Here is a 57281-nt window from a genome sequence, read left to right on the forward strand (position 1 = left end):
AACTTTCCCCCCCCTTTGGCGGGGGTGGGGCCGTGTGGGGGGGCGGCCGGGCCCCCTTTGGCCGCGCAAGCGGCCCGCCCCGCCGCCCCGCGCCCCGAGCCCCGCGGCGACGGCGGCAACGCCATCGCCGCATACCTGCAACAGCACGAACAAAAGCCGCTGCTGCGCTTCATCACCTGCGGCAGCGTCGACGACGGCAAGAGCACCTTGATCGGGCGCCTGCTGTACGACAGCAAGCGCCTGTTCGACGACCAGCTCGCCGCGCTCAGCGCCGACAGCAAGCGCCACGGCACCCGTGGCGGCGAGATCGACTACGCGCTGCTGCTCGATGGCTTGGCCGCCGAGCGCGAGCAGGGCATCACCATCGACGTGGCCTACCGCTACTTCGATACCGACCGGCGCAAGTTCATCGTCGCCGACTGCCCCGGCCACGAGCAGTACACCCGCAACATGGCCACCGGCGCGTCCAGCGCCGACGTGGCGGTGGTGCTGGTCGATGCGCGCAAGGGCCTGCTGACCCAGACCCGCCGCCACAGCTACATCGTCTCGCTGCTCGGCATCCGCCACGTGGTGCTGGCGGTCAACAAGATGGACCTGGTCGGCTTCGACCAGGCCACCTTCGACGCGATCGCCGCCAGCTACCGGGCGCTGGCCGCGCAGCTGGGCATCGCCCAGGTGCAGTGCATCCCGCTGTCGGCGCTGGACGGCGACAACCTGTCGCAGCGGTCCGCGCGCACGCCCTGGTACGCCGGCCCGGCCTTGCTCGAACACCTGGAAGGCCTGGACCTGGAAGCGCGCGACGCCGACAGCGGCCTGCGCCTGCCGGTGCAATGGGTCAACCGCCCTAACCAACAGTTCCGCGGTTTCGCCGGCACGCTCGCGGCCGGCCAGGTGCGCCCGGGCGATGCGGTGGTGGTGCTGCCGTCGGCGCGCCGCTCCACCGTGGCGCGGGTGCTCGACGGCAACGGCGATGTCGCGCACGCGGTGGCCGGGCAGGCGGTGACGCTGACCCTGGCCGACGAGATCGACATCAGCCGCGGCGACGTCATCGCCGCCGCCGGCGACCCGCCGGAAGTGGCCGACCAGTTCGCCGCGCACGTGCTGTGGATGGACGATGCCGCGTTGCTGCCCGGTCGCCCGTACTGGCTGAAGCTCGGCACCCGCACCGTGTCGGCCAGCGTCAGCGAGATCAAGCACCGCATCGACGTGAACACGCAGGAGCGGCTGGCGGCCAAGCGCCTGGAGCTCAACGAGGTCGGCTACTGCAACCTGGCGCTGGACGAACCAATCGCGTTCGAGCCGTACGCGCGCAACCGTGCGCTCGGCGGTTTCATCCTGATCGACCGGCAGAGCAACGCCACCGTTGCCGCCGGTACGCTCGACTTCGCGCTGCGCCGCGCCGGCAACGTGCACTGGCAGCACCTGGACGTGGACAAGGCGGCGCGCGCGCGGATCAAGGGCCAGGCGGCGAAGGTGCTGTGGTTCACCGGCCTGTCCGGCGCCGGCAAGTCGACCATCGCCAACCTGGTCGAGAAGCGGCTGCATGCGCAGGGCCGGCACACCTTCCTGCTCGATGGCGACAACGTCCGCCACGGCCTCAACCGCGACCTCGGCTTCACCGACGAGGACCGGGTGGAGAACATCCGCCGCGTCGCCGAGGTCGCCAGGCTGATGGCCGACGCCGGGCTGATCGTGCTGGTCAGCTTCATCTCGCCGTTCCGTGCCGAGCGCGCGATGGCGCGTTCACGTTTCGAGGACGGCGAGTTCGTCGAGGTGTTCGTCGACGTGCCGCTGCACGTGGCCGAGGCGCGCGACGTCAAGGGGCTGTACGCCAAGGCGCGCGCCGGGCAGATCCCCAACTTCACCGGCATCGATTCGCCGTACGAGGCGCCGGCGCAGCCGGAACTGCACCTGCAGGCCGATGGCGACAACGCCGAGGCGCTGGCGGCGCGGGTGCTGGCCTGGCTGGACGCGCAGGACTGAGCTGCGGCAGCGCGCTGTCCGGCGCACACCGGTAGCTGCGTCGCGTTCGCCGTGAGCGCGACGCGCTGCAGCGCGCATGCAGGGACCGGCGCTACACCGGTCCGCGCGCACGCGCATGGGTCCTCGGCCACATGACACCCGGCGCCGCGCGTGCTTAAGTCCACGGCTCCCCGCCGTCGAAGAAACCGCCCCATGGCCCGCCTGTCGCTTTCCTCGTTGCCCTCTGTGTTGGCGCTGTGCTGCGGCGCGGCCTTTGCGCAGGCGCCCGACGCCGTGCCGAGCGGGCGCCTGCCGTCCTGGGCGGTGCCGCAGCACTACGCGCTGGACCTGAAGATCGACCCGGCGCAGCGCACGTTCAGCGGCACCGCCACGATCCGCGTGCGGCTCGCGCAGGCGTCCGACCACCTCTGGCTGCACGGCAAGCAGCTGCGCGTCGCCAAGGCCACGCTGCGCACCGCCACCGGCACGCCGTTCGCGGTGCGCTACGCGCAGGCCGACGCGCAGGCCGGCGTGGCGCGGATCGCGTTCGGACGCGTGCTGCAGCCGCAGGAACTGACCCTGACGATCGCCTACAGCGCGCCGCTCAACCAGCAGTTGCAGGGCCTGTACCAGGTCAGATACCAGGGCCATGCGTATGCGCTCACGCAGATGGAGCCGATCAGCGCGCGCTACGCGTTCCCCGGTTTCGACGAGCCGTCGCTGAAGACCCCGTTCGCGCTGCGCCTGACCGTGCCCGAGGCCGACCAGGCCCTGGCCAACACCCAGGCCGTCGCCACCAGCCCCGCCGGCAAGGGCTGGAAGACCGTGCGCTTCGCCGAGACCGAGCCGTTGCCGACCTACCTGGTCGCCTACGGCGTCGGCCCGTGGGACGTGGTCGACGCACCGGCGCTGCCGGCCACGCCGCAGCGCGCGCACGCCACGCCGCTGCGCGGCGTCACCGCGCAGGGCCAGGGGCCGCGCATCCGGCGCGCGCTGGAACAGACCCCGGCCATCATCACCGCGCTCGAGGACTACTACGGCTTCGGCTATCCGTTCGACAAGCTCGACCTGGTGGCCGCGCCGGATTTCTCCGCCGGCGCGATGGAGAACCCGGGCTTCGTCACCTTCCGCGACTGGTTGCTGCTGCTGGACGAGGATTCGCCGCGGCGCAACGTGCAGGGCTCGTTCAACGTCACCGCGCACGAACTGGCGCACCAGTGGACCGGCGACACGGTCACCATGACCTGGTGGGACGACCTGTGGCTCAACGAGGCGTTCGCCACCTGGATGCAGCAGAAGATCACCATGCAGCTGCGCCCGGAGTACCGCGCCGACCTGGACCGCGTCGCATCCGCGCAGACCGCGATGGACAACGACAGCCTGGTCAGCGCGCGCAAGATCCGCCAGCCGATCACCGGCAACGGCGACATCGAGACCGCGTTCGACAGCATCACCTACAAGAAGGGTGCGGCGGTGCTGGGGATGTTCGAGGCCTTCGTCGGCGCCGACACCTTCCGCACCGGGATGCGCAGCTACATCGCCGCGCACCGCTTCGGCAACGCTACCGCCGACGACCTGATCGATGCGATCGCCGTGGCGGCCGGCAAGGGCGACGACTTCAAGGCCGCCTTCCGCAGTTTCCTCGACCAGCCCGGCGTGCCCTATGTGCAGGCCCGGCTGGAGCCCGGCAGGCAGGGCGCGGTGCTGCGGCTGCAGCAGCAGCGCTACCTGCCGCTGGGCTCCAGCGGCGAGGGCGCGCGCAGCTGGGGCTTGCCGGTGTGCGTGAAGTACGGCACCGCGCAAGGCGCGCGACGCGCCTGCACGATGCTGTCCGGTGCCGACGGCAGCATCGTGCTGCAGGGCGCCGACAAGAACAGCTGGGTGCTGCCCAATGCCGAGGGCGCCGGCTACTACCGCTTCGGCCTGCCGAAGGCGCAGCTGGACGCGCTGGGCCGCCACCTGGATGCGCTCGGCGACGCCGAAAAGCTCGCCTACGCCGATGCCATCGACGCGGCGTTCCGCAGGGGCGATGCTGACAGCGCCGACGTGGTCGCGGCGATGCAGCGATTGGCGCCGGCACCGGCCGCGCCGGTGGCGACCGCGCTGGTCGACCGCTTCGGCTGGATCTGGCGCGTGTTGGCGACCGACGACGCCCAGCGCGCCGCGCTGCGCAGCCAGGCCGAACAGGCGTTCGGCGCACGCCTGCAGGCGCTGGGCTACCGGCGCCGCGCCAGCGACAGCGCCGACGACGTGGCGCTGCGCACGGATCTGGCCAGCCTGCTCGGCGTGGAGCTGGGCGTGCCGGCGGTGCGCCAGGCGCTGCTGGCGCAGGGCGATGCGGTGCTGGCCGGCAGCAACGGCCGTGGCCCGGACTTCGCCGCCGCCGATCCGGACCTGCTCGGCAGTGCGTTGGCGGTGGCGGTGCAGGAGCGCGGCGACGCGGCCGTGGACGCGCTGCTCGCCGCGCTGCGCAGTCATGGCGAACCGGCGCAGCGCAACGCAATGATCGCCGCGCTGTCGATGGTGCGCGATCCGCGGCAACTGCAGAAGGTGCGCGATTTCGCGCTGACCGACGCGGTCAAGGTCGGCGAGATGACGAGCCTGCTGATGGGCGCGCATGCCGATGCCGCCACCCATGCATCGATGTGGAGCTGGTACACCACGCACTTCGACCGCCTCGTCGCGCGGTCCGGGTCCTTCGACGGCGGCCGCCTGCCGGCGCTGGCCGCGTCCGGCGGCTGCGAGGTGGCCGAGGCCGAGCGCCTGGAGGCGTTCTTTGCGCCGCGCCTGCAGCAGCTCAGTGGCGCCGATCGCGGCCTGGCGCAGACCGCCGAGACGATCCGGCTGTGCAGCGCGCTGCGGCAGCAGCAGCGCGCCGCGCCGCTCGTGCGCTGAGGCACGGATGCCGCCGCGCCGGCATTGCCGGCCGCGGCGACATTGCGCATGCTATGGCGGCAGGGATGCGGTAGGGATACGGGGCGACCGCTCCGGAGGCTGTGTCCACGCGGCGGCGGCGCGATTGGCGCAGCGGCCGCACGACGTTCAGGGGGAACGCGTGGATCCGAAGATGCAGGCCTTGCTGGCCAGGACCAATGTCACCGAGCTGGTCGCGCCGGCGGCCGTGGAACAGGTGACCGATCAGCCGGTGCGCCCGGAACCGCCACCGACGCAGCGTCCGCTGCACTCCACCAGCGACCCGTTCCAGTACCACCTGGCGACCACCGAGATCGTCGGCAAGCTGCAGGACCGGCGGACCAAGCCGGCGTTGCGGGTGTTCGGCTGGTTCGCCTTCGGCCTGCCGATGGCGGTGTTCGGCGTGCTGCTGTTGCAGCTGACCTGGTACGACAGCGCGCTGCAGGCGTGGAAGATCCCGCACAGCGCCGGCCAGGCGCTGCGCGCGCTGTTCGGCAGCGCTTGCGCGCTCGCGTTCATGGCGGCGTACCCGTATTTCACCCGCCGTCGCGGGTCCGGCTCCGCCTGAGCGGCCATCCGGTTCGAGGACCTGGCGCCCGCGCCGCCAGGGGCGTGGCGGCAGGCGCTGGCAAAGGCGTCCGGCGGCGCTGGCAAGGGTCGTTGGTCATGGCCGGTCTGTGTCAACGACCGTCACGTCGTCCCGTTAAACTGGGCTGAACCTCTTGCGTCCGGGATGCTCATGCCGCACCGACCACGCGCCGGCGTCCGCCTGGCGTGCCTCGTCTCGCTGTCCATCGCCCTGATCGCCTGCGGCAAGCCGCCCGCGCCGGCGAAGACCGCCGATGCCGTGCCGGTGACGCTGCAGACGGTGGCGGTGCGGCCGTGGAGCGACAGCCTGTCGTCGCTGGGCACGGTCAAGGCGCGCGAATCGGTGACGCTGACCGCCAAAGTCAGCGAGATCGTGGAGCGGGTGCATTTCGATAGCGGCCAGGAAGTGGCGGCCGGCGCGCCGCTGGTGACGCTGCGTGGGCAGAGCCAGCAGGCCGCGCTGCGCGAGGCCGAGGCCACCTTCACCGAGGCCGAGCAGCTGTACCGGCGGCAGAGCGAGCTGGTCGGGCGCCAGCTGGTGTCCAAGGCGCAGCTGGACACCCAGCGCGCGCTGCGCGATGCCGCCGAGGCGCGGGTGCTGCAGATGCGCGCGGACATCGGCGACCGCAGCGTGCGCGCGCCGTTCGCCGGCGTGCTCGGCCTGCGCCAGATCAGCCCCGGCTCGCTGCTGACCCCGGATGCGACGATCGCCACGCTCGACGACGTGGCGCGGGTCTACGTGGACTTCCAGGTGCCCGAGGCGGCGATGGCCTCGGTGGCGGTCGGCGACAAGGTCGGCGGCGCCAGCGTCGCCTATCCGGGGCGCAGCTTCGACGGCGCGGTCAGCACCGTCGATGCGCGGGTGGACAGCGCCACCCGCGCGATCACCGTGCGCGCCGATTTCGACAACGCCGACCGCGCGCTGCGCCCGGGCATGCTGATGGACGTGCGCCTGTACCGGCCGGAGCGGCAGGCGCTGGTGATCCCGGAGATCGCGGTGGTGCAGGTCGGCCGCGAGTCGTTCGTGTACCGGGTCGGTGCCGACGCCAAGGTCGAGCGCGCCGACGTGCGCACCGGGGTGCGCCGCAGCGGCCTGGTCGAGATCCTGGACGGGCTGGCCGCCGGCCAGCGCATCGTCGTCGACGGCACCGGCAAGCTGCGCCCGGGCGTGGCGGTGGTCGATACCGCCGCAGCGGCGCCCAGCGCCGGTGGCGCGAACGGCGCCGCGGCCCGCGGCCGATGAAACTGTCGGACGTCTCGATCACGCGGCCGGTGTTCGCCGCGGTGATGAGCCTGCTGCTGGTGGTGCTGGGGGTGATGGCGTACAGCCGGCTGACCCTGCGCGAACTGCCGGCGATCGATCCGCCGATCGTCTCGGTCGAAGTGCGCTATCCCGGCGCATCGGCGGCGGTGGTGGAAAGCCGCATCACCCAGGTGCTGGAGGATGCGCTGGCCGGCATCGAAGGCATCGAGACGATCGAGGCGCGCAGTTCCAACGGCGTGGCCGACATCAGCATCGAGTTCCGTGTCAGCCGCGACATCGAGGCCGCCGCCAACGACGTGCGCGATGCGGTCAGCCGGGTGCTGGACCGCATGCCGGACGAGGCCGATCCGCCGGAGATCGCCAAGGTCGAGGCCGATGCCGACGCCATCATCTGGCTCAACATGAGCTCCAGCACGATGGATGCGCTGCAGCTGTCCGACTATGCCGAGCGCTACGTGGTCGACCGCCTGTCCAGCATCGACGGCGTGGCCCAGGTGCGGCTGGGCGGGCGCCAGCGCTATGCGATGCGGATCTGGCTGGAGCGCGACCAGTTGGCCGCGCGCGGGCTCACCGTCGCCGACGTGGAAGCGGCGCTGGCGCGCGAGAACGTGGAACTGCCGGCCGGGCGGCTGGAATCGGCCGACCGCGATTTCACCCTGCGCGTGGAGCGCGGCTACCGCACGCCGGCGGACTTCGCCGCGATCCCGCTGCGCAAGGGCGGCGACGGCTACGTGGTGCGGCTGGGCGACGTGGCCAAGGTGGAGCTGGCCTCGGCCGAACGCCGTGCCTATTTCCGCAGCAACGGCGTGCCAAACGTCGGCCTGGGCATCGTCAAGACCTCCACCGCCAACAGCCTGGACGTGGCCCGCGCCGCGCGCGCGGCCGCGCAGCAGATCCAGCAGAGCCTGCCCAAGGGCACCAACATCTTCGTCGCCTTCGACACCACCGTGTTCATCGATGCCTCGGTGGAGCGCGTGTACCACACGCTGATCGAGGCGGTGGTGCTGGTGCTGGTGGTGATCTGGCTGTTCCTGGGCAGCGTGCGCGCCGCGCTGATCCCGGCGGTGACGGTGCCGGTGTGCCTGATCGCCGCGTTCATCGCGCTGTACGCGTTTGGCTTCTCGATCAACCTGCTGACCCTGCTCGCGCTGGTGCTGTGCATCGGCTTGGTGGTGGACGATGCGATCGTGGTGGTGGAGAACATCCAGCGCCGCGTGGACCTGGGCGAGCCGGCGCTGGTGGCCGCGCGCCGCGGCACCGCGCAGGTCGCGTTCGCGGTGATCGCCACCACCGCGGTGCTGGTGGCGGTGTTCCTGCCGGTGGGCTTCCTGGAGGGCAACACCGGCCGCCTGTTCCGCGAACTGGCGGTGGCGCTGGCCGCGGCGGTGGCGATCTCCGCGTTCGTCGCGCTGACGCTGACGCCGATGATGTCGTCCAAGCTGCTCAAGGCGCACGCCAAGGAGAAGCCCAATCGCGTGCATGGCTGGATCGAGGCGCGCTTGCAGGGCATCAGCAACCGCTACCGGCGCGTGCTCGAGCGCCACGTCGGCCGCTATTGGCTGTTCGGCGCGCTGATGCTGGCGGCGGTCGCGGCCAGCGTATTGCTGGCGCGGAGCATTCCCTCGGAACTGGCGCCGGCGGAGGACCGCGGGTCGTTCCAGGTCATGATCGATGCGCCCGAGGGCGCCGGTTTCGACTACACCGTGGGGCAGATGCACCAGGTGGAGGGCATCCTCGATCGCCACCGCGGCGAGGACAGGCCGATCCGGCGCGCCAACCCGCGCGTGCCCGGCAGTTTCGGCGTCAGCGAGGAGATGCATACCGGGAGGGTCAGCGTGTTCCTGCAGGACTGGGGACAGCGCGAGGTGGCCACCGCCGACGTCGCCGCGCAGCTGCAGCAGGAACTGGCCGCGCTGCCCGGCGTGCGCGCGCGCACCCAGGTCGGCGGCGGCCTGGTCAACAGCCGCGGGCAGCCGTTCCAGATCGTGCTCGGCGGCCCCGACTACGCCGAGATCGCGCAATGGCGCGATCGCATCCTGGCGCGCATCGGCGACAACCCGGGCCTGGTCGGCGCCGACTCGGACTACAAGGAAACCCGGCCGCAGATGCGCGTGGAGATCGACCGCCAGCGCGCCGCCGACCTCGGCGTGCCGGTCACCGAGATCGGCCGCGCGCTGGAAACGCTGATGGGCGCGCGCCAGGTCACCACCTTCGTCGACAACGGCGAGGAATACGACGTGATGCTGCAGGCCAGCCGCGACGGCCGCGCCACCCCGGACGACCTGGCCGCGATCCGCGTGCGCGCCGACGGCGGCCAGCTGATCCCGCTGTCCAACCTGGTGACGCTGCGCGAGGTCGCCGAGCCGGGCAACCTGCACCGCTTCAACCGCTTGCGCGCGATCACCATCAACGCCGGCCTGGCCCCGGGCTATCCGCTCGGCGAGGCGATCGTCTGGGCGCAGCAGGTGGCGCGCGAGGAACTGCCGGACTATGCGCAGATCGACTGGAAGGGCGAATCGCGCGAATACCAGAAGGCCGGCGGCGCGGTGCTGCTGACCTTCGCGCTGGCGCTGCTGATCGTGTACCTGGTGCTGGCGGCGCAGTTCGAGAGCTTCATCCATCCGCTGGTGATCATGCTCACCGTGCCGCTGGGGGTGCTCGGCGCGCTGATCGGCCTGGCGCTCAGCGGCGGCACGCTCAATCTGTTCAGCCAGATCGGCATCGTCATGCTGGTCGGGCTGGCGGCCAAGAACGGCATCCTGATCGTGGAGTTCGCCAACCAGCTGCGCGACGAGGGCCGCAGCGTGCGCGCGGCCATCGTCGAATCGTCGGCGGTGCGGCTGCGGCCGATCCTGATGACCTCGCTGGCCACCGTGGTCGGCGCGATCCCACTGGTGGTCGCCGGCGGTCCCGGCTCGGCCAGCCGCGCCACCATCGGCATCGTGGTGATCTTCGGGGTGTCGGTGTCCACGCTGCTGTCGCTGTTCGTGGTGCCTGCGTTCTACGCGCTGCTGGCGCCGTACACGCGTTCGCCGGACGCGCTGAAGCAACGCCTGCAGCACTTGGAGGCGCAGACGCCGTCGGTGGGCGGCCACGCCTGAGCGCGGCGCCGGCGCGGCGCGGCTCGGCTCCGGCTGCCGCCTGCCGACAGGCACGCAACGCTCCGGTTATGCTCGGCCGCTCATCCGCATGAGAGACCAGCGATGCCCGATGACACCTGCGCCGCGGCCTGGCGCGAGCTGCGCCTGAGCGTGGACGACATGCAGCTGCGCCGTTGGCGCCGCGACGATCTCGATGCGCTGCTGCGCCATGCCGACGATGCGCAGGTGGTGCGCGGACTCAGCGAGCGCTTCCCGCATCCCTACACCCGCGCCGACGGCGAAGCGTTCCTGGGCGGGCACGTGGTCGACCTGAGCCAGCCGGTGCTGGCGATCGAGATCGGCGGCGAGGCCTGCGGCGGCATCGCCCTGCGTCCAGGCCACGGCGAGCGCGCGCATGCGGCGGAACTGGGCTACTGGCTGGGGCGCCAGCACTGGGGCCAGGGCCGGATGACGCGCATCGTCGCCGCGTACCTGGACTGGGCGGTTCCCGCGCTCGGGCTGTTGCGCGTGGAGGCCACCGTGCTGGACGGCAACGCGGCCTCGGCGCGGGTGCTGGAGAAGAACGGGTTCGTGCGCGAAGGCGTGCGCCGCGGCGCGCTGCGCAAGCAGCAACGGCTGCACGACCTGCTCCTGTTCGGCCGCCTGCACGTGCCGCGGTGAACGCCGCGCTTCGCGGTCATCGCCGATTCATGCACAATCGAACCAGCCCCCGTCGCCGGGGCATCCTTCTTGCGCCTCGGGGAACTGCGTGGAATCGATCATCACAGCATTGAACGGCTTGATCTGGAGCAAGGCGCTGATCTTCATGTGCCTGGCCGCCGGCCTGTACTTCACCATCCGCACCCGCTTCATGCAGGTGCGCGGCTTCGTCGAGATGCTGCGGCTGACCATCGGCGGGCAGAAATCCGACGCCGGCGTGTCCTCGTTCCAGGCGCTGGCGATGTCCATGGCCGGGCGCATCGGCATCGGCAACATCGCCGGCGTGGCCACCGCCATCGCCTTCGGCGGGCCGGGCGCGATCTTCTGGATGTGGGTGATGGGCTTCTTCGGCGCCTCCACCTCGTACATCGAATCGACCCTGGCGCAGATCTACAAGGTCAAGGACGCCGACGGCCGCTACCGCGGCGGTCCGGCCTACTACATCGAAAAGGCGATGGGCCTGAAGTGGTACGCGCTGCTGTTCGCGATCGCCACCATCGCCGCCACCGGCTTCCTGATGCCCGGCGTGCAGGCCAATGCGATCGCCGACAGCGTGGTCAACGCCTGCCGCGGCGGCCCGTTGTGCGGCCCGCTCGACGGACTGTGGATGGGGTTGCCGGCGGCGCAGGCGCTGAAGCTGGGCATCGGCATCACCGTCGCGCTGCTGCTGGCGGTGATCATCTTCGGCGGGGTCAAGCGCATCGCCAACTTCGCCGAGATCGTGGTGCCGTTCATGGCGCTGGGCTACATCCTGATGGCGGTGGTGGTGATGGCGCTCAACGCCGAGCGCGTGCCGGAGATGTTCTCGCTCATCTTCCGCAGCGCGTTCGGCGCGCACGCCGCGTTCGGCGCGCTGCTGGGCCTGGCGGTGGAGTGGGGGGTCAAGCGCGGCATCTACGCCAACGAGGCCGGGCAGGGCACCGGTCCGCACGCCGCCGCGGCGGCCGAGGTCTCGCATCCGGCCAAGCAGGGCTACGTGCAGGCGTTCGCGATCTACTTCGACACGATGATGGTATGCACCGCGACCGCGTTCCTGATCCTGGCCACCGGCAAGTACAACGTGTACGCGCCCAGCGGCGGCGAGCCGCTGTTCTCCGGCCTGCGCGGCGTGCAGGAAGGCCCGGGCTACGCGCAGGCCGCGGTGGACGCGATCCTGCCCGGCTGGGGCGCGGGTTTCGTGGCGTTGGCGCTGTTCTTCTTCGCCTTCACCACGATCATGGCCTATTACTACATGGCCGAGACCAACCTCAGCTACATCAACGGCAACCGCCGGCGCCCGCTGACCGTGCTGGTGCTGCGGCTGGGCATCCTGGGCATGGTGGTCTTCGGCGCGTTCCACGACGCCAAGCTGGCGTGGTCGCTGGGCGACATCGGCGTGGGCCTGATGGCCTGGCTCAACATCATCGCCATCCTGATCCTGCAGAAGCCGGCGCTGCTGGCGTTGCGCGACTACGAGCGGCAGAAGAAGGCCGGACTGGACCCGGTATTCGATCCGGTGCCGCTGGGTATCAAGAACGCCGACCTGTGGCACGAGCGCCTGCAGCAGGCGTCGCGCAAGGAGTGATCGGCGTAGGCCATGCCCGGCGTGCCCGGGCCGGCTGCGCGCCACTGCGGCTGGCGTCGTGCCACGGCGCGTCGCCTGCCCGCTGACGCGCATCGCCAGCGGGCGGAGCGACGGCGCGCGATGTGATGGCAACGCCATCGGTGTGGCGGCAAATCCTCGCCGCCGCATCCGAAACCGGTAACCGCAATGCGTCTTGCCGCGCCGGCGCCGGCCGGCCGGACCGCGGGCGCTTGGCCATGCGTGCGGCGGTTTTCACCGGCGCTGCCGGGGATGAGCGAAAATCACCCGGTCGCGCCGATGCGGCGCGTTGCCGTTGCGCTCCAGGAGACCTTGCCCATGTGCCATGACCTTTCTTTCCCGTGCACCACGCGGCCGAGCGTGCCGCGATGAACAATCCCTGGGGCAAGAGCCCGCGCGGCCCGCGCCCGCCGGCGCCGCCCGAACGCGCCGCCGCCGCACCGCGCGCGGCCGACGCTAATCGTGGCGAACTGCGCCTGTACGGGCTCAACGCGGTGCGCGCGGTGCACGCGCGCCGGCCCGAGGCGATCCGCAAGCTGTACCTGGCCGAGGCGCGGATCCCGGCGCTGCAGCCCTTGCTCAAGTGGTGCGCGGCCAATCGCGTCGGCTACCGGATCGTGGACGAGGCCGATCTGAACAAGCTCGCGGCCAGCGCGCACCACGAAGGCGTGGTCGCCGACGTGCTGCGCGAGGACGCGTTGCCGCTGGCGGCATGGCTGCAGTCGCTGGCCCCGGGCCCGGCGCTGGCGCTGTGGCTGGACGGGGTCGGCAATCCGCACAACTTCGGCGCGATCCTGCGCTCGGCCGCGCATTTCGGCGCCGCCGCGATCCTGCTGCCGGAGACGGCGACGCTGGCGCTGTCCGGCGCCGCCGCGCGCGTGGCCGAGGGCGGTGCCGAGGCGGTGCCGCTGGTGCGGCTGCCGCCGACCGAACAGGCCCTGGCGCAGTTGCGCGCGGCCGGCTTCGCGCTGGCGGCGACGCTGGTGGACGGCGGCGCCGACGTGTTCGCCGCGGCGCTGCCGCCGCGCCTGGTGTACGTGATGGGCGCCGAGAGCGAGGGCATGGACCGCGCCTTCGCGCAGGCCTGCGAACTGCGCCTGTCGATCCCCGGCAGCGGCGCGGTGGAGAGCCTCAACGTCGCCGCCGCCACCGCGGTGCTGCTCGGCGCCTGGCGCGCGCAGCAGGGCACGGCGCGGTGACGCCGCTGCTGCGGCGTTGCCTGGCGTACGCGTGCCTGCTGCTCGCCGCTGCGCCGCTGCGCCGGTCGCCGCGGCAACGGCCGCTGCCGGGCCGGCGCCGCAGCTGACCTTGCCCGCGGGCACGCTGCGCGGCCAGGCTCAGGCGGACGGCAGCGTGCTGTTCCGCGCCATCCCGTTCGCCGCGCCGCCGACCGGCGCGCGCCGCTGGCGTGCGCCGCAGGCGCCGGCACGCTGGCGCGGCGTGCGCGACGCCAGCCAGCCGGCGCCGACCTGCGCGCAGCCGGCGATCGGATGGAACGCTGCGCTGGCGCAGCGCTCCAGCGAAGACTGCCTGTACGTGGAAGTGCAGACCCCGCGGCTGGACCCGGCGGCGAAACGGCCGGTAATGGTGTGGATCCACGGCGGCGCCAACGTGGCCGGCGGCGCCGACATCCTGCCGTCCTCGCTGGTGCAGCAGGACGTGGTGCTGGTCACCGTGCAGTACCGGCTGGGCGTGTTCGGCTTCCTGTCGCTGCCGGAGCTGAGCGCCGAGTCCGGGCAGCGCGCCTCCGGCAACTATGCCCTGCTCGACCAAGTCGCGGCGCTGCGCTGGGTGCGCGACAACATCGCCCGCTTCGGCGGCGACCCGGCGCAGGTGACGATCTTCGGCCAGTCCGCCGGCGCGCAAGACGTGGGCCTGCTGCAGCTGTCGCCGCTGTCCAAAGGGCTGTTCCGCGCGGCGATCGAACAGAGCGGCACCGCCGGCTTCGGCCTGCCGCCGCGCAGCCTGGGCGAGAACGAGGCGCTCGGCGCGGCAATCGCGCAGCGCGCCGGGATCGGTGCGGCGCAGCGCCTGCCGGCGTTGCGGCGGCTGCCGGTCGCGCGCTTGCTGCAGGCCGCGCAGGGCGTCGACGTGCCCGCGCTGGACGACGACGGCTATGTCTGGCTGCAGGCCATCGTCGACGGCTATGCGCTGCCGCGCGCGCCGGCGGCGATGCTGGCCGCCGGCGAACAGCACCGCGTGCCGCTGCTGCTGGGCAGCGTGGCGCAGGAACTGACCTATGGCGGCGCCGGCGGCGCCGAGGCGCGCCTGCGTCGCGACTATCCGGTGCAGGCCGCACGGGTGCTGGCGCCGTCTCGCACGGCTGCCGCCGCGCCCGACGCGCGCTACGGCGACGCGGCGATGCAACTGGCCACCGACCTGACGTTCCGCTGCCCGGCGCTGGCGGTGGCGCGCGCGCAGGCGCGGCAGGGCGTGCCAGTGTGGCACTACGAATTCGACCTGGCCGCACCCGGCGGCAGCGTGACCCACAGCGCCGAACTGCCGTTCGTGTTCAAGGGCCTGCCGATCGGCCAGCCGCCGCTGAACCTGCAGCGCTATTGGGCCGCGTTTGCGCGCGGCGGCGATCCCAACATCACCGGCCTGCCGCGCTGGCCCGCGTTCGCGCCGACCCAGGCCTCGCTGCGTTTCGACCAGGATGGCGCGCACGCGGTGACCGGCTTGCGTCGCGAGACGTGTGCGCTGCTCGATCTGCCGTAGTCAAGACTGCCGCTGCTGCCGCTCGTAGCGGCTTGCCATCGGGGCGGTCCGCCGCAGCCCTTCCATTCGGGCTGCTCATGACCCGATCGCGATGCGTGCCGATCAGGTGCAAGTGGATCGCTGCACAACTGGAGTCGACTGCGCCGCGAGCATTTTTGACTCGGATATCGCAGTCGACCACATCTTGTGGGAGCGACTTCAGTCGCGACGGGCCTTACCAGGAAAGCGCATCGCGAGCGATGGCCCGAAGCACCTGCAGTCGCGCCTACGACTTCCGTCGCCTCTAAACACAGCGAAGAAAACGCGCTAGCTCGCCGCTTGCAGCAGCGGCGGCTCTGCCGGCGGCGCGGTCGAGCCGCGCGTGACCAGCGTGTACTTCATCACCTGGTGGACGCCGCGGTTGGGCAGGCCGTCGCGGCGCTGGCGGATCTCGCTGAGCAGCAGCGCGACCGCGGCGCGGCCCATTGCGGTGACCGGCTGGTGGATGGTGGTCAGCTCCGGCCAGATCGTGGTCGCCACCGGGGTGTCGTCGAAGCCGGCGACCGACAGGTCCTCGGGCACGCGCAGGCGCAGGCTGTAGGCGATGGCCACCGCGGCGGCGGCCATGTCGTCGTTGCTGCACAGGATCGCGGTCGGGCGCGACGCGGCTTGCAGCAGCGCGGTCGCGGCGAGCAGCCCGGAGCGGTAGGTGAACAGGCCGTCGGCCACGCGCGTGGCGGCGACCGGCAGCCCGGCCGCGGCCATAGTGTCGAAGAACGCGCGGCTGCGCAGCGCGCTCGGGGTGTGCTTGGGGTCACCACTGATGAAGCCGATGTCGCGGTGGCCGAGTTCGATCAGGTGCCGGGTGATCGCGCAGGCGGCCTGGTAGTCGTCGATGCGCACCGAACTGACGCCGTGCATCGGCGCGCCGGTGGCCACGGCGACGACCGGGATGCCGCGCGCGTCCAGTTCCTCGATGGTCTGCTGCGAGTCGCACAGCGGCGGCGGCAGGATCACCCCGTCCACGCCGGCTTCGAGCAGGCGCTCGGTGGCGGCGCGCTGGCTGCCGATGTCGTCGCTCTTTTCCACCAGCACCTGGCTGCCGTCCAGGCTGCTCTGCTCGAGGATGCCGAGCATGAACTGGTTGAGATAGGCCGCGCTGGGATTGCTGTACAGCACGCCGATCCGCGCCAGGCTGGCGGTGCGCAACGAGCGCCCGGCAAGGTTGGGCCGGTAGCCCAGCGTCTTGATCGAGGCCTCGACGCGCTCGCGCATCGCCGCGCCCACCCGCGGGTGGTGGTTGATCACGCGCGAGGCGGTCATCGGCGAGACGCCTGCGTGCCGCGCCACATCCAGCAGCGTCACCGCCGAGCCTGCACGACCTTGCCGTTTGCCCATCGTGGGTCCTGGCGTTGCGAGAAAGGGAAGCCTGCGCGCATCCCCCGCGGCAGGCGTGGCAGCTTACTCCGTGGGCGGTTCCACTGTCTTGGCCTGGCTGCCGAAGCCGCCGTCCGCCTCGGCGGCCAGATAGGCGAACACCGCGTAGGCGGCGACGTTCTGCGCCAGCGCCTTGGGGTCGATCTTGTCCAGGGTGTCGTCGGCGGTGTGGTGCAGGTCGAAGTAGTCGCTGCCGTCCTGCGCCAGCCACGCCCAGGCGCCGCCCTTGGCCGCGAGCGGGCCCACGTCCGGGCCGGGGCCGCCCTTGTCCGGCGCGTAGTCGATGCCCAACGGCGCCAGCGCCTCGGCGATCTGCCGGGTCGCCTCGCGCGAGGCGGCGGCATCGCCGGAGCCGGTGTTGAACGCATAGATGCGGCCGGCGCCGAAGTCGCTCTCGGCGGCGATCTGGTGCAGCGCCACGTCCTTGGCGTGCGCCTGCGCGTAGGCCTTGCCGCCGTACAGGCCCTGCTCCTCGTTGGCGAAGGCGACCACGCGGATGCTGCGCTTGGGCGCGCGCTTGAGCTGGCCGATCAGGTGCCCGGCGGCCATGCTGATGCCGACGCCGGCACCATCGTCGATCGCGCCGGTGCCCAGGTCCCACGAATCCAGGTGGCCGCCGATCACCACCACTTCCTTGGGCTTGCTGCGCCCGGTGATCTCGCCGATCACGTTGTACGAGGTGGCCTGGCCGTCCCAGCCGCAGTCCAGCGCCAGGCGCAGCCGCACCGGACCGCGCGCGACCAGCCGCGCCAGCTGGTTGGCGTCGGGCACCGACAGCGCCGCCGCCGGCACCGGGGTCAGGCCTTCCTCGAAGCGGGTGATGCCGGTATGCGGCACGCGGTGCGAATCGGTGCCGGCCGAACGCATCACGAAGCCGATCGCGCCCTTGCGGATCGCCTCCGATGGGCCCTTGCTGCGCACCGCGCCGCTATTGCCGTAGTCCTTGCCGTCGCGCGCCTTGACCATCTGGTAGTCGACGAAGGCGATCTTGCCACGCAGCGAACCGGCCGGTGCGGCCTGCAACGCGGCGAGGTCGGCGAAGCGCACCACCTCGGCCTCGACGGTACCGGCCGGGCTGCCGCCCAGCGCGGTCACGGTCAGCGGCTGCGCATTGGCGCCGAGCACCTGCGCATGCTCGCTGCGCCGCTCCCATTTCGGGAACGTCACCGGCTCGGTCCACACCCTGTCGAAGCCCAGCGCCTTGAACTTGGCCTTGGCCCACGCGACCGCGCGCGCATCGGCGTCGCTGCCGGCCATGCGCGGGCCGACTTCGGTGGTCAGCGATTCGACCACCTTCCAACCGGTGTCGTCGGCCAGGGCTTGCTCGCGCAGCGTGGCGGCGGTGGACAGCGCCGCGTCCGGGATGCGGGTGGTTTCGGCCGCGGCGGCGGACGAGGTGGCGAGCATGGCGGCGATGACGACAGCAAGACGACGCATGGAGGACTCCGCGACAGGGGAAGCCACGAGCTTAGCAGCGCGTGGCGCGCCTGCGGGCGCCGCGCCTACTTGGGCGCGGCGTCGTTGTTCAACGCATCGCGGATCTCGCGCAGCAGCAGCACTTCCTCGCTCGGGGCCTTGGGCGCCGGCGGTTCCTTGCGCGCGATGCGGTTGATCGCCTTGACCAGCATGAAGATGGCGAACGCGACGATCACGAACTGGAGGATGGTGTTGAGGAAATCGCCGATGCCGATCACCACCGCCGGCACTTCCTTGCCGGCCGCGTCCACCGTCGCCGCCTTCAGCGTCCACGCCCAGCGCGAGAAATCCACGCCGCCGGCGAGCACGCCGATCGGCGGCATGATGACCTTTTCCACCAGCGCGGTGACGATCTTGCCGAACGCGGCGCCGAGCACCACGCCGACCGCCAGGTCCAGCACGTTGCCGCGCATGGCGAATTCCTTGAACTCGCGGATCATGCCCATTGGAGATGCCTCGAATGTTTGCGCGGGCCTGTCGCCGCTGCGCAAGCCTAGCGCAGTCGTTGTCGTTCGCGAATCACGGTGCGCTACGCGCCGACATCATCGGCGCTCAAGCGACGATGGTGCCGTGGCGCTCGGCGACGTTCTCAAGGCGCGCGCTGAAGCGATCGCCCGGCTGCAGCGCGGCCACGCCGGCCGGCGTGCCCATGAACACCAGGTCGCCGGCGCGCAGCGCGAACAGCTTGGACAACTCGTGCAGGATCTCCGGCACGTTCCAGATCATCTGGTCGAGCAGCGATTGCTGGCGCACCTGCCCATTGACCTCCAGCGACAGGTTCAGCGCCTCCAGCGCGCCCACTTCGCCGGCCGGAATCAGTTCGCTGATCGGCGCGGAATGGTCGAAACCCTTGGCGATGTCCCACGGCAGGCCCTTGGCCTTGGCCGCGGCCTGCAGGTCGCGCCGGGTCAGGTCCAGGCCGACGCCGTAGGCCAGCACCAAGGCGCCGGCATCCTCCACGCTCAGCACGCCGGCCGGCGCGTCCTGGCCGAGCGCCACCACCAGCTCCACTTCGTGGTGCAGGTCCTGGGTCGCGGACGGGTAGGGGATGGACTCGCTGCCGACCACCAGCGCATCGGCGGGCTTCATGAAGAACGTCGGCTGGCCGCGATCGGCCTTCGACGCCGGCGCGCTGGCGCCCATTTCGCGCGCATGGTCGGCGAAGTTGCGGCCCACGCAGTAGATGCGGTGCACCGGGAACAGCCCTAGCCCACGCACAGGCACACGCGGCGCTTCGGCAGCAGCGAACAGGTCTTTCATCGGGCACGCATCCAGAGAAGAACGGGATGCAGCAGTTTAGCGCGTCAGGTTCGACCCGACTCCGGCAGGCGAGGTGATGTCGCTTTCGCGAATCCCCAATCTCGATTCCCCAATCCCGGCCTTACAACGGCAACGCCGGCTTGCGCACCACGCGGTACTCGCCATCGACCACATGCTGGCGCGCCGTGGACGGCCGCTTGCCGCTGCGCTGGCTCAGTAGCTTCACCGCGATGCCGCCGAGGATCATCGCCGCACCGACGAACACGCTGACGAACACCAGCCCGGCGAGGATCGCCAAGCCGAGCAGCCCGACCGCCAGCTTCACCAGCGGATGGCGCGGCTTGCGCGGCGCGAAGACATGCCGGAACTGATCGAAATTGAAGGCGCGTGCACGCATGGCAGAAGTCTGTGTCAGTTGGAACCGATGGCGCAGTATCGGCGGTGTCTTCTGTGACGGAGTGAAAAGTTCGTTAAGCGTAAAATTAACACTTGGTTGCTCAGTGTCTTGCGGGACTCGGGACCCGGGACTCGGGACTCGAAGAACGGAAGTCGGTAACGCTTCACTCGCGCTCTCGTGCTTTTCCGAGTCCCGAGTCCCGTGCAAACGGACATGCAAGAATGGCGGCCCTTTCCGCAGCTGTCGCCGTCTTCCATGACCGAGTCGTCCGCCGTGCTGGCGCAGCTGGAGCAACTCGCGCCCGGTGCTCTGGTCGAAGTCGAGGCTGCCATTGGCGGCGAGGTCGAATCGCTGCTGCTGTACCGCGACGGCGATGGCGTGCGCGCGTGGTTGAACGTGTGTCCGCATGCCGGGCGCCGGTTGGATTGGGCGCCGGGACAGTTCCTGAAGAGCCGCGAAGGCCACGTGGTGTGCGCCGCGCACGGCGCCGCGTTCGAGTTGCAGCACGGCAGCTGCGTGTCCGGGCCGTGCCGCGGCCAGAGCCTGCTTGCGGTGCCGGTGGCGGTGCGCGAGGGCCAGGTTGTGTTGGTCTGAGTCCGGTGCGCGGATATCGATCCGACTGCGGTCACTGAGAAGATGTCGTCTTGCGAGCGCAGTCATGCAAGGCCTGGCGGGCAAAGCCCGTCGCGACTGAAGTCGCTCCCACATGTCTTCCGGCCGCAGCGTCTGCGTCGCCAATGCCTGGCTAGAACGCGCCCCACCAGGCCATCGACATCAGGTTGACCATCAGTACCACCACCGCGGTATAGATCAGCGACAGCGGCGCGCCGACGCGCCACAGTTCGCGCGGCTGGTAGTTGGCCGGGCCGGTGATCATCGAGATCACCGGGTTGGACGCGGTCATCAGGTTGTTGGAGGCCGACAGCGCCACGATCAACGCGAACGCGGTGGGATTGCCGCCGGCCGCCAGCGCCAGGTTGACCGCGATCGGCACCATCACGATAGTCGCGCCGACGTGGCTGATCACCAGCGAGAACGCGGTGGTCAGCAGCGCCAGCGCGATCTCCAGCGCCCACACCGGCACGCCTTCGGGCAGCCGCGCGATGGTGTGGCCGGCGACCCACGCCGCCGCGCCGCTGCTGTCCATCGCCCAGCCCAGCGGGATCAGCCCGGCCATCATGAAGATGGTCTTCCAGTTGATCGAGGCGTAGGCCTCGTCCATGCGCAGCACGCCGGTCAGCAGCATGCCGGCCACGCCGGTCATCAGGGTCAGCGCCACCGGCAGCTTGGAGGTCAGCGCGATCAGGATGGTCAGGGCGAAGATCGTCATCGCGATCTTGAACTTGTGCGGGCGGTGCTCGCCCTTCGGATAGTCGGTGACGACGACGAAGTCGCGGCTCTCCGAGGCCTGCGCCAGGTCCTGCCAGATGCTGTGGAATACCAGCATGTCGCCGGCGCGCAGCGGCACCTTGCGCACATCCTCGCGGATCACCTGCTTGTCGCGGTTGATCGCCAGCAGGCTGATCCCGGACTGCTTGCGCAGGCGCAGCTCGGCCGCGTTCTTGCCGATGAAGCGCGAGGTCGGCGGGATCACCGCCTCGGAGATGCCGGCGCGGCTGGGATTGAACAGGTCGCCGAGGTTGCGCAGCCGCGAGGATAGGCGCAGGAACTGGTTCTGCGCGAAGTCGGCCACCTGCTGGCGCGCGCCCATCACCCCGAGCACGCTGCCGACCCAGATGCGCATGTCAGCCGGCGGCGCCAGGCGGGTGTCGTTGCCGGTCTTCAGGGCCAGCAGCAGCGGCGCGTCGTGCACCGTCTCGGCTTCGCCCAGGGTCATGCCGACCAGCGGGCTGTCGGCGCTGACGATCAGCTCGAACACGTCGCCCTCGATGCCGTAGGTGCGCGCGAAGTAGCTCTCGGTGCGCGCCGGGGTGACCCCGTTGTTGATCAGCTGCTCTTCCTCCATCAGCGTCTTGTCGCCACGCACGCGGAAGTAGATCAGCGACGCCAGCAGCAGCGCCAGGCCGATCGGCAGCGGCGCGAACATGCGCAGCGGCTCGATCGTGGCCATGCCCGAGGGCAGGTTGTTGTTGGCCGACTGCAGCAGGTCGTTGAGCAGGATCAACGGCGAGTTGCCGACCATGGTCAACGCGCCGCCCATCACGATCGCCGCGGCGATCGGCAGCAGCAGGCGCTGCAGGGTCAGCCCGGTGCGCGCGGCCAGGCGCGAGGCCACCGGCAGGTACAGCGCCATCACCGACGGGTTCTGCATGAACGAGGAATTGAGCCCGGCGATGGCGGTGGTCAGCAGCATCAGCCGCTCCTCGACCCCGCGCGCGCGGCGCAGCAGCCACGAGGCCAGCCGGTTCAGCGCGCCGGTGCGTTCCAGCCCGGCGCCGAGGATGGTGGTGGCGATGATGCTCATCACCGCGTTGCCGGAGAAGCCGCTGAACAGTTCCTCCGGCGGGATCAGCCCGGTGACGCCCAGCACCACCAGCACCACCAGCGCGACCACGTCGGCGCGGATCCGCTCGAACACGAACATCGCCATCGTGAAGCCGACCAGCCCGAGCACGAGCTTCATGTCGTTGGTCAGCGTCAGCGCGGTGTCCATTGGGGGCCGGGATTGGGGAGTGGGGATTCGGGATTAGCTAACAGCGCGAAACGGGGCCGTCCGCGGTAATGGCGCACTGCGGACGCGCCCCGTCCAGATGGTGGCAGATTGGCTGTTCAATCCCTAATCCCCACTCCCGAATCCCGGCTTGTCGTAAAGCAGATCCCACACGCCATGGCCGAGCTTCTGGCCGCGGGTCTCGAAATGGGTCTGCGGGCGCCAGTCCGGGCGCGGCACGTGGCCGCGCGGGCCGGCACGGTTGACCAGGCCGTCGGTGGCATCGAGCACGTCCCACATCTGCTCGGCGTAGTCGGCCCAGTCGGTGGCCGCGTGCAGGCGGCCGCCGTCGCGCAGCTTGCGCACCAGCAAGGCGGCGAACGCCGGCTGCAGCAGGCGGCGCTTGTTGTGGCGCTTCTTGTGCCACGGATCGGGGAAGTAGATGCGCACTTCGTCGAGCGCGCCGTCGGCGATCTCGTGCTCCAGCACTTCCACCGCATCGTGGTGGTACAGGCGCACGTGTTGGCTGTCGTCGGCGGCCAGCGCGTTCAGCACGCGGCCCACGCCGGGCGCGTGCACTTCGATGCCGATGTAGTCGCGGGCCGGGTCGTGGCGCGCGGCGAAGCGCAGCGCCTCGCCGTTGCCGAAGCCGATCTCCAGCACCTTGCGCGCGGCGCGGCCGAAGGTGGCGTCCAGATCGCGCGGCTGGCCGGCGTAGTCCAGGCCGAAGCGCGGCCACAGTTCGTCGAACGCGCGCTGCTGCGCGGGAGTGAAGCGGCCCTGGCGCAGCACGAAGCTGCGCACCTGGCGGCGGCCTTCCTCGATGGTGAAGGGCTTGGGCGGGGTCTTGGCGCCGGCGCTGGAGAACGGATCGGTCATGCGCGCGGCCTCAGCCGATCAGCCCGTCGACCGGCGACGACGCACTGGCGTAGCGCTTGCGCGGGATGCGCCCGGCCAGGAATGCCTCGCGCCCGGCCTCGACCGCCTTGCGCATCGCGCTGGCCATCAGCACCGGATTGCGCGCGCCGGCGATGGCGGTGTTCATCAGCACGCCGTCGCAGCCCAGCTCCATCGCGATCGCCGCGTCCGAGGCGGTGCCGACGCCGGCGTCGACGATGATCGGCACCTTGGCGTTGTCGATGATCTCCAGCAGGTTGTAGCGGTTCTGGATGCCCAGCCCGGAGCCGATCGGCGCGGCCAGCGGCATCACCGCCACGCAGCCGATCTCTTCCAGGCGCTTGGCCAGGATCGGGTCGTCGCTGGTGTAGACCATCACTTCGAAACCGTCGGCGACCAGGATCTCGGCAGCCTTCAGGGTCTGCACCACGTCCGGGAACAGGGTGCGCTGGTCGCCCAGCACTTCCAGCTTGGTCAGGTTGTGGCCGTCGAGCAGTTCGCGCGCCAGGCGGCAGGTGCGCACCGCGTCCTCGGCGGTGTAGCAGCCGGCGGTGTTGGGCAGGATGGTGTAGCGCTGCGGCGGCAGCACGTCGAGCAGGTTGGGCTCGCCGGGGTTCTGGCCGATGTTGGAGCGGCGGATCGCGACGGTGACGATTTCCGCGGCGGCGGCCTCGGTGGCCTGCCGGGTCTGTTCGAGATCGGCGAACTTGCCGGTGCCGGTGAGCAGGCGCGAACGGTAGGGCTTGCCGGCGATCACCAGCGCATCGTGGGGGGCGTGAGCGTTCATCGCCGGATTATCGCCCATCGCACCCGACGCTGCCGAGCGGGCGCCGCGCGGGATTCAGCCGCCGCCCAGCGCGTGCACGATCTCCACCCGGTCGCCGTCGCGCAGCGCGTGCTCGGCGTGTGCGCCGCGCGGCACGATCGCGCCGTTGACCTCGACCGCGACGCGGCGTTGCGCCAGGCCTTCCTCGATCAGCAGGACGGCGACGGTGGTGTGGGGCTGCAAAGGGCGGAGCTGGCCGTTCAATTCGATGTTCATGTCATCATTGTGCAGTGCGTGCCGTCAGGCGCGCGATGTATTGCGGCAGTGCAACGTGAGCGCGCAGGGCAGAGGTGAAATCATGCCTGCCATGCGGCTGCGTATGTTCTGGCCGTGCCCCGAGTCACCTTCATTATCGCCCGGGAGGGCATCCATGACTTCGTCCATCCGTCCACTCCGCTCGCTGCTGGCCGCCGCGATCGTGCTCGCCGCCGCGCCCGCGTTCGCGCAACAGACCTATAGCCGCACCGTGTTCTTCGGCGACAGCCTGACCGACGCCGGCTACTACCGGCCGCTGCTGCCGGCCTCGGCGCAGGCGGTGACCGGCCAGTTCACGACCAATCCGGACTGGGTGTGGGCGCAGTACATCGCCGACTACTACCACACCGACGGCCACGCCAACGGCAACGGCCAGATCGGCGACAACTACGCGGCCGGCAATGCCCGCGTCGGCCTGGCCAACCCGAGCGCGCTGGGCGTGGCGCCGTCGCTGGCGACGCAGACCAGCAACTATCTGTCCGCCAACGGCGGCAAGGCCGACCCGAACGCGCTGTACAGCGTGTGGGGCGGCGCCAACGACCTGCTCGCGGTCGCGGCCGGCGCACCGGCGCAGGTCACGATCGGCAACTCGGTGACCGCGCAGGTGGGCATCGTCGCCGGCCTGCAGAACGCCGGCGCGCGCTACGTCATGGTCACCACCATCCCCGACGTCGGCCTCACCCCGCGCTTCCGCGCCGGCGGCGCCACGACGATGGCGCAGGGCACCGCGCTGGCCGGCAGCTACAACAGCGCGCTGTTCGCCGGGCTCAAGAGCGCCGGGCTGCAGGTGATCCCGGTGGATACCTTCCATCTGCTGCAGGAAGTGATCGCCAGCCCGTCCACCTACGGTTTCAGCAACGCCACCGGCACCGCCTGCCAGCCGCAGATCACCGCGCAGTCGCTGACCTGCAACCCGACCAGCTACGTCAGCGCCGACGCGGCCGACAGCTACGTGTTCGCCGACGGCATCCATCCGACCGGCCGCACCCACGAACTGCTGGCGCAGTACGCGCTGTCGATCCTGGAAGGCCCGCGCCTGCAGCAGGTGCTGAGCCACTCGGCCGAGGTCACCGGCCGCTCGCGCGCCGACCAGGTCGCCTGGCACGTCGATGCCCGCCCGGAAGCGGACGGCATGCGCTGGTGGGGCAACCTGCGCGGCGACATGCAGCGCTATTCGCACGGCGACCTGTACGACGGCCTGGCCCCGGCCGGCCTGTTCGGCGTGGACTGGTCGCGCGGCGAGTGGGTGTTCGGCGGCTTCGGCGGCTTCGGCCGCGTGGATGCCGACTTCGGCAACCGTGGCGGCGACTACACCCAGGACGACAGCACCCTGGGCGGCTTCGCCGGCTGGTACGGCGAGCGCGCCTGGGTCAACGCGCAGGTCAGCTACAGCTGGCTGAGCTACGACGTCAAGCGCAAGGTCAACCTGGCGGCGGCCACCATCCAGCACAACGGCTCGCCGGACGGCAGCAACCTGACCGCGGCGCTGCAGGGCGGCTACGAGTTCGGCGAGGGCGCGTTCAAGCACGGCCCGGTGGCCGCGGCGATCTGGCAGAAGGTCAAGCTCGACGGCTACACCGAGAGCAATCCGAACTCCAGCGCGCTGGGCTACTACGATCAGGACGTCGAGTCGCTGGTCGGCCGCCTCGGCTGGAAGGCCAGCGTCGATGCCGGCATGGTGAAGCCGTACGTGCAGGCGACCTACGACCACGAGTTCAAGAAGGGCGAGCAGGCCACCGCGTGGCTGCAGACCATGCCCGAGCTGGGCGCCTACGCGGTGCCGGGCCTGGCCATGGACCGCAACTACGCCTCGGTGGTGCTGGGCGCGCGGACCAAGGTGTGGGGCCTGGAGAGCAATGTCGGCATCGCCGCCACCACCGGCCAGAGCCGCGCGCGCGACACCTCGCTGTTCGTGAACTTCGGCGGCAGCTTCTAAAGGCGGTATCGCGGCTGCCCGTCGTGCCCGGCGCTGCCGGGTACGATGGGCGGCGCATGACCTTGCGATAGCGCAAGGTCAGGTTGTGGGAGGGGCTTCAGCCCCGACGCCTTGGTCGACAAGGCGTCGGGGCTGAAGCCCCTCCCACAAGAATCCCACCTTGCAAGTACCGGCATCGCGATCAAGTCGATGCCGGCGCGCCATCGCCGCAGCTTTGTCGCACCGATTTCTTGCGCAACCGCCGGCCCACCGCATAGACTGCACCGGCGACGCGGGCGTAGCTCAATGGTAGAGCTGTAGCTTCCCAAGCTACTGACGAGGGTTCGATTCCCTTCGCCCGCTCCAGTCGTTGCAAGGCGCTTGCAAATCGGCGCGCTCCGCATTCTCCAGCCCGCTCCGCAATTCGCTGCCCGGCCCGGCCTTGGAATCTCCCTTTGTTTTCTCGATGGCCCGCAAGCCAGCTTGCATTTTCGCAATGGCCGCCACCGGCGTGTCCGGAGAGGCGCATCGCAACCGATATGCGCGCGCTCAGGACTGCGTGGCGATCGCGAACTCGTCGAGCTGGCGCTGCGACATGCTGCTGTTGTTGAGGATCACGATCGTCTCGCGCGTGTCCAGGCGGTGCGCGAGCAGCGAGCGGTAGCCGGCGGTGTTGCCGGTTTCCCACGCGTAGGTGCGGCGCTTGCCCTGCAGCGTCAGTGTCTTCACGCGGCCGCCGAGCGCATATTCCTCCGGCATTTCCACCGTGTTGAGCTGGCGCAGCGAGGCTGGCGACAGAAATCCCTTGTCGTAGACGCGGTGCGCGGCCTGCATCAGGTCCTGGGCGTTGCTGAAATAGCCGCCGGCCGCGGCGATGAAGCCTGGCCTGTCGTAGGCGCGGCGCTCGGGCGGCGACAGCGCCCGGTAGGAGGGCACCGTGGTCGGCGCGGTCGCGATCGCCGGGCCGGTGCCGGTGTGGCGCAGCTCCAGCGGGTCCAGGACCAGGCTGCGCACGGCGTCCACGAAGGGCATGCCGGCGACCGCTTCGACGATCGCGTAGACGACGATCCAGTTGGCGAAGATGTAGTCGAATTTCGCGCCAGGCTCGAACGCGAGGTCGGCGCTGGCGAACCGGCGCACCGCCTCGGCGGCCGGCAGGTCGAGCGTCATCAGCGATGGATCGGCCTTGGCGGCCGGGCCGAACTGTTCGGTCAGGCCGCTGCTGTTGGACAGCAGGCGCCGCAGGGTGATGCGGGCGCCGGTGTCGGCGCGATAGTCCGGCAGCCAGGCGGTGATCGGCCGGTCGAGGTCGAGCTTGCGCCGTTCGACCAGGCGCAGCACCGCCAGCGTCGTGAGCCATTTGGAAATCGAAGCGATGCCGTAGACGTCGTCGAGCTGCGCCGGCCGCTGCGCTTCCACGTCCACGATGCCGAAGGGCTGCGCGTGGACGACCTTGCCGTCGCGGGCGAGCAGGACCACGCCCTGGAAGCCGTTCGCCTTCGCCCACGCGTCGATGATGCTTGGCGCCTCCTTCGCGGCCGCCGATGCGGGGCGAGGCAGTGCGGCCAGCAACAGCGCCACGCCGGAGGCGGCCAGCAGCGATCGCCGCGACATCGAGGGCGCAATGGGCGAATCGGGCATGGCAATGTCTCCAGAATGGGTGCGGCGCCGGAATGCGATGCGTCTGGCTTGGCTGAGACCGATGTGGTTGCGATCGCGCTGTGGCGGCGTGGAGCGAAGGCCGCGTCCGTGCCGATTCGGCGCATCGACTGTATCAGTTGCGGGCGATCGCACGGGTGCGGGTTTCGGCGTGTCGCCGCGGCGCAGGGCGTTCGGTCGAGCGGGAGCCGGTGGTCGCGAGTACGGCGCGCCAGGCCGTTTCATCCGTACATGCACGCCGATCGACACGCCGCGATACTGCCTGGCGCCATGGCGAGGGGAGTTCCCGGTGCTGGCGCCGAACGACGTGTTGATCGATGCCAGCGGTGTGGCCTGGTTGAGCGGTGTGCTCGGGCCGATCCGGGTCGACCCGGCGAGCAAGGCGGTCCGCTCGGGCATCGCTGCGCGCATCGCAACACGCGCGGTTGCGGTCGACGATCCGTGTTCGCCGGGCTTCGTCGATGCCTGGCCGTTCGTCCTCGCCTAGTTGGTTGCCGGCGCGTGGGAGTCTTCCGCGCGCTCGATCCTGCTGCTGCCATCGGCGGCGAGGGTGGCGCTGAGGCGGCGCTGGCCGTCCGCCGCGATCAGCACCACGCCCGAGCCGCCGGCGTCGTTGAGGAACAGGTAGGACGAGGCGCCGCCTGGGCGTTCCAGCAGCAGGTGCGCGCCCTTGTCGTCGATTTCGACGGTGGCGTGCGGGCCGGCGGCGAGTGGGTTGAGCAGCGTCAGCGCCGGGCGTTCGGCGGCGTCGAGCGCGACGCGCGTGCCGGTGCTGCCGTCCTCGCGCAGCAGCATGATCTCAGGGACGCCGTTCAGCGCCGACAGCAGCATCCGCGGGCGACCCTGCGCATCGACGATGCGCAACTCCTGGGTGATGACGGGCGGTGGAGGCGGTGGCAGGTCGGTCATTGGCGATGTTCCTTGGGCTGTTGCGGGCATTGCGGCGCCTCCATGGGGTGCTCGGTGCGCGCGTGGCGCCGCGGCGCGCGCTGCCTCAGGCGGGCTTGATCATGTCGCGGGCGTAGTCGAGGCCGATGCCGTAGCCGCCGCCGTGGTCGACGACGATGCTGCGTGCAGCCTCGTAGGTGGCCTGCCGGGTCCAGTCGCGCTGCAGTTCCAGCAGGAACTGCAGCCACGAGGTCATGACTGCGCCTGCCTGTTCCATGCGTCGCAATGCGGCATCGTGGCTGGCGGCGGTCAGCCCGCCGCAGGCATCGGCCACCACATGCACCTTGTAGCCGTCGGCCAGCGCCGACAGCACCGGGAAGCTGACGCAGGCTTCGGTCAGCAGCCCGGCGAAGACCAGGGTCTTGCGGCCGGTGGCGACGACGGCCGCCTTGGCCGCCGCGTCTTCCCACAGGTTCATGTTGCGCCGCTCGATCGGCACGATGTCCGGCAGCGCCGCGCGCAGCGGCGGCATCAGCGGGCCGCTGTAGACCTTCGACGCGGAGGTGCTGACCACCACCGGCACGGCGAAGGCGACGGCGCTGCGCGCGAGCGCCACGGCATTGCTGCGCAGGGACTGGCGGTCGGCGGAGCCGGCGGCGAAGGCCAGGCCGGCCTGTGCGTCGACCAGCACCAGCGCGCACGCGTCCGGGGTCAGCAGGGGAAGATCGCTCATGATGCGCTCCAGGGGCGGGGTTACGGCGCGATGCCGAGTTGCTGGTCGACGGTCAGCCGGTCCCAGTAGATCGTGACTTCGTCGATCCGGTGGTCGGCCCGGTAGTGGAGCAGCATGACCCCGGGGTGGTCGAAGCGGCGGCCATTGCCGGGCGTGGTCTTGCCGGTCGCCGGGTCCACGTAGGGGCCGCTCCAGGTGCCGGTGACCCGTTCGACCGACACGCCCTGCATGCCGTCGACCAGCGCGTCGGTCAGGGTCACGTGGAAGTCGGGATAGGCCTTGAAGATCATCGCGAAGAACGCGCGCGTCCCGGCCGCGTCGAGCGGCTTGGGATTGCTGGGCTGGTGGATCACCACGTCGGGGGTGAACAGGGTCATGACCGTGTCGATGTCGTGGCTGTTCCAGGCCTCGGCCCAGCGCTGGATGTCGGCATGGCCGATGGCGCCGGCTGTAGCCGGCGGGGCGGCCGCATGGCCGGGCGCCGGGCTGGCGGCGAGCAGTGCGGCGAGCAGTGCGGGCAGCGGCATCTTGATGTGCATGGTTCGGTTCCTTGTCGCTGCGTGCATCCGCGCACGGGTTCAGCGCGCGGCGCGGGAGCTTTCGTAGAGGAACCAGGCGCGGCGTTCGGCCTCGTCGATCCACACTTCGATCAGGCTGGTGGTGGCGACGTCGTGGTGCTCGTCGCATACCGCATGGGTCGCGCGCAGGAAGCCGGTGAGCCGGCGATTGTCCTCGGCCAGTTCGGCCAGCATGTCCTGCGGCGTCACGTAGTCGGCGTCGTTGTCGAGCAGCCGCTGCAGGCGGTGGATATGGCCGATCGAGCGCAGCGTGGTCGCGCCGACCTTGCGCGCGCGCTCGGCGATCGCGTCGGTGGTGGCGAAGATCTGGTCGCCCTGTTCGTCGAGCAGCAGGTGGTAGTCGCGGAAATGCGGTCCGGACAGGTGCCAGTGGAAGTTCTTGGTCTTCAGGTAGAGCGCGAACGTATCCGCCAGCAGCACGTTCAGCGCCGCGCCGATATCGGTGGTGGCCTGGGCGCCGAGATCGGTCGGCGTGTGCAGCGCGCTGCTCTGGCGCGACTTGATCGAAACGGTATCCATGGGGTGTCTCCTGTTGAAGGGCCTGCCTGCTGCCGGGGCGGTGCCGCGGCGGTCCGTGGGCGAGTGGTGCCGCGATGCCGCTCCACTCGACGAGGCAGAGGTTAGGCGGCGGGCGAGGGCGCGGACATCGGCGGATCGTTTCGCCGCCTCATACCTTGGTGTGGGGCCGGCCGCGACGGCGACGCCGGGTGCCGCCCCGGCGTCGTGCGCGGCTGGCGCCTCGCGGCCGGGCTCGCCGCTGGTCCGCAGATAAGGCAACGGCATCCAAGACGCCGCGCGAAGCAGGTCCTACCGTGCCTGTTGCCGCAGGTGCCGCGTTGGCCAGGGCGCTTGGCCGTGGTCGCCTGCGCGGTCGCGCGCGTTCCCATCCCCGGAGGCATTCCTTGTTCACCCCGTCTCGCAAGCAGCGCTTCGCGCTTTCGCCGCTGCGATCGGACGCCGGGGCATGGGCCTACGCGGGCGCCAGTCGGCGCAGGCTGGCGCTGCGCCTGGTCGCGGGGCTGCTGATGTGCGCCATCTTCGTGGTCGATACCTTCACCGCGCTCGAAGGCGCCATCGCGGTGCTGTACGTCGTCGCCCTGCTGCTGGTGGCGCGCACCGCGCGGCGCAGCGACATGGTGGTGACCGCGCTGAGCGGTGCCGCCCTCACCATCGCCACCTATGTGGACACGCACGGCGTCGCGCAGGTCGGCTCGCAGACCTTGCGCGCCATCGTCAGCCTGGCGGCGATCGCGACCACCGCGGTGCTGCTGCTGCAGAACCAGAAGGCGATGAAGGCGCTGTGCGCCCAGGCCACCTTGCTGGACCTGTCGCACGACATGATCTTCGTGCGCGATCGCTTCGGCGTGATCACCTTCTGGAACCGCACCGCCGAGGAGGTGTATGGCTGGTCGGCGCAGCAGGCGCTCGGCCGGGTCGCGGACGACCTGCTCGATACCCGCTATCCGATCCAGCGGCAGGCGATCGAGGCCATGCTGCTGGACGCAGGCGCCTGGAACGGCGTGCTCGAGCAGCGCACCAGGGCCGGCGCCACGCTGGTCGTGGAGAGCCGCTGGGTGCTGCAGCGCGATCCCCACGAAGCGCCGATGGGCGTGCTGGAGACGCATACCGACGTCACCGAGCGCAAGGCCGCCTATGCGGCGCTGGTGCAGAGCGAGCGCCGCTACCGGCGGATGTTCGATGCCAGCCGCATCGGTGTCGCGCAGCAGGACTGGACCGCGCTGCGGGCCGAGCTGGCCGCGCTTGGGCTGCACGACACCGCAGCCCTGAACGCCTATCTGGCCGAACGCCCAGAGTTCGTCGAACGCGCGCGCCGGCTGACCAGGATCGACGGGCTGAACCCGGCGTTCCTGTCCATGGTCGGCGGCGACGCCGCGCTGCATGCGCGAAGCTCGGTCGACGACCTGCTGGGCGAAGGCGAACGCAGCTTCGCCGCGGCCCTGGCCGCGTTCGTCGCGGGCGATGCCTTCCACGAGGGCGAGACCGAGATCGTCCGCGCCGATGGACGCCGCATTCCGGTGCTTTTCACCATCACTTTCCCTGGTCCGGACGATGACGGCTGCGTGCTGGTGTTCGTGGTGGACCACTCGGAACGCAAGCAGGCGCAACGCGCGCTGCTGACCGCGCAGGTGGAACTGGCGCATGCCGCGCGGGTGGCGACGCTGGGCGAACTGACCGCGTCGATCGCGCACGAGGTCAACCAACCGCTGATGGCGGTGGTGACCAACGGCGAGGCGGCGATGCGCTGGCTGCATCGCGACGTGCCCGACCTGTACGAAGTGGATGCCGCCCTCGGCCGCATCATTGCCGAAGGGCGCCGCGCCAGTGAGATCGTCAGGGGCGTGCGCGATTTCCTGAGCAAGGCGCCGATGAAGCGCGACGCGCTGAGCGCCGCCGCGCTGGTCGAGGACGCGGTGCGCCTGGTGGAGCACGAGTTCGCGCGCGGCCAGGTGGCGTTGCAGGTGGACCTGCAGCCGGATCTGCCGGCCGTGGTCGGCGACCGCATCCAGCTGCAGCAGGTGCTGGTCAATCTGATGGTCAACGCCAGCCAGGCGATGGCGGGGCAATCCGCGCCGCGCGTGTTGCGCATTCGCGCGATGCGGGCTGCGCACGATACGCTCGCAATCATGGTCGCCGACACCGGCCCGGGCATCGCCGCGGAGCATCTGCAGCGGTTGTTCGATCCGTTCTTCACCACCAAACAGCAGGGCATGGGCATGGGGCTGGCGATCTGCAGGACCACCGCCGAAGCGCACGGCGGGCACTTGTCGGTGGAAAGCGCGCCCGGCCAGGGCGCGAGCTTCCGCCTGCTGTTGGCGGCAACGCCCGGCGCTCCGCAGGCATGAGCGGGCAGGCGCCGACGCACGCCGCCGCACCCGGCCCGCCCGTGGTGGTGGTCGTGGACGACGATGCGGCGGTGCGCGATTCGCTGGACAGCCTGTTGCGCTCGATCGGCCTGCGCACGCGGATCTTCGCCTCCCCGGCGGAGCTGCTGCAGGCGGCGCTGGCGGACGTGTGCGGATGCATCGTGCTCGACGTGCGGCTGCCGGGGATCAGCGGCCTGGACTTCCAGGACCAGCTCGCGCGCAACGGCATCCACCTGCCGATCGTATTCATGACCGGCCATGGCGATATCCCAATGACGGTGCGGGCGATGAAGGCTGGCGCGGTCGATTTCCTGTCCAAGCCGTTCCGCGACCAGGACATGCTGGATGCGGTCAGCGCGGCGATCGAGCGCGACCGGCAGCGGCGCGTGGCCAGCGGCGCGGTGCAGGCGCTGCACGCCAGGTACGCCACGCTGACGCCGCGCGAGCGCGAGGTGCTGGCGTTGGTGGTGTCCGGGCTGATGAACAAGCAGGTCGCCGGCGAGCTGGGCCTGAGCGAGATCACGGTGAAGATCCATCGCGGCAACGTCATGCGCAAGATGGGCGTACGCTCGCTCGCCGACCTGGTGCGCAGCGCCGAAACGCTGGGGGTTTCCCGACCCTGAGGGCCACGGGCAAACCTGTGTATGATTTTCGCCGCACCGGCGAAATGGGACAAAGGGGCATCGGCCGCGCACCGGACGCACTTGACGTGCGACACGCGGTACGAAGGACCCCCGTGGATAGCCAGGCTGCCGTAATCGCGATCATCGACGACGACGAAGGGGTGAGAACCTCCTTGTCCAGTCTGTTGCGCTCGTTCGGCTACGAGATCCGAAGCTACGGCTCGGCCACCGAGTTCCTGGACGAGCGGGGGCGCGCCGATCCGGACTGCCTGATCGCCGACATGCAGATGCCGCGGATGAGCGGCGAACAACTGCAGGCCGAATTGCTCGCGCGCGGCCGCAGCTTCCCGATGATCTTCATGACCGCGTTCCCCGCCGAAATGGTCCGCACCCGGGTCATGGCGCGCGGCGCCTGCGCGTTCCTCGACAAGCCGGTCGATGGCGACCGCATCGCCCGTTGTCTTGCCAGCGCGCTCGCCGGCAACGGCGCGTCGTAGCGGCGACCCACACCTTCGTATGAGGCGGCAAGCCGAGCGTAGGATTTCCGCCCGCCACCCGATTCCCTAGTCTGTGTCTGCACTTCACCCCTCACCCAACAAAGGCAAACCGATGAGCACGATCACCACCAACGACGGCGTCGAGATCTTCTTCAAGGATTGGGGCCCCAAGACGGCCCAGCCGATCTATTTCCACCATGGCTGGCCGCTGTCGAGCGACGACTGGGACGCGCAGATGCTGTACTTCCTCGGCAAGGGCTTCCGCGTCGTCGCGCACGACCGGCGCGGCCACGGCCGTTCCAGCCAGGTCAGCGACGGCCACGACATGGACCATTACGCCGCCGACGTGGCCGCCGTCGTCGAACATCTGGACCTGCGCAATGCGGTGCATATCGGCCATTCGACCGGCGGCGGCGAAGTGGCGCGCTATGTCGTCGCGCATGGCAAGGGCCGCGTGGCCAAGGCGGTGCTGATCAGTTCCGTGCCGCCGATCATGCTCAAGACCGCAGCCAACCCGGGCGGACTGCCGATGGAGGTGTTCGACGGCATCCGTGCCGGACTCGCCGCCAACCGCTCGCAGTTCTATCTCGACTTCGCCAGCGGCCCGTTCTACGGCTTCAACCGTCCGGGCGCCCAGGTCTCGCAGGGCGCGATCCAGAACTGGTGGCGGCAGGGCATGATCGGCGGCGCCAAGCCGCACTACGAAGGGATCAAGGCGTTCTCGGAAACCGACTTCACCGAAGACCTGAAAGCGATGGACGTGCCCACCCTGGTGATGCACGGCGACGACGATCAGGTGGTGCCGATCGCCGACTCCGGCCTGCTCTCGGCCAAGCTGCTGAAGAACGGCTCGCTGAAGGTCTACCCGGGCTATCCGCACGGCATGTGCACGACCCACGCCGATGTGATCAACCCCGACCTGCTGGCCTTCATCCAGGGCTGAGGCGGGCTTGCGCAGGAGCGGGGCACCCGCTCCGCTCCTGTCGCATGCAGCGGTACCCACGCGGCGGCCGATTCGATCTCGATCGGCCGCCACGCGGTAGCGACAGATGGGCGAATGCACTGGCGTGCCCGCACCGCCTTGCCGAGACCGCCGTCCTGCCGTAGCGAAGACGGTGGTCAGGGCGCCACGACGAATGGAAGCATGTATTCGCCACGCTCGCTCGCGTAGTTGGTCGAACCTGCTCGTCCGATTCGGCGTGCTGTCAAACCCGCTTCATCCGCGGCGTCTACGCTGGCAGGCTCGTGAGCGCATGCTCGTTGCCGGTCTCTCCCCCATGGTCGAACACAGTCGTCGCCGTTTCCTCGCCAGTGCATCCCTGGCCCTCGGCGCGGGGGCGGTCATGCCGCTGTTGCCCGGCGCGATCCGCAGCGCGCTGGCGGTGCCGCCGGCGCGGGTCACCGGCACCGTGCAGGACGTGCAGCACGTGGTGATCCTGATGCAGGAGAACCGCTCGTTCGACCACTACTTCGGGTGCCTGCGCGGAGTGCGCGGCTTCGGCGATCCACGGCCGCTGCGCCTGCCCAGCGGCCGCCCGGTCTGGTACCAGCCCGAGGCCGGCGCCGGCGATCGCTACGTTCTGCCGTTCCGCCTGAACGCCCAGACCAGCAGCGCGCAGTCGATGGAGGGCCTGGACCACCACTGGAAGGGCTCGCACGAGACCTGGAAGCACCACGACGCGTGGATCGCGCAGAAGACGGCGATGACCATGGGCCACTTCCAGCGCGAGGACCTGCCGTTCTACTACGCGTTGGCCGACGCCTTCACCATCTGCGACGGCTACCACGCCTCGCTGTTCGGCCCGACCAATCCCAACCGCATGTACATGTTCACCGGCACCAGCGGCCTGGACGTGGGCAACGACGGCGAGCAGGCGGTGAACAACCGCGACGACGGCAACTGGACCGGCGACATGGCGCGCGACAACCCGGCGTTCCCCGGCTACACGTGGACCACCTATTCCGAGCGCCTGCAGCAGGCCGGGGTCAGCTGGCAGGTCTACCAGGAATTCGACAACTACGGCGACAACAGCCACCCGTACTTCGCCAATTTCCGCAATCTGGACCGCAGCTCGCCCTTGTACCAGCGTGGTCGCGCGATCGTGCCCGGTTCCACCGCCGACAACGCCAAGGCCTCGCGCGGCGAACACCTGGTCGCTGCGTTCGAACGCGACGTGCGCAGCGGCAAGCTGCCGCAGGTGTCGTGGATCGTGGCGCCGTACCTGCTCAGCGAGCATCCGCAGGGCACGCCGGCGTATGGCGAATCGCTGAGCGCGCGCCTGCTGGAGGTGCTGGCGGCCTCGCCGGAGGTCTGGTCCAAGACCGTGTTCCTTATCAACTACGACGAGAACGACGGCTTCTTCGACCACGTGCCGCCGGCGCTGCCGGCGACCGATCCGGCCATCGGCGCCAGCAACGTGGATCTGCGCGGCGAGAACTACCACGGCGTTCCGGTCGGCCTCGGTCCGCGCGTGCCGATGCTGGTAGTGTCGCCGTGGAGCCGCGGCGGCTGGGTCGATTCGCAGGTGTTCGACCACACCTCGGTGATCCGTTTCCTGGAGCGCCGCTTCGGCGTCGCCGAACCCAACATCGGCCCGTGGCGCCGCGCGATCGCCGGCGACCTGACCTCGGCGCTGGATTTCGCCGGCCACGACGACGCCCGCGTCGCCCTGCCCGACACGCGCGATTTCATCGCCCGTGTCGACGCGACCGCGGCCTTGCCGCTGCCGCAACGGCCCGCGCAGCAGGCGCTGCCGGTGCAGGAGCCCGGACAGCGCCCGGCGCGCGCGCTACCCTACGATTTCGACGTGCGCCTGCAGCCCGGAGCGCAGGGCACGGCGTTGCGGATGGTCAATCGCGGCGCCGTCGGCGTCGCCCTGAATGCCTACGCCGATGGCGGTGGTGCCGGCCCGTGGTTCTACACGGTGGCGGCGGGCAGCGAATTGCAGGATGCGCGCGCATGGCGCGGCGCCGCGGCCGATGCTGGCTATGCCTTGCGCGTGCATGGCCCCAACGGCTTCCTGCGTGAATTCCACGGCGATGGCGTAGCCGACGCCGGATTGCAGGCCGAGGCCGACTACGAGGCGACCACGCAATGCCTGCTGCTGGAGCTGCGCAATGCCGGCACACAGGCGTGCCGGCTGCGCATCCGCGACAGCTACCGTGGCGGAGCGGAACAGATGCAGGAACTGGCCGCCGGCGCGCACCAGGTGCTGCGCTTCCCGCTGCAGGCCCAGCACCACTGGTACGACCTGGAGATCGCGAGTGAGGCCATGCCGCAGTGGCGGCGGCGCCTGGCCGGGCATATCGAGACCGGCCGCCCGAGCATGAGCGACCCGGCGATCGGTCGCGTCGTTGCGGGTTAGCTGCGGCAGCGGGGTTCAGGCGGCCTTGGCTGTGTGTCGCGGCTGAAGCCGCTCCTACAAAAGGCTGGCACCACGCGCAAAAGGCTGGCACCACGCACGCCGCGCCTCTGTAGGAGCGGCTTCAGCCGCGACAGACCACTCGGGCATGTAATAGACGCAAAAAAAAGAAGCCGCCAACGGCGGCTTCTTTACTTATGCGGCATTCCGATGCAACCGCCGCCGTTACCCAATGCAACGGCGGCGCATCGCCTTCCCTGGCGATGTCGGCCTAGAACTTGCCGCTGAAGGTGACGAAGAACTGCCGCGGCGCGCCGGCCATCAGCGTCTGGTTGTAGCCATTCGGATCGGAGACCACGTAACCGTTGGTGCCGACCGTGGCGAAGTAGCGCTTGTCCAGCAGGTTGGTGACGTTGGCGCTCAGGCCCAGGTTCTGGAACATGCCGACCTGACCGAAGTCGTAGCCCGCGCTCAGGTCGAAGCGCCAGTAGCTCGGTACCGACGAGTCGTTGAGGTAGCTGATGTAGCGGCGGCCGGTGTACTTGCCGTCCAGCGCCGCGTGCCAGCCGGCGTTTTCGTAGGCCAGGCTGCTGGAGAACATCCACTCCGGGATGCCGACCACGCGCTTGCCGGCGGTGGCGACCACGCCGCCGCTGAGGTAGTCGTCCTGGTAGGTGGCGTCGTTGTAGGACAGCGAGTTCAACCAGCGCAGCTGCGCGATCGGGCGCCACATCACCGCCAGGTCGGCGCCCTGGCTACGTACCGAACCGACGTTGTTGAGCGTGGCCGCGCAGGTCTGGATCGCGGTGCACGGCGAGGTCACCAGCAGGCGGTCGTCGAAAGTGGTGTGGTACAGCGCCAGCGACGCCTCGATGCCGTCGCCACGCACGCGGTAGCCCAGTTCGTAGGTCTGCGCGGTCTCCGGCTCCAGCGAGCTCTTGATCGCGTCGAACGCCGCCTGCGATTCCTGGAACGGCGTGAAGCCGAAGCCGGCCATGTTCTTGTTGTAGGACGCGTAGATTTCCTGATGCTCGTCGAGCTTGTAGTTCACGCCCACCTGCGGCAGCAGGTCCGAATCGGCCTTGATTTCGCCGACCGCGTAGGACGTGGTCGGCACCAGCGACTGCGAGGTGGTGTCCACCTGCAGTTTCTTGGCGCCGAAGTTCACGGTCAGGCGGTCGTCGAGCAGGCGCAGCGTGTCCTGCGCATAGAACATGCGCGTGTCGGTTTCGTAGTGCTGGGAGAAGCCGCGCTCGAACCGGGTGCCGGCCTTGTTGAAGTAGAACAGATCGGTGAACGCGCCATCGAGCAGGAAGTAGTTGCGCTCCTGCACGGTCTTGGCGTTCTGGTACCAGCCGCCGATCTCGATCTCGTTGCCGGCGACGGTGAAGTTCAGCGACGCGGTGACGCCATGCCGGTTGAGCCGGTAATCGGTGGTGCGCATCGACAGCGGCACCGTGGCCGAGGAGGGCACGTACGGCGTGGTCCACTGCCCTTCGCCGGTGTTGTCGTGGTAGTAGCCGGCCAGGTTCAGCGTGGCCGTGCCGCCGAGGTTGAAGGCGCCGCTGAGCGCGGCCAGGTTGTCGTCGCGCAGGCCGGCGCCGGAGTAGTACGACGCGTCGGCCTTGCCGTAGTCGGCGGGCAGGGCGTTCAACGATGCCGGATAGCTGCCGTTGCCGTTGAGCGCGTTGGCGATCTGCACCGCGCTGTTCCAGTCCGGCATCAGGTAGTCCCAGTCCCAGCCCAGCGCCTTCTGCGAGGTCAGCGACAGGTCCATGATGTCGTATTCCTTGCGCTTGGAGCTGTCCAGGAACAGGCTGACCCGGTTGCCGTCGCCCCACTGGTACAGCGCCTTGACGTTGGCCTGGCTGTACTCGTTGTTGCCGTAGCCCTTCCACTTGTCGGTTTCGCCGTGCACCAGCGCGGTGTACATCGAGAACCCGTTGAGGTCGCCGATGTCGCCGCGCAGGTAGGTGCGGCGCGCGGAATCGGAGCCGAAGGTCTGGCTGAAGCGGATGCCCGGCTCGGCATCCGGGTCGTCGGAGTAGTAGCGCACGGTGCCGCCGAGGTTGCTGCTTGAGGCGGTGCCCAGCGCGCCGGCGCCCTGCGCCAGCTCCACCGAGCCCACGTTCTCGGAGATGATCGCGCGGGTCACCTGCAGGCCGTCGCTGACGCCGTAGTTCATGGTGCCCAGCGGGATGCCGTCCAGGGTGAAGCCGAGGCGGCTCTGGTCGAAGCCGTGCAGGGTGATCGCGGTCGACCACTCGTAGGCGCCCCACGCATCGGCCGACTGGAACTGCACGCCGGGCAGCTTGTCCAGCACCTTCAGCGCGCTGGTGCCGGGGGCGGCGGTGCCGATGTCCTCGCGGGTGATGCGCTGCACCTGGCGGGTGGTGCCGGTGGACACCACGGTGATCGCGTCGAGCATCGTCGCATCGCTGCCGCTGGTGGCGCTCGCCGCATCGGCGCTGGCGCCATCGGCAACCGGCGCGGTCTCGGCCAGCGCGGCGAAGGCCGGCAGCGCGGACGCGACGGCGAGCACCAGCGCATGCAGGCGCAAGGGTCTGGAGGTGGGGATCATCGAAATTCCAATAAAAGGTGGGGAGGCGTGGGGACCCACCGCGTGATGCGTGACAGCCAGCACACGGCCGGTGTGGCCCGCCCGCCACCATGCAACCGTTTTGTGAAGGTTTCGGGGCGGTCCCGTGTCGGCTGTGGGACAGCCCGGCGGCGCCGGTCGAGCTCGCACCCGCAGGCCACGTACTACGCGCTGCCGCGTACATGCGCCAGCCGCCGGTCAGCGCCGGCATCGCGCCGATGCCGCGGTGCCGACGGCGCAACGTATGATGCCGGGCCAGCCACCGCCGTCGCGCCTCGATGAAGCTCGCCATCCTGTCCCGCAACACCAAGCTGTATTCGACGCGCCGCCTGGTCGAGGCCGGTCGCGAACGCGGGCATACGGTGCGCGTGCTCGACCCGTTGCGCTGCTACATGCGCATCGCCGCCGGCTCCTTCACCATGCATTACAAGGGCAAGCCGATCACCGGCTACGACGCGGTGCTGCCGCGCATCGGCAATTCCGTCACCCGCTACGGCACCGCGGTGCTGCGCCAGTTGGAGATGATGGGCGTGCGCACGCCCAATCCATCCGACGCGATCCTGCGCGCGCGCGACAAGCTGCGCGCCCACCAGTTGCTGGCGGCCAAGGGCATCGACATGCCGATGACCGTGTTCGGCGACAACCCCGACGACACCGGCGACCTGCTGTCGATGCTGGGGCCGCCGCCGCACGTGGTGAAGTTGAACGAAGGCACCCAGGGCACTGGCGTGATCCTCACCGAGAAGACCAGCGCCTCGCGCGGCGTGGTCGAGGCGCTGCGCGGCCTGTACGCCAATTTCCTGGTGCAGGAGTTCATCGGCGAGGCCGAGGGCGCCGACCTGCGCTGCTTCGTGGTCGGCAACCAGGTGGTCGCGGCGATGCGCCGGCAGGCGCCGGAAGGCGACTTCCGCTCCAACCTGCATGTCGGCGGCAGCGCGCAGCTGGCGACCGCCAGCCGCGGCGAACAGGAGGTGGCGGTGCGCTCGGCCAAGGCCCTGGGCCTGGGCGTGGCCGGGGTCGACCTGATCCGCTCGCGGCGCGGTCCGCTGGTGCTGGAGGTCAACTCCACCCCCGGCCTGGAGGGGATCGAGGCGGTCTGCGGGTTGGACATCGCCGGCAAGGTCATCGAGCACCTCGAGGCGAGCGTGATCCGAAAGAAATCAGCTACTTAAGGCGATATCTGTCCGGCCATTCTGGCTTAACACGGGTTTAATTCGCGCCTGCGTATGCTTCGTCGGACCGCAGCTCTGCCCTCCTCAGCAGGAACGGTAATCGGGATATACCTTTCGGCCCAAGCGGCCTTGCCGCTTGGGCCTTTTTGTTCCCGCGGGCCGGTTTTTCGGCGACCCGGCGGACCAAGGTTGCTTGCAGCTTGCGGCCCCGTTCGCCGGGGGGCTACATTTGTGATTCACACCACCAATCGCCTAGGGGACAGGGATGAAAAGCGTGATCGGTTTGATGCTGGGGATGGCGCTCGCGTGCAGCGCGGTCGCTGCGCCGAAAGGTGAGGCGCCCATGAACGTGAAGAAATCGTTCGCGCAGCAACTCAGTACAATTCGCCAGCAGTTGGACGACGGCAAGACCTATTCCGAACTCGGCACAGAAGATCGCGGCAAGGTGGAAGCGGCACTGTCGCGCATGGCGACGGTGCTCAACGCCCATCCCGACGTCGACACGCTGCGCGAGGAAGAAAAGGTCGTGTTGTTCAACGATCAGGAAACGGTCAACGCGCTGCTGACCAAGGCATCGGCGGACAGCCGGCTGATCTGCAGGCGCGAAGCGGTCACCGGATCGCTGCGTACCACGACGCAATGCAAGACCGTGGCGGAACGCCGCCGCGACAACGAGGATGCGCAGGAACTGATGCGGCGCAATCCAACTGGCAAGTACGACTGACGGGGTAAATGTTGGTGCGAATTCTAGTGATCGAAGACAACAGCGATATCGCTGCCAACCTGGGCGACTACCTCGAGGACCGCGGGCATACGGTGGATTTCGCCGCCGATGGCGTCACCGGCCTGCACCTGGCGGTGGTGCACGAATTCGACGCGATCGTGCTCGACCTCAACCTGCCGGGCATGGACGGCATCGAAGTGTGCCGCAAGCTGCGCAACGAAGCGCGCAAGCAGACCCCGGTGCTGATGCTCACCGCGCGCGACTCGCTGGACAACAAGCTGGCGGGCTTCGATTCCGGCGCCGACGACTACCTGATCAAGCCGTTCGCGCTGCAGGAAGTGGAAGTGCGGCTCAACGCGCTGTCGCGCCGCGGCAAGGGCGTGCACACCCGCGTGCTGGAGACCGGCGACCTGGAATACAACCTGGACACGCTGGAAGTTCGGCGCCAGGGCAAGCTGCTGCAGCTCAACCCGACCGCGCTGAAGATCCTGCAGGCGCTGATGGAAGCCTCGCCCGCGGTGGTGACCCGGCAGGAGCTGGAAACTCGCGTCTGGGGCGAGGAGCTGCCGGACTCCGATTCACTGCGCGTGCACATCCACGGCCTGCGCGCGGTGGTCGACAAGCCCTTCGACGTACCGATGATCCAGACCCGCCACGGCATCGGCTACCGCATCGCCGCGCCCGATGCCTGAAGCTGGGGAGTTGCCGCGCGCGGTGCGGCGGCGCGGGCGCTACCGCCGCCGCCTGCGCAGCCGCATCATCCTCTCCTTCGTGCTGTTGGGCTTCGGCCTGACGGCACTGTTCGCGTTCGCCACCAACTGGGCGCGCGCGCGGGTGGAGAACCAGCTGGTCGAAGCGGTGATGAATCGCAATATCGACGAGTACGCGCGCCGTTTCTTTTCCGCGCCGTCGAAGAACCCCGACCTGCCGGTGCAGCAGATGGTCGGCCGGGTGGTCAAGAGCGATCGCTTCGAAGCGCTCAAGCGCGAGCAGCCGGAGTGGTACAACTTCTCCGACGGCATCCACACCGTCTCCGGGCGCGACGAATCGGGCAAACCGTTCTCCTACAAGGTCGCGGTGCGCAAGACGCAGGACGTGTGGTTCTTCCTCGCCTATGACATGACCCAGACCATCCAGGGCGAGGTGCAGCTCAACCGCACCCTGATCCTGTCGGTGCTGGTGTTCAGTGCGTTGTCGCTGGTGATCGGCTGGTGGTCGGCGTCGCGGGTGATGCGCCCGGTCTCCGATCTCGCGGCGCGCCTGCGCGCCTATCGCGGCAGCAGCGATCCCAAGCCGCTGGCGCCGCATTTCCCCGACGACGAAGTCGGGCAGCTGGCCGAGGCGCTGGACGACTATTCGGCCAGGCTCACCGAGGTGGTGCAGCGCGACCGCGAGTTCAACGCCGACGTCAGCCACGAACTGCGCACGCCGTTGGCGGTGATCCGCGGCGCTACCGAACTGCTGCTGACCCGCCCCAATCTCGACGACAAGGTGCTGCAGCGCCTGCAACGCATCCAGCGCGCCGAACAGCAGTGCAGCGATCTGATCGGCTCGCTGCTGCTGTTGTCGCGCAACGAGCGCGGGCAGGGCAACAGCAACGTGGCCAAGGTCGCCGAGCAACTGATCGAATCGCACCGCGCGCAACTGGGCGGCAAGCCGCTGCAGCTGTTGCTGGAGGGCGAACGCAACCTGAGCATCGACGCGCCGGAGGCGGCATTGTCGGTGGCGCTGGGCAACCTGATCGGCAATGCGGTCAAGTACACCCACGAAGGGCAGGTGGTGGTGCGGGTGCTGAGCGATGCGGTGCAGGTGATCGACTCCGGTCCCGGCCTCAGCGAGGAAGACGCGGCCAAGCTGTTCCAGCGCGGCTACCGCGGCACCCACGCCGGGCACTCGCAGGGCGGCGGCATCGGCCTGTCGATCGTCAGCCGCCTGTGCGAGCTGTACGGCTGGCAGGTCAACGTGCGCCCGGGGGCGACCAAGGGCGTGGTGGCGACGCTGTGGTTCAGGGCGGCGTGACAGAAATGGACGGGCGTCGGCTTCCTGTAGGAGCGGCTTCAGCCGCGACAGGCTTCCCCGGTAGATCCAGTCGCGGCTGAAGCCGCTCCTACAAAAGCGCGCATCGCCGGATCGGACCGTTACGCGATCTTCGCCGCCGCCAATGCGCGGTACTGCCGATCCAGCGCATCGGCCGCGTCCTGCAGTCGCGACGCATCGCCCTCGTTGACCACGACATCGTCGGCAATCGCCAACCGCGCCGCGCGCGTGGCCTGCGCCGCGATCATCCGCTGCGCCAGCTCGGCGGTAATGCCGTCGCGCTGCATCAGGCGCGCATGCTGCGTGGCTTCCGGAGCATCGACCACCACGATCCGATCCAGCCAGGGGTAGGCCGTGCGCGCGCCGACTTCGGTCAGCAGCGGGATCGCCGCAATCGCATAGGGACTGGCGGCCTCGCGGCACGCCTGCTGCATCAGCGTACGAATGGCGGGGTGGGTGATCGCTTCCAGGTCGCGGCGCGCCACTGAATCTTCGAAGATCCGGTGGCGCAGCGCGGCGCGGTCGAGGCTGCCGTCCTCGCGCAGGATCTGCGCTCCGAAACGGGCCACGATCTGCGCAAGCGCCGGATGCCCGGGCGCGACCACGGCGCGCGCGGCCACGTCGGCATCGGCGACGACGATGCCCTTGGCCTGGAAGCGCCGGCTCAGTTCGCTCTTGCCGGAGGCCACGCCGCCAGTCAGGCCGACGATGAAATCGCTCACCGCCCCGCCTCGCTCAGCGCAGCCCGGACCAGCGCATGTAGGTGTCGATGATTTCCGTGCCCCAGAAGAACGTGATCCAGCCGGCGATGGCCAGGTAGGGGCCGAACGGAATGGGCGTTGCCCGGTCGCGGCCCTTGGCCGCCAGCCAGATCGAACCGAGGATCGCGCCGACCAGCGAGGAGATCAGGATGGTCGGCAGGATGCCCTTCAGTCCGCACCAGGCGCCGATCGCCGCCAGCAGCTTGAAGTCGCCATGGCCCATGCCTTCCTTGCCGGTGATCTGCTTGAACAGCCACCACACCGACCACAGCGACACATAGCCGACTGCCGCGCCGAGCAACGCCGGCTTGGCCGGCATGTACAGATTGTCCATGCTGCCGACCAGGCCCAGCCACATCAGCGGCAAGGTCAGCTGGTCCGGCAACAGGCGAGTGCGCAGGTCGATCCCCGACATCGCGACCAGGAAACAACTGAATACGATCGCCCCGAACCCTTGCCAACCGAAGCCGAAGCGCCAGACGCTGGCGACCACCAGCAGGCTGGTCAGCATCTCCACCAGCGGGTACTGGATCGAGATCGGCGCATGGCAATGCCGGCACTTGCCGCGCAGCGCCAGCCAGCTGAACAGCGGAATGTTCTCGTACCAGGACAGCTTGTGCTTGCAGTGCGGGCAGTGCGAGGGCTCGACCACGATCCCGGGCGGTGGCGGATCGTAGATGTCCGGCAACTCCAGGATCTCGCGCGAATCGCGCTTCCACTGCCACTCCATGCGCTTAGGCAGGCGCAGGATCACCACGTTGAGGAAACTGCCCACCAGCAAGCCCAACCCCGCCGCGGCGGGAAAGCCGAGGCCGGGGTGTTGATCGAGAAATGCCATTAATGCTTATCCAACGACGGAGGCCAGCTTGAAGATGGGCAGGTACATGCCGATGACCATGCCGCCGACGATGGTGCCGATGAACACCATGATCAACGGCTCGATCAGGCTGCTCAGCGCGTCCACCGCATTGTTCACTTCCTGCTCGAAGTACTCGGCCACCTTGAACAGCATCGCATCCAGCGCACCGGCCTCTTCGCCGATGGCGGTCATCTGGATGACCATATGCGGAAACAGGTTGGTCTGCTTCATCGCCACGTTGACCGGATAGCCGACCGACACGTCGTCGCGCATGCGCAGCACGGCCTTCTCGTAAACGCTGTTGCCGGTGGCGCCGGCGACGATGTCCAGCGCCTCCACCAGAGGCACGCCGGCGCGAAAGGTCACGCCCAGCGTCCGCGAGAAGCGTGCCACCGAGCTGTTGTGCATGATCTGGCCGATGATCGGCACCTTCAGGATCAGCCGGTCCATGCCGTGCTGCATCGACGGCGAGCGCTTGTAGGCGAAGATGAAGCCGACGATGGTGCCGACCAAGACGATCAGCAGCATCCACCAATAGGCAACCATGAAGCGCGATGCAGCTACGATCATCTGCGTAAACGCCGGCAGCTCCGCACCAAAGCCCTTGAACACATCCTCGAACTGCGGCACCACCCACACCAGCAGGATCGAACTGACCAGCAGGGCGACCGCCATGACCATGGCCGGGTAGAACAAGGCCTTCTTGATCTTGCCCTTCAGCGCTTCGATGTTTTCCTTGTAGGTCGCGACCGTCTCCAGCACGGTCTCCAGCACGCCGGCGCCTTCGCCGGCCTTGACCAGGTTGCGATAGAGCTCGTCGAACTGGATCGGATGCTTGCTGATCGCCTCGTAGAGCGACGAACCGCCCTCAATGTCGGTGCGAACCTGATCCACCATCTTCTTCATGCGCGGGTTCTTGTGCCCGCTGCCGATGATCTCCAGCGATCCGACGATCGGGACGCCCGACTTCATCATCGTCGCCATCTGGCGGCTGAAAAAGGCGATGTCCTTCGCGCTGATCTTGCTGCCGGCAGAGCCGAACAACGGCTTGGGCTTGGGCTTGACCACCGACGGCGTGATGCCCTGGCGGCGCAACTCGGCGCGCAGCAGGTTGGCGTTCTTGGCGGTCTGCTCGCCCTTCATCTTGACGCCGCGCTTGTCCGTCCCCTCCCAGACGAACGGCAACTGCTGGCTGGTATTGCGCGCGGCGGGCTCTTTGGGTACTGCGCTACGAGTTGCGGACATCAGGTGTGCTCCCCGTCCAGCCATCCCCAGGCGGACATGACCGGCATGGTATCGGTTTCCGCGGCGTCTGGCATCAGCGGTCGATGGTCAAGGCGGAGTCCCGGGATGCAGGCGGCCAAATCCCGAAAGGTGACGTTGTGCGTCACTTTGTGACCCATCCTGGCAGAGGTGAAAGCGCGTCGCAAATCCATTCTTTGCCCGTGTCGGGCGGCATTCGATGGGGCATCATGCGCCCTGGGGAGCATAGGGTGCGCGTGGGGAAGTTGGCACGCGGCCTGCTTGCATCACCCGCACGTGGCGCTCTGCCGCGCGGCGCTCGAGGGGTAGCAAGCTCCGCGGGCGGAGTGTCTGCCAACTTACACACCATCTCTAGGGGATTCACCATGAAGAAGCAGCAGGGCTTTACCCTGATCGAACTGATGATCGTCGTCGCGATCATCGCCATCCTGGCCGCGATCGCGCTGCCGGCCTACCAGAACTACGTGCGCAAGTCGCAGGTCACCGCGGCCCTGTCCGACATCACCCCGGGCAAGACGCAGTTCGAAGTGCTGACGAATGAAGGTAAGACCTCTTTCAATGCTACCGATATTGGTCTGACCACTACGACCACCCGCTGCTCGAACATCGCGGTTACACCAGGCGACGCCGGTAATATCACTTGCACGATGCTCGGTGGCGCAGGCGTTGGCACCCAGACCATTGCATGGACCCGCACGGCATCGGGTAACTGGAAGTGCAGCACCACCGCTGATACCAAGTATCGTCCGAGCACCTGCCCGTAATTTTTTTGCCATCGCTTGAAGAAAGCCCCGCGTTAGTGGGGCTTTCTTTTTTTGGGGGGCGTATGCGCAACGAAAATGGGTTCAGCTTGATTGAGTTGATGGTGGTGGTCGCTATAGTGGCGATTCTTTCTACAATCGCCCTTCAGGGCTACATCGATTATGTCTCGCGATCACAGGTCGCCGTTGCACTGAGCGAAATTCGTGGGGGCCAGGTAGGGTTTGAGACGGCGTTCAACGACGGCAGGGGGAGTGAGATAGATGCTGCCTATGTCGGACTGGCTTCATCCGTGCGTTGTCCACAAATATCAGCGTTTGTCGATGTGACCAGTGGTGTGGGCGACATTAGTTGCGTCCTCGCTGGGAACGACAGGGTGGCTGGATCTACACTATCCTTGCGTCGGAGCATGTCCGGCCTGTGGAGTTGCGATGGCAGCGATTTGCCCGAGAAGTATCGGCCTGAAGGATGTGGATGATTGATTTTCTGAGTAGAGACTACGGTCCGGGGATCTTGTGATGGCGAATCCGCCAACCTTGCGTGCGTTGGTTGCCTCCCCGTGGTTTGGAGTTGTCGTATTGGCGATCGTCGTTCTGGCCGTATATTGGCCTGGGCTGACGGGACCATTCTTGTTCGACGATTACCCGAACATCGTTGACAACGCGAAGATCCATCTTGCTGCATTAAACTTCCAAAGCTTGAAAAGCGCGGCCATGGGTTACGAGCCGGGCTCCGTCGGCAGGCCGTTGGCTACCTTGAGTTTTGCTCTGAACTGGTACTTCTCGGGCGAAAATGCTTGGAGCTATAAGTTGACCGGGGTGGCGGTCCATGTCGTCAACGCATGGCTGGTGTTTGCCCTGTTGTTGAAGATGACACGCGGTGCCGCCACGACGTCTGTTCGGCGTGGGATCGGCTATTGCCTGGTCGTCGCCTTGCTGTGGGCCGTGCATCCCCTCCAGGTGTCTACGGTACTGTATGTAGTTCAGCGAATGGAGTCGCTGTCGCTGACGTTCGTGTTGCTGGCGCTCATTGTCTACCTGCATGGAAGACAACGGCAGATAGAAGGAGGTTCCGGGTGGGGATGGCTCTGCTTTTCCGGGGCGCTCGCCTTGGTTGGGCTGTTGTCCAAGGAATCCGCTGCGCTTTTCGGCGCGTATGCCTTCTCGCTGGAAGTTTGTCTGTTCCGCTTTGCTGCGAATAACCGGCGAGATAGGGGTCTGCTGATCGCCTTGTATTTGGCGTTCGGGTTGGTCGCGAGCGCGATATTCTTCGGGTGGCTCTTGCCGCGGGCGCTTCAGCCTGGTGCCTTCCAAGGAAGGGATTTCACGCTCTATGAGCGCTTGCTTACCCAGGGGAGGGTATTGGTTCTTTACCTTCAGCAGATCGCCCTGCCGTTGCCGAAAAGTTTGATTTTTTATTACGATTCCTATCCGAAGTCTGTCGGGCTGCTCTCGCCGATAACGACAATTTTTTCGTGGCTCTTTATCGTCGCTCTACTTTGCGTGGGATGGCTTGCGCGGCGAGCGATGCCGTTGCTTTCGCTCGGGATCTTCTGGTTTTTTGCGGGGCACCTGTTGACAAGCAACGCGATAGATCTCGAGCTTGTTTTTGAGCACAGGAACTATTTCCCGTTGCTCGGAGTATTCCTTGTGTTTGCCGAATTGGTGCGCATCATCCCGGTGAGGGATGGTCCTGCAATCAAATATGTCGGTGTTGCTGCTGTAGTCGTCTTCATGGTTGGTCTTTGCGCCATTCGTTCGGCAACGTGGGGCAATGGGTTCCTTTTCTTCAATGAACTGGTGGACGTGAATCCACAGTCCGCGCGGGCGAGAACCGGTCTTGCCATTGCGCTCGTGGAACGCGCCAATGGCGACGGCGATTCGCCCTTGTACAGCTTGGCCGAGCAACAGTTCGAGGCTGCTGCCGCTCTGCCAAGCGCATCGACGCTGCCCGAGCAGGGGCTCATTCTGATGGCGCTGGCCTATGGCAAGCCGGTCAAAAACGAGTGGTGGTCAGGCTTGATCTCGAAGCTGAAAACAAAGCCGCTTTCGGCGGATGTCGTATCATCCATCTCTGACCTGATTCAACGGCGAAAGCGCGGTGTGGCGATCGACGACGGGAAGCTAAAGGAGGCATGTGTCGCGCTGGCCAATCGGGACGGCGTCCCTGCTTTCATGTATGCCCAATTCGGCGACTATGGCCTGACCTACCTGCATGACGCCACGTTTGCCAACCTGATGTTCACTAGAGCAGTGGAGGCGGGCAGATCGGACACTGCGTTTGTCGCCAAGATGATTTCCACGCTGCTTCAGGAAGGGCATCAAGAGCAGGCGTCTGTCGCGCATGAAAGGGCCAAAGAACTCGGCATGCTGAAATAGGTGTGGGACTCCACGCGTCGCGTCACGTCTGCGTCGACGCGCCGGCGGTTGTAGCCCGAAGTGCCGAATCGAGCATGATTGCGCAATCGCGCCAAGTCGGTATGCGGATTGCGCGAACTGAGGGATGTGCCAACTGCGTAGAAATGCGGTCCGCCAGCATCTCCACATTGCCTGGCTCGTAAAGACAGGGCGCATGGTTGTCCAGTACCTGTGCAACGTCCCCCAGTGCTGTGGCCACCAACGGAATGCGCATCGCCAACATTTCATGCAGTTTCAGCGGGAAGCAGTAGCGTCCGAACGTCGAACTCTGGTTGCATACGACCCCGACGTCCAACGACGCCAGGACACGGGGTACCTCGGTCTGCGGAAGTCTCCCCAAGTCGATGATGCGAGGGTGCCGATAGCGGCGAACTGTTCGATCGGTTGGCCCGGCATGAACCAGCCAAAGGTCTTGCATGCCTTGGGCCAGTTGGATGAAAGCGTCAAAAAGATCGCTGATGCCCCGACTCGAAGTCAGCGCCCCTGCTGTACCGATCAGGCGCGCATCGACTGGCAGTCCCAACGCGGTTCTGGAGGAGTGCTTGTCGAGGGGGTGAAAGATCTCCGTGTTCACGCCATTCACCACGACGTGGACAGGACCGGCTACGCGGTAGTCCCCACGGACATACTCCGCAAGGGCGTGGCTGACCGTTGTCAATGCATACGCGCGGCGGCAAGCCGATCGAAATGCGCCAGACAGGCCGGGTAGCCGCGAGAGCCCGAAGCTCTCATAGTTGTCATAGAGATCGATGACGTAGGGAACGTCTCGTTTGATCGCCCATTTGGCGGCAAGCACCGCCTGGAGCATGTCTGAACTGGCCCACACGACATCTGGACGCCAGCGGGAGGTCGCTGTGTCGAGCCACTGGAAATGGCGAAGAAGGCCCTGTGGCAGTGCGTTGATCGAATGCCACTGGACGCCGAGATCGTCTGGCTTGGGAGTGGCGTCTTCCGGGCGCCGGCGATAGCTGAGCGCGCAGACGCGCACCGAGTGGCCCTGCCGGGCCAGTTCGCGAGGAAGCTCGTACAGTCGCCCGAAGCGGTCTTCAAGGAGATCCTTGTCCGAGTACTGCCGCTTGCATACCACCAATATCTTCACTCGGGCATTTCCTGTCGATCGGCGCTGAAGCGCCGCGCGCGCGGCGGTCTGGCAAGCTTACCGTGCAGGCGTTAGATTAACCGCAGCCAGATCTCGCACTCCAGAGTCGTCAATGTCCGCCAGCGAACATCATCTCAAGAGCTTGCAGGCGATTCGGGCATACGAGTTGCGGCAGGCCCTTGCGTTCTTTCCAGTTCCTGCGCCTGGCCGGACGGTAACCGTCCTGGAGCTCGGGGCGGGGACTGGTCAGCAGGCCTTGATGCTGAGGGATGCTGGCTATGAGGTGAGCGCGGTCGATTTGCCAAGCAGCCACTACCATGATGCACGGGTCTTCGAAGTCGAGGACTACGATGGACGCACGCTGCCATTTGCCGATGGCGCGTTCGATGTCGTTTTTTCCTCGAACGTTCTCGAGCATGTCGCGGACATCGACCGCATCCTGGATGAGACGAGGCGCGTGCTCAAGCGCGATGGTCATGCTGTGCACGTGCTGCCCAGTAGCTCTTGCCGTCTCTGGAGCATCCCTGGCCACTATCTCTGGCTGGCGCGCCGGGTGCTGCAACGGGTTTCCACCTCCACGAAAGCGCCAGTTGAGGGCGAGAATTCCCTTGCAATCCCAAAGACCCCATCGGGCTTCGATGAATGGCGGAAGACGCTGTTTCCTTCGAGGCACGGAGAAAGAGGCAACGTCTTGACGGAGACATTCTATTTTTCCCGCTCGTGGTGGTCGAGAACGTTCCGAAAGGGGGGCTTTGAGGCCGTCACGACACAGTCGACCGGTATCTTCTACACGATGTGCAATTCATTTGCGCATAAGTTGTCGATCTCGCGGAGGCAGAGTCTCTCGTTTTTGCTGGGCTCGTCGTGCCACATCTATGTCCTGCGCAAGCTGAATCACGCGCCGGACAAGGGGGTGTACAGGTGAAGGCCAATACCTTGCTCGGTCTCCGTGCCTCTGCCAGAGCGTTCTCATTTGGCGGCCGGTTCAATGCTCCTCAATCCATCATGAGGCGGCTCTTCCGGCATCACAGGGCCGTGGTCAGCATCGGAGATTTTGACGGCGACATGGCGATGGACCTGTCTTTGACGGAACACATGCAGCGGCGCATCTTCTGGATGGGGTACTACAGCCAGGGCATCGTGGCCTTGTTGGACCGCATCCTGGCGCCCGGCATGAGCGTCATCGATGTTGGTGCCAATATCGGTGAAATCACACTGGTGGCGGCGAAGCGCGTGGGGCAGGCAGGAAGGGTCGTTTCGTTCGAACCTGTCGACAGCCTCGCCGACACGTTGTGCAGCCATGTGATGCGAAACGATCTCAGCAACGTCACGGTGGTACGTCAAGGGCTGTCGAATCGACATGACCATGTACCGATCTTCGCTTCCTGCGGGCAAGGAGAGCTTGGAGACGAGCATCATGGGCTGGGCAGCCTGTTCGGAACGCCGTCGCACGACCACGCACTTCAGGAGGTCGAAATAACGACGCTGGACGCTTATCTCGACGCGAACCCACTCAGCAAGGTCGACGTCATCAAGGTCGATATCGAGGGTGCCGAGTTGCCCTGTCTTCAAGGAGCGAGGCTCACCCTGGGGAAGCACAGGCCCTCGTTGATCGTGGAGGTCCAGCAGGAATCCTCGTTGAAGGCGGGGTACGATCCGGGCGAGATATTGGACTACCTGCAGGAGTTCGGATATAGGTTCCAGGTCATCCGGTCCGATGGGACGTTAAGGAAAGTCGACCGTTCCTCTCTCGGGCCTTACCAGAACGTGCTTTGTACCGTCGCCGGTTAGATGACCGATCCTGAGCCAGTCAGTATTTGGCTTCTCCTGAGCCGATTCGGTCATGGAGGCCTTGAGCGCGTACAGGTTGCGCTCGCCAATGGGCTTTGCCTTCAAGGTCACCAGGTCAAGCTTGTCGCGGGGCAGGTGCTTGCGCATCCCATTGATGGGCTTGCGGCGAGCGTTCCGGTTGTTGAAATCGCGCCGCGAGGTTCTTTTCATTTTCTATCGGGTCTCTGGCGTGAGTGGCGGCGGCAGGCGCCAGATGTAATTTTCACGACGTCCAACGATGTGGCTTGTCTTGTCCTGCTTTTGAAGTGCGTTTCCCGAAATCCAATACGCGTGGTGGTTACCCAGCACCTGTCGGTATCGGCTCCGAGGATGGCGAGTCGTGGCGCCAAGCGGTTGAAGCTTGAATTGCTCAGGCGCACGATGCGGGTGCTTTTCCCCCGTGCCGATTCGTGTGTCGCCGTGTCCGAAGCGGTGGCTAGCGATATGCGCTCTGAGTTGGCGCTGTCGCCGGACAGGGTCAGCGTGATCCACAATCCGGTGGTGGCGTCGGACTGCGAACTGCGTTCTTTGCAACAGGTGGACTGGCCGTGGCCGGACCGGAGCGTTCCCACCGTCGTCTTCGTCGGCCGATTTTCGCCGGAGAAGCGTCTTGATCTCCTGCTTCGCGCATTTTCTCGCGTCCTCACTCAAGAGCCCGCGCGGCTGCTGCTGATTGGAACTGGGCCCCTGGAGTCCCGGGTGTCGCAATGGATGGATGAGGCTGGATTGGGTGTAATTTGCAAGCGGCTTGGCTATGTCGCCAATCCCTTGCCCTATATTCGCCAGGCCGACGTCCTGGTCCTGTGCTCAGACTACGAGGGCTTCGGCAATGTTCTCGTGGAGGCGATGGCGTGCGGGACCCAGGTGGTTTCGACGGATTGTCCCGACGGACCGCGCGAAATCCTGGAGGATGGGCGGTTCGGGCAGCTTGTCCGCTGTGGCGATCGCGATGCGCTGGCCGGAGCGTTGATCCGTGTCATCGACGGCAGGTGCCGTGTCGAGCCTGACGTGTTGAGGCAACGGGCGGCAGAGTTCGGCGTGCAAAAATCAATCGACGCTTATGAAGAGCTTGTCGCGGAACTCCGGCCGCGAGTTCACGTCAGGTCGCGCTCGCCCGATGCGTGATCAGGCGGATGGAGAACAGAAGCACCAAGGTGCATTCGCCTGCGATCATGGCCCATGCGGAGCCTAATGCTGCTCGCGTGGGGGTGAGGGCGAACATTGCGCACGCCAGGACGCAAAGGCCGATCGTCTCCAGCAGTACCCTGGCCCGGATGTCGCTTCTCGCCAGGAGCCAGTGCGCCAACAGGATCCGCATGCAACTGATGGGCGCGCACCAGGCGAGCAGCTTTACGACGGGCGCGGCGGATGCGAAGTCGCTGCCCAATATCGCGACGATGGCGCCCGATGCGAAGTAAAGAAACAGGGCCGCGGCCAACCCGTAGGCAAAGGTGCATGCGAGCAGCGCGTGCATCATGAATGGGTGCTCGTTCATGCCGGCTCCCTGCCGAAACATGCGAGGCAGCGCCGCACCGATGAGTCCTTCGATCGGGAGTGTCGCCAGCCCAGTGAATCGCTGAGCTGCGGTGAAGTTCCCTGCGACCGCTTCGCCTCCCCAGCGCAATGCGAACGTCTTGTCCACGGAGGTCCAGGCCATCGTGCTTGCCCAGATGCCGGAAAGTCCGATGCCGGCTCGCAAGTCGCTCCAGGCAAGCGAGTGGTTTGGCGAGTTTGCCAGTAGCCGCCTTGTGCAGCCGTGCCGCAACAAGATGGCGCAAGCGGCCAGCGCTGTCAGATGCAGCCAGACGTACAAGGAAAGCCCTTGGCCAGATTCGAACTGCATGAAGGCGGCGACCGCGGCAACCCTTGCCAAGGACCCTGCAACGGGTACCGCCGCTGCTTGCAGCACCAGTGTATGGGCCGCGTATGCGGAGGCGACCTGCGCGATGATCGGTGCGAACAGAATTTCCGATAGCCCGATGCCGAGCAGTATCCAGCCGCCCGGCTGGTGGAAGATGGCGCTCCCAAGCACTACGTACGCAAGCAAAAGCAGCGGTGTACTCCATGCCAAGGCGCGCCCCGCCTGCTGCCATCTCATGGGGAACAAGGTCTGGTCGCGCGCGGTATCTTGGTACATGCGCAAACCAAGCCCGAAGCCGGCGAAGCCTCCCAGTGCAACGGCCAGGCCGGCAATGCCGGAGTAGTTTCCGTATCCGGATGCCCCGAGTACACGCGCCAACAGCAGTACCCAGACGAGTTGGCTGCCTACTCGCAAAGCGTGCCAGAGCGTCGTGCCCAGAGTGTTGCGTGCCAGCCAGCCCAGTTTTGGCATGCGGAACTTGGCGTTCATCGTGGAGAAGCGACTTCGCGTCGTCGCATCATGGTTTCCAACAATGCGGCGTATGCTCCGGCACGCACATGCCAATCAAAGCCTTGCACTTCGTTTGGATCGACCGGCTGCGGTGAGCGGATCAGGCGCGAAACGGCGTCGGCTAATGCTGCTGTGCTACCCGGCGGCACCGTATGCACTCCATTGCATGTCTCGGTCAAGCGCTGGACCGCAGGGATGGCCGAGACCACGACCGGGCAACCGCAGCCCAGTGCTTCTATCAACACGAGCCCGAGGCCGTCTTGGTCGCCACTTGTTGCCTCGACAAAAGGAGCGACGAACAAGGCGGCGCGGCGGTAGAGGGAGGGAAGCTCCGACTGGGGAACCGCACCCAGAAAGCGGACGGCGTCCTGCAGTTCCAGGTCGCGGACCTGTTCCTTGCGCGTCTCCAGTTCGGGTCCGAACCCGGCAACTGTCAACGTGGCACCGGGTACGGCAGCCCGGATCGCTTGCATCGCAGCGATCAGGAAACGAAGGCCTTTTTTTTCCACGAGCCGGCCGACGAACAGTATCTCCGTACGCGACCGTGGCACGGTGGGGTCGGGAACGAACCTGCCGGAAAGATCCGCCCCCATCGGCTCCACCACCACCTTGGACATGTCTGCACCCAGAGCGGCGACCTGCTGCAGCATGCCTTCGCTGACGACGGCCAGTCGCGCCGATCGCCGTATCACAGCGCGCTTGATCCAGCGAAAAGGCCACGACTTCAGCGCGTACAGATCTCCGCCATGGGATGTGACCAGAAAGGGCGAGGAAGGACCGACAAAGCTCAGTGCTGTGGCAACGATGCCCTGCGGTATCAGCCAGTGTGCATGAACGACGGTCGGGCGATACCTGCGGACGGCACGATAGGCAGCGAACAACTGGCCGATGAAGAATCCAGGCAGCAGGAGCGCCTTCCAAGGACTGTGTTGCACGTTGGAAACCATGCCGCCGTCGTTCACCAGCGTTTCCCAGCGCTGTGGGGCATATCGATAACGATGGATTTCAACTGAATCCATCGTTTCGTACTCAAGCGCCCCATTCGCGTGGGGGCACAGCACCACGACCCGAAAGCGGCCGGTCAAGCGCCTGGCAAGCTCATGGACGAAGCCAGGCTCTGGGTCGTCGCGCCAGCGAGGATAGGTGGAGGCCAGCACCAAGAGTGTCGGCTTGGTCATGTTTCGGCTCGCACCGCGTGCATTCAGGCGTCGCGCCGATACGTCAGATTGGTGATCTGCTCGGAAATCAGCCCGATCAGAAAAATGATCACCGCCGCACTGAACAACAACGTGCTCATATTGGTGAAACGGTGCATCGTCGCAAAGGTATAGCCGTAGTAGGCGAGTCCGAGGGCGAAGAATGCCATCGAGACCGGGACGAACAGCTTCAGCGGCGAATACAACGTGGCGATCTTGAAGATGATCAGCAGGAAGCGGATGCCGTCCTTCATGGGGCGGATATGGCTGCCGTTGCCGACCCGCTTGGCGACGGGGATCGGCACGTAGGCGACCGGATAGGCGCTGCGGAAGAAGGCCATGGTGCTGGTGGTGGGGTAGCTGAACCCGTTCGGGAGCAGGTGCAGGAATTCGCGGAACCGGTCCGCGCGGACGGCGCGGAAGCCGGAGGTGAGGTCTTTCACCTCGAAGCCGGTCATGCGGCTGGCCAGCCAGTTGTAGAAGCGGTTGGCCAGACCGCGGTGCACGCTCGCCTGGCCGCTGCTGTCGCGGGCGCCGACGACCATGTCGTAGCCCTGGCCGAGCTTGGCCAGCAGTTTGTGGATGTCGCTTGGATCGTGCTGTCCATCCGCGTCCATGAACACCAGGATGTCGCCGCCCGCGGCCCGTGCGCCGCGCTTGATCGCCGCACCATTGCCCATCGAGTAGGGACTGCCGATGACCCGGGCGCCATGGTCGCGCGCGACCTGCGCGGTCGCATCGGTCGAGCCGTCGTCGACCACGATGATCTCGGCATCCGGCATTTCCTCACGTAGCCGCGGCAGCGTGCGGGACAGACCGGCCACCTCGTTCTTGGCTGGCAGGATGATGCTGATCTTGTCCAAAGGTCGACCCCTAGTTCCCCGTCGGCTATGGTAATCCCAGTCGCGGCCGGATTCGTGGCGCGTAGCAATGCCGCCTGCGTTTGCTACTGTGCCGGAAGCGGTTGCGCGGAATTTGCAGTATCTTTGGTCCGCAAGAACGGGGGCTTTTCCATGAATGCAGCTGTCTCGGCCAACCTGGTTGGCATCACCGGCATCGCGCGCCGCCTGGTTCAGGATGGCGCGGTGG

At 67.8% G+C, this 57281-nt stretch carries 50 protein-coding genes and 1 tRNA gene (1 of these 51 running past the window's edge); 29 read left to right on the top strand and 22 right to left on the bottom strand.

Annotation, left to right across the window (positions count from 1 at the left end; all coding sequences use genetic code 11):
* Window positions 1-123: 123 nt before the first annotated feature.
* The 9 genes from cysN to J2Y70_RS19050 all read left to right on the top strand — a co-directional run bounded on the left by cysN (window position 124) and on the right by J2Y70_RS19050 (window position 14827).
* Window positions 124-1983 carry a sulfate adenylyltransferase subunit CysN gene (cysN, locus tag J2Y70_RS19010; protein ID WP_309921465.1) on the top strand — a complete coding sequence of 620 codons (1860 nt, stop codon included), beginning with the start codon at window positions 124-126 and terminating at the stop codon, window positions 1981-1983.
* 192 nt (window positions 1984-2175) lie between these two features.
* A complete protein-coding gene (locus tag J2Y70_RS19015) occupies window positions 2176-4857 on the top strand; it encodes a M1 family metallopeptidase (protein ID WP_309921119.1) in 2682 nt (893 codons plus the stop codon).
* Between the two features lie 160 nt (window positions 4858-5017).
* Window positions 5018-5443, top strand: a complete 426-nt coding sequence (locus J2Y70_RS19020; RefSeq protein ID WP_309921122.1) for a hypothetical protein — start codon at window positions 5018-5020, stop codon at window positions 5441-5443.
* A gap of 171 nt (window positions 5444-5614) precedes the next feature.
* The gene (locus tag J2Y70_RS19025) at window positions 5615-6706 is read left to right on the top strand and encodes an efflux RND transporter periplasmic adaptor subunit (protein WP_309921124.1); all 1092 of its coding nucleotides are present in this window, start codon (window positions 5615-5617) and stop codon (window positions 6704-6706) included.
* Entirely contained in the window at window positions 6703-9828 is a 3126-nt protein-coding gene (locus J2Y70_RS19030) for an efflux RND transporter permease subunit (protein WP_309921126.1), read from the top strand. Before J2Y70_RS19025 ends, J2Y70_RS19030 begins: the two co-directional genes overlap by 4 nt.
* A gap of 102 nt (window positions 9829-9930) precedes the next feature.
* A complete protein-coding gene (locus J2Y70_RS19035) occupies window positions 9931-10488 on the top strand; it encodes a GNAT family protein (RefSeq protein WP_309921128.1) in 558 nt (185 codons plus the stop codon).
* Window positions 10489-10576: 88 nt separating this feature from the next.
* Window positions 10577-12091 carry an alanine/glycine:cation symporter family protein gene (locus tag J2Y70_RS19040; protein ID WP_309921130.1) on the top strand — a complete coding sequence of 505 codons (1515 nt, stop codon included), beginning with the start codon at window positions 10577-10579 and terminating at the stop codon, window positions 12089-12091.
* A 386-nt stretch (window positions 12092-12477) separates the two neighbouring features.
* On the top strand, window positions 12478-13308 hold the full coding sequence (locus J2Y70_RS19045; protein WP_309921133.1) for a TrmH family RNA methyltransferase: 831 nt from the start codon (window positions 12478-12480) through the stop codon (window positions 13306-13308).
* Between the two features lie 31 nt (window positions 13309-13339).
* Window positions 13340-14827 (top strand): carboxylesterase family protein, encoded by a 1488-nt coding sequence (locus tag J2Y70_RS19050; RefSeq protein WP_309921136.1) that lies wholly within the window; start codon window positions 13340-13342, stop codon window positions 14825-14827.
* Between the two features lie 306 nt (window positions 14828-15133).
* Here J2Y70_RS19050 and J2Y70_RS19055 read toward each other — a convergent pair whose 3' ends face one another.
* The 5 genes from J2Y70_RS19055 to J2Y70_RS19075 form a co-directional block, all read right to left on the bottom strand.
* Entirely contained in the window at window positions 15134-16204 is a 1071-nt protein-coding gene (locus J2Y70_RS19055) for a LacI family DNA-binding transcriptional regulator (RefSeq protein WP_309921139.1), read from the bottom strand.
* A gap of 63 nt (window positions 16205-16267) precedes the next feature.
* Window positions 16268-17680, bottom strand: coding sequence for a M28 family peptidase (locus tag J2Y70_RS19060; RefSeq protein ID WP_263395484.1), 1413 nt, complete (start codon window positions 17678-17680; stop codon window positions 16268-16270).
* Window positions 17681-17745: 65 nt separating this feature from the next.
* Window positions 17746-18165, bottom strand: coding sequence for a large-conductance mechanosensitive channel protein MscL (gene mscL / locus J2Y70_RS19065; protein WP_309921145.1), 420 nt, complete (start codon window positions 18163-18165; stop codon window positions 17746-17748).
* Window positions 18166-18271: 106 nt separating this feature from the next.
* Complete coding sequence (locus J2Y70_RS19070) at window positions 18272-18979, bottom strand: fumarylacetoacetate hydrolase family protein (RefSeq protein WP_309921148.1); 708 nt, start codon at window positions 18977-18979, stop codon at window positions 18272-18274.
* Between the two features lie 121 nt (window positions 18980-19100).
* Window positions 19101-19376 (bottom strand): hypothetical protein, encoded by a 276-nt coding sequence (locus J2Y70_RS19075; RefSeq protein ID WP_309921150.1) that lies wholly within the window; start codon window positions 19374-19376, stop codon window positions 19101-19103.
* A gap of 255 nt (window positions 19377-19631) precedes the next feature.
* Here J2Y70_RS19075 and J2Y70_RS19080 point away from each other — a divergent pair, with 255 nt between their 5' ends.
* Complete coding sequence (locus J2Y70_RS19080) at window positions 19632-19970, top strand: Rieske (2Fe-2S) protein (protein WP_309921153.1); 339 nt, start codon at window positions 19632-19634, stop codon at window positions 19968-19970.
* Between the two features lie 151 nt (window positions 19971-20121).
* Here J2Y70_RS19080 and J2Y70_RS19085 read toward each other — a convergent pair whose 3' ends face one another.
* From J2Y70_RS19085 to thiS, 4 genes are all read right to left on the bottom strand, one after another.
* Complete coding sequence (locus J2Y70_RS19085) at window positions 20122-21990, bottom strand: SLC13 family permease (protein ID WP_263395480.1); 1869 nt, start codon at window positions 21988-21990, stop codon at window positions 20122-20124.
* Between the two features lie 123 nt (window positions 21991-22113).
* Entirely contained in the window at window positions 22114-22866 is a 753-nt protein-coding gene (gene trmB / locus J2Y70_RS19090) for a tRNA (guanosine(46)-N7)-methyltransferase TrmB (RefSeq protein WP_309921157.1), read from the bottom strand.
* A 10-nt stretch (window positions 22867-22876) separates the two neighbouring features.
* Window positions 22877-23671 (bottom strand): thiazole synthase, encoded by a 795-nt coding sequence (locus J2Y70_RS19095; protein WP_263395478.1) that lies wholly within the window; start codon window positions 23669-23671, stop codon window positions 22877-22879.
* Between the two features lie 54 nt (window positions 23672-23725).
* A complete protein-coding gene (gene thiS, locus J2Y70_RS19100; protein WP_263395477.1) occupies window positions 23726-23926 on the bottom strand; it encodes a sulfur carrier protein ThiS in 201 nt (66 codons plus the stop codon).
* Between the two features lie 154 nt (window positions 23927-24080).
* Here thiS and J2Y70_RS19105 point away from each other — a divergent pair, with 154 nt between their 5' ends.
* Together J2Y70_RS19105 and J2Y70_RS19110 are read left to right on the top strand one after the other, a co-directional pair.
* Entirely contained in the window at window positions 24081-25901 is a 1821-nt protein-coding gene (locus tag J2Y70_RS19105; protein ID WP_309921162.1) for an autotransporter domain-containing protein, read from the top strand.
* Window positions 25902-26172: 271 nt separating this feature from the next.
* Window positions 26173-26246, top strand: a tRNA-Gly gene (locus tag J2Y70_RS19110).
* Window positions 26247-26429: 183 nt separating this feature from the next.
* Here the strand turns inward: J2Y70_RS19110 and J2Y70_RS19115 are convergent.
* A complete protein-coding gene (locus J2Y70_RS19115; RefSeq protein ID WP_309921165.1) occupies window positions 26430-27788 on the bottom strand; it encodes a serine hydrolase in 1359 nt (452 codons plus the stop codon).
* Window positions 27789-27828: 40 nt separating this feature from the next.
* Here J2Y70_RS19115 and J2Y70_RS19120 point away from each other — a divergent pair, with 40 nt between their 5' ends.
* The gene (locus J2Y70_RS19120) at window positions 27829-28026 is read left to right on the top strand and encodes a hypothetical protein (protein WP_309921168.1); all 198 of its coding nucleotides are present in this window, start codon (window positions 27829-27831) and stop codon (window positions 28024-28026) included.
* On the opposite strand, the gene J2Y70_RS19125 is transcribed toward J2Y70_RS19120, so the two are convergent.
* From J2Y70_RS19125 to J2Y70_RS19140, 4 genes are all read right to left on the bottom strand, one after another.
* Window positions 28023-28448, bottom strand: a complete 426-nt coding sequence (locus J2Y70_RS19125; protein ID WP_309921171.1) for a hypothetical protein — start codon at window positions 28446-28448, stop codon at window positions 28023-28025. The two genes, J2Y70_RS19120 and J2Y70_RS19125, sit on opposite strands and share 4 nt — an antisense overlap.
* Window positions 28449-28533: 85 nt before the next feature.
* The gene (locus J2Y70_RS19130) at window positions 28534-29160 is read right to left on the bottom strand and encodes an isochorismatase family protein (protein WP_309921174.1); all 627 of its coding nucleotides are present in this window, start codon (window positions 29158-29160) and stop codon (window positions 28534-28536) included.
* 20 nt (window positions 29161-29180) lie between these two features.
* The gene (locus J2Y70_RS19135) at window positions 29181-29699 is read right to left on the bottom strand and encodes an ester cyclase (protein ID WP_309921176.1); all 519 of its coding nucleotides are present in this window, start codon (window positions 29697-29699) and stop codon (window positions 29181-29183) included.
* 39 nt (window positions 29700-29738) lie between these two features.
* The gene (locus J2Y70_RS19140) at window positions 29739-30257 is read right to left on the bottom strand and encodes a Dps family protein (RefSeq protein WP_263395471.1); all 519 of its coding nucleotides are present in this window, start codon (window positions 30255-30257) and stop codon (window positions 29739-29741) included.
* A gap of 383 nt (window positions 30258-30640) precedes the next feature.
* On the opposite strand from J2Y70_RS19140, the gene J2Y70_RS19145 reads away from it, so the two are divergent.
* The 5 genes from J2Y70_RS19145 to J2Y70_RS19165 all read left to right on the top strand — a co-directional run bounded on the left by J2Y70_RS19145 (window position 30641) and on the right by J2Y70_RS19165 (window position 37108).
* Window positions 30641-32602: an ATP-binding protein gene (locus tag J2Y70_RS19145; protein WP_309921180.1), complete on the top strand. Its 1962-nt coding sequence runs from the start codon at window positions 30641-30643 to the stop codon at window positions 32600-32602.
* Window positions 32599-33246 (top strand): response regulator transcription factor, encoded by a 648-nt coding sequence (locus tag J2Y70_RS19150; protein WP_309921183.1) that lies wholly within the window; start codon window positions 32599-32601, stop codon window positions 33244-33246. Before J2Y70_RS19145 ends, J2Y70_RS19150 begins: the two co-directional genes overlap by 4 nt.
* A gap of 17 nt (window positions 33247-33263) precedes the next feature.
* On the top strand, window positions 33264-33743 hold the full coding sequence (locus J2Y70_RS19155; RefSeq protein ID WP_309921186.1) for a response regulator: 480 nt from the start codon (window positions 33264-33266) through the stop codon (window positions 33741-33743).
* A gap of 112 nt (window positions 33744-33855) precedes the next feature.
* The gene (locus tag J2Y70_RS19160; RefSeq protein WP_309921191.1) at window positions 33856-34686 is read left to right on the top strand and encodes an alpha/beta hydrolase; all 831 of its coding nucleotides are present in this window, start codon (window positions 33856-33858) and stop codon (window positions 34684-34686) included.
* A gap of 400 nt (window positions 34687-35086) precedes the next feature.
* A complete protein-coding gene (locus J2Y70_RS19165) occupies window positions 35087-37108 on the top strand; it encodes a phosphocholine-specific phospholipase C (protein ID WP_309921194.1) in 2022 nt (673 codons plus the stop codon).
* Between the two features lie 268 nt (window positions 37109-37376).
* Here the strand turns inward: J2Y70_RS19165 and J2Y70_RS19170 are convergent, their stop codons facing one another.
* Complete coding sequence (locus J2Y70_RS19170) at window positions 37377-39686, bottom strand: TonB-dependent receptor (RefSeq protein WP_309921197.1); 2310 nt, start codon at window positions 39684-39686, stop codon at window positions 37377-37379.
* A 296-nt stretch (window positions 39687-39982) separates the two neighbouring features.
* On the opposite strand from J2Y70_RS19170, the gene rimK reads away from it, so the two are divergent.
* From rimK to J2Y70_RS19190, 4 genes are all read left to right on the top strand, one after another.
* Window positions 39983-40876: a 30S ribosomal protein S6--L-glutamate ligase gene (gene rimK / locus J2Y70_RS19175; protein ID WP_309921198.1), complete on the top strand. Its 894-nt coding sequence runs from the start codon at window positions 39983-39985 to the stop codon at window positions 40874-40876.
* Window positions 40877-41141: 265 nt separating this feature from the next.
* On the top strand, window positions 41142-41600 hold the full coding sequence (locus J2Y70_RS19180) for a hypothetical protein (RefSeq protein ID WP_309921201.1): 459 nt from the start codon (window positions 41142-41144) through the stop codon (window positions 41598-41600).
* A gap of 14 nt (window positions 41601-41614) precedes the next feature.
* Entirely contained in the window at window positions 41615-42292 is a 678-nt protein-coding gene (locus J2Y70_RS19185; protein ID WP_145703507.1) for a response regulator transcription factor, read from the top strand.
* Window positions 42285-43619, top strand: coding sequence for a HAMP domain-containing sensor histidine kinase (locus J2Y70_RS19190; RefSeq protein WP_309921204.1), 1335 nt, complete (start codon window positions 42285-42287; stop codon window positions 43617-43619). The genes J2Y70_RS19185 and J2Y70_RS19190 overlap by 8 nt, the downstream gene beginning before the upstream one ends.
* Window positions 43620-43738: 119 nt before the next feature.
* Here J2Y70_RS19190 and coaE read toward each other — a convergent pair whose 3' ends face one another.
* The 3 genes from coaE to J2Y70_RS19205 are packed head-to-tail and all read right to left on the bottom strand — an operon-like array spanning window position 43739 to window position 46502.
* Window positions 43739-44359: a dephospho-CoA kinase gene (gene coaE / locus J2Y70_RS19195; RefSeq protein WP_309921207.1), complete on the bottom strand. Its 621-nt coding sequence runs from the start codon at window positions 44357-44359 to the stop codon at window positions 43739-43741.
* A 13-nt stretch (window positions 44360-44372) separates the two neighbouring features.
* A complete protein-coding gene (locus J2Y70_RS19200) occupies window positions 44373-45236 on the bottom strand; it encodes an A24 family peptidase (RefSeq protein WP_263395460.1) in 864 nt (287 codons plus the stop codon).
* 6 nt (window positions 45237-45242) lie between these two features.
* Window positions 45243-46502, bottom strand: coding sequence for a type II secretion system F family protein (locus J2Y70_RS19205; protein WP_309921211.1), 1260 nt, complete (start codon window positions 46500-46502; stop codon window positions 45243-45245).
* 383 nt (window positions 46503-46885) lie between these two features.
* On the opposite strand from J2Y70_RS19205, the gene J2Y70_RS19210 reads away from it, so the two are divergent.
* The 3 genes from J2Y70_RS19210 (at window position 46886) to J2Y70_RS19220 (ending at window position 49657) form a co-directional block, all read left to right on the top strand.
* Window positions 46886-47284, top strand: coding sequence for a pilin (locus J2Y70_RS19210; protein ID WP_309921214.1), 399 nt, complete (start codon window positions 46886-46888; stop codon window positions 47282-47284).
* Window positions 47285-47346: 62 nt separating this feature from the next.
* The gene (locus J2Y70_RS19215) at window positions 47347-47757 is read left to right on the top strand and encodes a pilin (protein WP_309921217.1); all 411 of its coding nucleotides are present in this window, start codon (window positions 47347-47349) and stop codon (window positions 47755-47757) included.
* A gap of 100 nt (window positions 47758-47857) precedes the next feature.
* Window positions 47858-49657, top strand: coding sequence for a hypothetical protein (locus tag J2Y70_RS19220; RefSeq protein ID WP_309921224.1), 1800 nt, complete (start codon window positions 47858-47860; stop codon window positions 49655-49657).
* A gap of 22 nt (window positions 49658-49679) precedes the next feature.
* On the opposite strand, the gene J2Y70_RS19225 is transcribed toward J2Y70_RS19220, so the two are convergent.
* Complete coding sequence (locus J2Y70_RS19225; protein ID WP_309921226.1) at window positions 49680-50795, bottom strand: glycosyltransferase family 4 protein; 1116 nt, start codon at window positions 50793-50795, stop codon at window positions 49680-49682.
* A gap of 112 nt (window positions 50796-50907) precedes the next feature.
* On the opposite strand from J2Y70_RS19225, the gene J2Y70_RS19230 reads away from it, so the two are divergent.
* Genes J2Y70_RS19230 through J2Y70_RS19240 form a run of 3 tightly spaced genes read left to right on the top strand, consistent with a single transcriptional unit; the run spans window position 50908 to window position 53750 of the window.
* Window positions 50908-51720, top strand: a complete 813-nt coding sequence (locus tag J2Y70_RS19230) for a class I SAM-dependent methyltransferase (protein WP_309921228.1) — start codon at window positions 50908-50910, stop codon at window positions 51718-51720.
* Window positions 51717-52586: an FkbM family methyltransferase gene (locus tag J2Y70_RS19235; protein ID WP_309921232.1), complete on the top strand. Its 870-nt coding sequence runs from the start codon at window positions 51717-51719 to the stop codon at window positions 52584-52586. Before J2Y70_RS19230 ends, J2Y70_RS19235 begins: the two co-directional genes overlap by 4 nt.
* Window positions 52587-53750 (top strand): glycosyltransferase, encoded by a 1164-nt coding sequence (locus J2Y70_RS19240; RefSeq protein ID WP_309921235.1) that lies wholly within the window; start codon window positions 52587-52589, stop codon window positions 53748-53750.
* On the opposite strand, the gene J2Y70_RS19245 is transcribed toward J2Y70_RS19240, so the two are convergent.
* Genes J2Y70_RS19245 through J2Y70_RS19255 form a run of 3 tightly spaced genes read right to left on the bottom strand, consistent with a single transcriptional unit; the run spans window position 53725 to window position 57055 of the window.
* On the bottom strand, window positions 53725-54975 hold the full coding sequence (locus tag J2Y70_RS19245; RefSeq protein WP_309921238.1) for a hypothetical protein: 1251 nt from the start codon (window positions 54973-54975) through the stop codon (window positions 53725-53727). The genes J2Y70_RS19240 and J2Y70_RS19245 overlap by 26 nt on opposite strands.
* Window positions 54972-56174, bottom strand: a complete 1203-nt coding sequence (locus J2Y70_RS19250) for a glycosyltransferase (RefSeq protein WP_309921241.1) — start codon at window positions 56172-56174, stop codon at window positions 54972-54974. Before J2Y70_RS19250 ends, J2Y70_RS19245 begins: the two co-directional genes overlap by 4 nt.
* A gap of 23 nt (window positions 56175-56197) precedes the next feature.
* Complete coding sequence (locus tag J2Y70_RS19255; protein ID WP_309921244.1) at window positions 56198-57055, bottom strand: glycosyltransferase family 2 protein; 858 nt, start codon at window positions 57053-57055, stop codon at window positions 56198-56200.
* Between the two features lie 150 nt (window positions 57056-57205).
* Between J2Y70_RS19255 and pilB the strand changes: the two genes are divergently transcribed.
* Window positions 57206-57281, top strand: the 5' portion of a protein-coding gene (gene pilB / locus J2Y70_RS19260; protein ID WP_263395450.1) for a type IV-A pilus assembly ATPase PilB. 1661 nt of this gene lie beyond the right edge of the window; the window shows 76 of its 1737 coding nt (coding positions 1-76); the start codon lies at window positions 57206-57208; the stop codon falls past the right edge of the window.

The sequence above is a fragment of the Xanthomonas sp. 1678 genome (assembly GCF_031455575.1).
Lineage (GTDB): Bacteria > Pseudomonadota > Gammaproteobacteria > Xanthomonadales > Xanthomonadaceae > Xanthomonas_A.

Bases quoted from the DNA above. Each gene is read 5' to 3' on its own strand.
- rimK (WP_309921198.1), top strand. From the start codon at position 39,983: ATGAAGCTCGCCATCCTGTCCCGCAACACCAAGCTGTATTCGACGCGC.
- J2Y70_RS19130 (WP_309921174.1), bottom strand. From the start codon at position 29,160: ATGAGCGATCTTCCCCTGCTGACCCCGGACGCGTGCGCGCTGGTGCTG.
- J2Y70_RS19150 (WP_309921183.1), top strand. From the start codon at position 32,599: ATGAGCGGGCAGGCGCCGACGCACGCCGCCGCACCCGGCCCGCCCGTG.
- J2Y70_RS19135 (WP_309921176.1), bottom strand. From the start codon at position 29,699: ATGCACATCAAGATGCCGCTGCCCGCACTGCTCGCCGCACTGCTCGCC.
- J2Y70_RS19245 (WP_309921238.1), bottom strand. From the start codon at position 54,975: ATGAACGCCAAGTTCCGCATGCCAAAACTGGGCTGGCTGGCACGCAAC.
- J2Y70_RS19230 (WP_309921228.1), top strand. From the start codon at position 50,908: ATGTCCGCCAGCGAACATCATCTCAAGAGCTTGCAGGCGATTCGGGCA.
- J2Y70_RS19080 (WP_309921153.1), top strand. From the start codon at position 19,632: ATGACCGAGTCGTCCGCCGTGCTGGCGCAGCTGGAGCAACTCGCGCCC.
- J2Y70_RS19165 (WP_309921194.1), top strand. From the start codon at position 35,087: ATGCCGCTGTTGCCCGGCGCGATCCGCAGCGCGCTGGCGGTGCCGCCG.
- J2Y70_RS19015 (WP_309921119.1), top strand. From the start codon at position 2,176: ATGGCCCGCCTGTCGCTTTCCTCGTTGCCCTCTGTGTTGGCGCTGTGC.
- J2Y70_RS19180 (WP_309921201.1), top strand. From the start codon at position 41,142: ATGAAAAGCGTGATCGGTTTGATGCTGGGGATGGCGCTCGCGTGCAGC.
- J2Y70_RS19240 (WP_309921235.1), top strand. From the start codon at position 52,587: ATGACCGATCCTGAGCCAGTCAGTATTTGGCTTCTCCTGAGCCGATTC.
- J2Y70_RS19070 (WP_309921148.1), bottom strand. From the start codon at position 18,979: ATGAAAGACCTGTTCGCTGCTGCCGAAGCGCCGCGTGTGCCTGTGCGT.
- J2Y70_RS19085 (WP_263395480.1), bottom strand. From the start codon at position 21,990: ATGGACACCGCGCTGACGCTGACCAACGACATGAAGCTCGTGCTCGGG.
- J2Y70_RS19035 (WP_309921128.1), top strand. From the start codon at position 9,931: ATGCCCGATGACACCTGCGCCGCGGCCTGGCGCGAGCTGCGCCTGAGC.
- J2Y70_RS19030 (WP_309921126.1), top strand. From the start codon at position 6,703: ATGAAACTGTCGGACGTCTCGATCACGCGGCCGGTGTTCGCCGCGGTG.
- trmB (WP_309921157.1), bottom strand. From the start codon at position 22,866: ATGACCGATCCGTTCTCCAGCGCCGGCGCCAAGACCCCGCCCAAGCCC.
- J2Y70_RS19105 (WP_309921162.1), top strand. From the start codon at position 24,081: ATGACTTCGTCCATCCGTCCACTCCGCTCGCTGCTGGCCGCCGCGATC.
- J2Y70_RS19055 (WP_309921139.1), bottom strand. From the start codon at position 16,204: ATGGGCAAACGGCAAGGTCGTGCAGGCTCGGCGGTGACGCTGCTGGAT.
- J2Y70_RS19170 (WP_309921197.1), bottom strand. From the start codon at position 39,686: ATGATCCCCACCTCCAGACCCTTGCGCCTGCATGCGCTGGTGCTCGCC.
- J2Y70_RS19025 (WP_309921124.1), top strand. From the start codon at position 5,615: ATGCCGCACCGACCACGCGCCGGCGTCCGCCTGGCGTGCCTCGTCTCG.
- J2Y70_RS19060 (WP_263395484.1), bottom strand. From the start codon at position 17,680: ATGCGTCGTCTTGCTGTCGTCATCGCCGCCATGCTCGCCACCTCGTCC.
- J2Y70_RS19200 (WP_263395460.1), bottom strand. From the start codon at position 45,236: ATGGCATTTCTCGATCAACACCCCGGCCTCGGCTTTCCCGCCGCGGCG.
- J2Y70_RS19210 (WP_309921214.1), top strand. From the start codon at position 46,886: ATGAAGAAGCAGCAGGGCTTTACCCTGATCGAACTGATGATCGTCGTC.
- J2Y70_RS19215 (WP_309921217.1), top strand. From the start codon at position 47,347: ATGCGCAACGAAAATGGGTTCAGCTTGATTGAGTTGATGGTGGTGGTC.
- J2Y70_RS19160 (WP_309921191.1), top strand. From the start codon at position 33,856: ATGAGCACGATCACCACCAACGACGGCGTCGAGATCTTCTTCAAGGAT.
- J2Y70_RS19095 (WP_263395478.1), bottom strand. From the start codon at position 23,671: ATGAACGCTCACGCCCCCCACGATGCGCTGGTGATCGCCGGCAAGCCC.
- thiS (WP_263395477.1), bottom strand. From the start codon at position 23,926: ATGAACATCGAATTGAACGGCCAGCTCCGCCCTTTGCAGCCCCACACC.
- J2Y70_RS19205 (WP_309921211.1), bottom strand. From the start codon at position 46,502: ATGTCCGCAACTCGTAGCGCAGTACCCAAAGAGCCCGCCGCGCGCAAT.
- J2Y70_RS19250 (WP_309921241.1), bottom strand. From the start codon at position 56,174: ATGACCAAGCCGACACTCTTGGTGCTGGCCTCCACCTATCCTCGCTGG.
- J2Y70_RS19125 (WP_309921171.1), bottom strand. From the start codon at position 28,448: ATGACCGACCTGCCACCGCCTCCACCGCCCGTCATCACCCAGGAGTTG.
- mscL (WP_309921145.1), bottom strand. From the start codon at position 18,165: ATGGGCATGATCCGCGAGTTCAAGGAATTCGCCATGCGCGGCAACGTG.
- J2Y70_RS19190 (WP_309921204.1), top strand. From the start codon at position 42,285: ATGCCTGAAGCTGGGGAGTTGCCGCGCGCGGTGCGGCGGCGCGGGCGC.
- J2Y70_RS19075 (WP_309921150.1), bottom strand. From the start codon at position 19,376: ATGCGTGCACGCGCCTTCAATTTCGATCAGTTCCGGCATGTCTTCGCG.
- J2Y70_RS19140 (WP_263395471.1), bottom strand. From the start codon at position 30,257: ATGGATACCGTTTCGATCAAGTCGCGCCAGAGCAGCGCGCTGCACACG.
- J2Y70_RS19045 (WP_309921133.1), top strand. From the start codon at position 12,478: ATGAACAATCCCTGGGGCAAGAGCCCGCGCGGCCCGCGCCCGCCGGCG.